This is a genomic window from Ruegeria sp. BC7 (assembly GCF_056539165.1).
In genome coordinates this window covers 55,812-111,004 of the sequence record NZ_JBQFUL010000003.1, presented here as the reverse complement: position 1 = coordinate 111,004, position 55,193 = coordinate 55,812, and the positions used below count along the sequence as shown (strand labels likewise).

The 55,193-nt window shown below is 58.8% G+C and carries 58 protein-coding genes (2 of these 58 cut by a window edge); 29 read left to right on the top strand and 29 right to left on the bottom strand.

The features are described from left to right. Positions 1–268, bottom strand: partial view of a TlpA disulfide reductase family protein gene (locus tag ACR0KS_RS09575; RefSeq protein ID WP_170563628.1) — the beginning only. 299 nt of this gene lie to the left of the window's left edge; the window shows 268 of its 567 coding nt (coding positions 1–268); the start codon lies at positions 266–268; its stop codon lies off the left edge, out of view. A gap of 21 nt (positions 269–289) precedes the next feature. On the opposite strand from ACR0KS_RS09575, the gene argH reads away from it, so the two are divergent. The 5 genes from argH (at position 290) to ACR0KS_RS09550 (ending at position 6,004) form a co-directional block, all read left to right on the top strand. After that, positions 290–1,678, top strand: a complete 1,389-nt coding sequence (argH, locus tag ACR0KS_RS09570) for an argininosuccinate lyase (protein WP_170563625.1) — start codon at positions 290–292, stop codon at positions 1,676–1,678. Then, positions 1,678–1,860, top strand: a complete 183-nt coding sequence (locus ACR0KS_RS09565) for an argininosuccinate lyase (protein ID WP_170563622.1) — start codon at positions 1,678–1,680, stop codon at positions 1,858–1,860. Before argH ends, ACR0KS_RS09565 begins: the two co-directional genes overlap by 1 nt. 85 nt (positions 1,861–1,945) lie before the next feature. Next, positions 1,946–2,095, top strand: coding sequence for a hypothetical protein (locus tag ACR0KS_RS09560; RefSeq protein WP_170563619.1), 150 nt, complete (start codon positions 1,946–1,948; stop codon positions 2,093–2,095). 65 nt (positions 2,096–2,160) lie between these two features. Continuing rightward, positions 2,161–3,426 carry a diaminopimelate decarboxylase gene (gene lysA, locus ACR0KS_RS09555; RefSeq protein WP_170563616.1) on the top strand — a complete coding sequence of 422 codons (1,266 nt, stop codon included), beginning with the start codon at positions 2,161–2,163 and terminating at the stop codon, positions 3,424–3,426. A gap of 37 nt (positions 3,427–3,463) precedes the next feature. Next, positions 3,464–6,004, top strand: coding sequence for a TIGR02302 family protein (locus ACR0KS_RS09550; protein ID WP_480693183.1), 2,541 nt, complete (start codon positions 3,464–3,466; stop codon positions 6,002–6,004). Between the two features lie 9 nt (positions 6,005–6,013). On the opposite strand, the gene ACR0KS_RS09545 is transcribed toward ACR0KS_RS09550, so the two are convergent. Next, on the bottom strand, positions 6,014–6,763 hold the full coding sequence (locus ACR0KS_RS09545) for a zinc-ribbon domain-containing protein (RefSeq protein WP_170563613.1): 750 nt from the start codon (positions 6,761–6,763) through the stop codon (positions 6,014–6,016). Positions 6,764–6,947: 184 nt separating this feature from the next. Between ACR0KS_RS09545 and ACR0KS_RS09540 the strand changes: the two genes are divergently transcribed. The 5 genes from ACR0KS_RS09540 (at position 6,948) to ACR0KS_RS09520 (ending at position 10,980) form a co-directional block, all read left to right on the top strand. After that, complete coding sequence (locus ACR0KS_RS09540; protein ID WP_170485095.1) at positions 6,948–7,625, top strand: ATP-binding cassette domain-containing protein; 678 nt, start codon at positions 6,948–6,950, stop codon at positions 7,623–7,625. Beyond that, positions 7,622–8,521: an FtsX-like permease family protein gene (locus tag ACR0KS_RS09535; RefSeq protein WP_170563611.1), complete on the top strand. Its 900-nt coding sequence runs from the start codon at positions 7,622–7,624 to the stop codon at positions 8,519–8,521. The genes ACR0KS_RS09540 and ACR0KS_RS09535 overlap by 4 nt, the downstream gene beginning before the upstream one ends. Then, the gene (locus ACR0KS_RS09530; protein ID WP_170415263.1) at positions 8,521–9,261 is read left to right on the top strand and encodes a lysophospholipid acyltransferase family protein; all 741 of its coding nucleotides are present in this window, start codon (positions 8,521–8,523) and stop codon (positions 9,259–9,261) included. Before ACR0KS_RS09535 ends, ACR0KS_RS09530 begins: the two co-directional genes overlap by 1 nt. Then, a complete protein-coding gene (locus tag ACR0KS_RS09525) occupies positions 9,248–9,853 on the top strand; it encodes a pyridoxamine 5'-phosphate oxidase family protein (RefSeq protein ID WP_170564750.1) in 606 nt (201 codons plus the stop codon). Before ACR0KS_RS09530 ends, ACR0KS_RS09525 begins: the two co-directional genes overlap by 14 nt. 83 nt (positions 9,854–9,936) lie before the next feature. After that, positions 9,937–10,980, top strand: coding sequence for a sterol desaturase family protein (locus ACR0KS_RS09520; RefSeq protein WP_170563608.1), 1,044 nt, complete (start codon positions 9,937–9,939; stop codon positions 10,978–10,980). Between the two features lie 56 nt (positions 10,981–11,036). On the opposite strand, the gene lpdA is transcribed toward ACR0KS_RS09520, so the two are convergent. The 8 genes from lpdA to mdh form a co-directional block, all read right to left on the bottom strand. Further along, positions 11,037–12,425 carry a dihydrolipoyl dehydrogenase gene (lpdA, locus tag ACR0KS_RS09515; RefSeq protein ID WP_170563605.1) on the bottom strand — a complete coding sequence of 463 codons (1,389 nt, stop codon included), beginning with the start codon at positions 12,423–12,425 and terminating at the stop codon, positions 11,037–11,039. Between the two features lie 72 nt (positions 12,426–12,497). Then, positions 12,498–12,767 carry a hypothetical protein gene (locus tag ACR0KS_RS09510; RefSeq protein ID WP_170414993.1) on the bottom strand — a complete coding sequence of 90 codons (270 nt, stop codon included), beginning with the start codon at positions 12,765–12,767 and terminating at the stop codon, positions 12,498–12,500. Positions 12,768–12,769: 2 nt separating this feature from the next. Beyond that, a complete protein-coding gene (odhB, locus tag ACR0KS_RS09505; RefSeq protein ID WP_170563602.1) occupies positions 12,770–14,275 on the bottom strand; it encodes a 2-oxoglutarate dehydrogenase complex dihydrolipoyllysine-residue succinyltransferase in 1,506 nt (501 codons plus the stop codon). 3 nt (positions 14,276–14,278) lie between these two features. Then, positions 14,279–17,236: a 2-oxoglutarate dehydrogenase E1 component gene (locus ACR0KS_RS09500; RefSeq protein ID WP_170485080.1), complete on the bottom strand. Its 2,958-nt coding sequence runs from the start codon at positions 17,234–17,236 to the stop codon at positions 14,279–14,281. Beyond that, positions 17,233–17,775, bottom strand: coding sequence for a DUF805 domain-containing protein (locus ACR0KS_RS09495; RefSeq protein WP_170563600.1), 543 nt, complete (start codon positions 17,773–17,775; stop codon positions 17,233–17,235). The genes ACR0KS_RS09500 and ACR0KS_RS09495 overlap by 4 nt, the downstream gene beginning before the upstream one ends. A 40-nt stretch (positions 17,776–17,815) precedes the next feature. Then, on the bottom strand, positions 17,816–18,697 hold the full coding sequence (gene sucD / locus ACR0KS_RS09490; protein WP_170353524.1) for a succinate--CoA ligase subunit alpha: 882 nt from the start codon (positions 18,695–18,697) through the stop codon (positions 17,816–17,818). Between the two features lie 83 nt (positions 18,698–18,780). Beyond that, positions 18,781–19,974 (bottom strand): ADP-forming succinate--CoA ligase subunit beta, encoded by a 1,194-nt coding sequence (sucC, locus tag ACR0KS_RS09485; protein WP_170387497.1) that lies wholly within the window; start codon positions 19,972–19,974, stop codon positions 18,781–18,783. Between the two features lie 320 nt (positions 19,975–20,294). Then, entirely contained in the window at positions 20,295–21,257 is a 963-nt protein-coding gene (gene mdh / locus ACR0KS_RS09480) for a malate dehydrogenase (RefSeq protein WP_170414978.1), read from the bottom strand. A gap of 147 nt (positions 21,258–21,404) precedes the next feature. On the opposite strand from mdh, the gene ACR0KS_RS09475 reads away from it, so the two are divergent. Beyond that, the gene (locus ACR0KS_RS09475; RefSeq protein WP_170563597.1) at positions 21,405–22,160 is read left to right on the top strand and encodes a sulfite exporter TauE/SafE family protein; all 756 of its coding nucleotides are present in this window, start codon (positions 21,405–21,407) and stop codon (positions 22,158–22,160) included. Here the strand turns inward: ACR0KS_RS09475 and ACR0KS_RS09470 are convergent. Continuing rightward, a complete protein-coding gene (locus tag ACR0KS_RS09470; protein WP_170563594.1) occupies positions 22,157–22,456 on the bottom strand; it encodes a hypothetical protein in 300 nt (99 codons plus the stop codon). The two genes, ACR0KS_RS09475 and ACR0KS_RS09470, sit on opposite strands and share 4 nt — an antisense overlap. Positions 22,457–22,627: 171 nt before the next feature. Here ACR0KS_RS09470 and ACR0KS_RS09465 point away from each other — a divergent pair, with 171 nt between their 5' ends. The 10 genes from ACR0KS_RS09465 (at position 22,628) to ACR0KS_RS09420 (ending at position 29,872) form a co-directional block, all read left to right on the top strand. After that, the gene (locus tag ACR0KS_RS09465; protein WP_170485071.1) at positions 22,628–23,485 is read left to right on the top strand and encodes an HpcH/HpaI aldolase/citrate lyase family protein; all 858 of its coding nucleotides are present in this window, start codon (positions 22,628–22,630) and stop codon (positions 23,483–23,485) included. 6 nt (positions 23,486–23,491) lie between these two features. Continuing rightward, positions 23,492–24,046, top strand: coding sequence for an NnrU family protein (locus ACR0KS_RS09460; protein ID WP_170563591.1), 555 nt, complete (start codon positions 23,492–23,494; stop codon positions 24,044–24,046). A gap of 12 nt (positions 24,047–24,058) precedes the next feature. Continuing rightward, positions 24,059–24,265, top strand: coding sequence for a DUF1737 domain-containing protein (locus tag ACR0KS_RS09455; protein ID WP_170387510.1), 207 nt, complete (start codon positions 24,059–24,061; stop codon positions 24,263–24,265). Continuing rightward, entirely contained in the window at positions 24,265–25,293 is a 1,029-nt protein-coding gene (locus ACR0KS_RS09450) for a MaoC family dehydratase (protein ID WP_170563589.1), read from the top strand. The genes ACR0KS_RS09455 and ACR0KS_RS09450 overlap by 1 nt, the downstream gene beginning before the upstream one ends. Positions 25,294–25,351: 58 nt before the next feature. Further along, a complete protein-coding gene (locus tag ACR0KS_RS09445) occupies positions 25,352–26,014 on the top strand; it encodes a DUF1194 domain-containing protein (protein WP_170563586.1) in 663 nt (220 codons plus the stop codon). A gap of 198 nt (positions 26,015–26,212) precedes the next feature. Continuing rightward, positions 26,213–26,599, top strand: a complete 387-nt coding sequence (gene sdhC, locus ACR0KS_RS09440) for a succinate dehydrogenase, cytochrome b556 subunit (protein ID WP_170563583.1) — start codon at positions 26,213–26,215, stop codon at positions 26,597–26,599. Between the two features lie 11 nt (positions 26,600–26,610). Then, positions 26,611–26,982: a succinate dehydrogenase, hydrophobic membrane anchor protein gene (gene sdhD / locus ACR0KS_RS09435; RefSeq protein ID WP_170563580.1), complete on the top strand. Its 372-nt coding sequence runs from the start codon at positions 26,611–26,613 to the stop codon at positions 26,980–26,982. An 18-nt stretch (positions 26,983–27,000) separates the two neighbouring features. Continuing rightward, entirely contained in the window at positions 27,001–28,806 is a 1,806-nt protein-coding gene (gene sdhA, locus ACR0KS_RS09430; RefSeq protein ID WP_170563577.1) for a succinate dehydrogenase flavoprotein subunit, read from the top strand. A gap of 12 nt (positions 28,807–28,818) precedes the next feature. Beyond that, positions 28,819–29,598 carry a succinate dehydrogenase iron-sulfur subunit gene (locus ACR0KS_RS09425; RefSeq protein WP_170563574.1) on the top strand — a complete coding sequence of 260 codons (780 nt, stop codon included), beginning with the start codon at positions 28,819–28,821 and terminating at the stop codon, positions 29,596–29,598. Positions 29,599–29,734: 136 nt separating this feature from the next. Beyond that, entirely contained in the window at positions 29,735–29,872 is a 138-nt protein-coding gene (locus tag ACR0KS_RS09420) for a hypothetical protein (protein ID WP_170563571.1), read from the top strand. A gap of 250 nt (positions 29,873–30,122) precedes the next feature. On the opposite strand, the gene deoD is transcribed toward ACR0KS_RS09420, so the two are convergent. The 3 genes from deoD to ACR0KS_RS09405 form a co-directional block, all read right to left on the bottom strand. After that, positions 30,123–30,836 (bottom strand): purine-nucleoside phosphorylase, encoded by a 714-nt coding sequence (gene deoD, locus ACR0KS_RS09415; protein ID WP_170563567.1) that lies wholly within the window; start codon positions 30,834–30,836, stop codon positions 30,123–30,125. Positions 30,837–30,853: 17 nt separating this feature from the next. Further along, positions 30,854–31,171 (bottom strand): H-NS histone family protein, encoded by a 318-nt coding sequence (locus tag ACR0KS_RS09410; protein ID WP_170563564.1) that lies wholly within the window; start codon positions 31,169–31,171, stop codon positions 30,854–30,856. A gap of 128 nt (positions 31,172–31,299) precedes the next feature. Next, a complete protein-coding gene (locus ACR0KS_RS09405) occupies positions 31,300–33,267 on the bottom strand; it encodes a protein meaA (RefSeq protein ID WP_170563562.1) in 1,968 nt (655 codons plus the stop codon). 143 nt (positions 33,268–33,410) lie between these two features. Between ACR0KS_RS09405 and ACR0KS_RS09400 the strand changes: the two genes are divergently transcribed. The 7 genes from ACR0KS_RS09400 to ACR0KS_RS09370 all read left to right on the top strand — a co-directional run bounded on the left by ACR0KS_RS09400 (position 33,411) and on the right by ACR0KS_RS09370 (position 40,322). Then, positions 33,411–34,799, top strand: coding sequence for a 1-acyl-sn-glycerol-3-phosphate acyltransferase (locus ACR0KS_RS09400; protein WP_170563561.1), 1,389 nt, complete (start codon positions 33,411–33,413; stop codon positions 34,797–34,799). A gap of 112 nt (positions 34,800–34,911) precedes the next feature. Continuing rightward, entirely contained in the window at positions 34,912–36,198 is a 1,287-nt protein-coding gene (gene ccrA, locus ACR0KS_RS09395; RefSeq protein ID WP_170387533.1) for a crotonyl-CoA carboxylase/reductase, read from the top strand. A gap of 206 nt (positions 36,199–36,404) precedes the next feature. Next, the gene (locus ACR0KS_RS09390; protein ID WP_170414643.1) at positions 36,405–36,623 is read left to right on the top strand and encodes a hypothetical protein; all 219 of its coding nucleotides are present in this window, start codon (positions 36,405–36,407) and stop codon (positions 36,621–36,623) included. Further along, positions 36,562–37,281: a LuxR family transcriptional regulator gene (locus ACR0KS_RS09385; protein WP_170485045.1), complete on the top strand. Its 720-nt coding sequence runs from the start codon at positions 36,562–36,564 to the stop codon at positions 37,279–37,281. The genes ACR0KS_RS09390 and ACR0KS_RS09385 overlap by 62 nt, the downstream gene beginning before the upstream one ends. Positions 37,282–37,364: 83 nt before the next feature. After that, on the top strand, positions 37,365–38,003 hold the full coding sequence (locus ACR0KS_RS09380; protein WP_170698136.1) for an acyl-homoserine-lactone synthase: 639 nt from the start codon (positions 37,365–37,367) through the stop codon (positions 38,001–38,003). Positions 38,004–38,064: 61 nt separating this feature from the next. Continuing rightward, entirely contained in the window at positions 38,065–39,597 is a 1,533-nt protein-coding gene (locus tag ACR0KS_RS09375) for an AAA family ATPase (protein WP_170563557.1), read from the top strand. Further along, positions 39,594–40,322: an SDR family oxidoreductase gene (locus ACR0KS_RS09370; RefSeq protein ID WP_170563555.1), complete on the top strand. Its 729-nt coding sequence runs from the start codon at positions 39,594–39,596 to the stop codon at positions 40,320–40,322. The genes ACR0KS_RS09375 and ACR0KS_RS09370 overlap by 4 nt, the downstream gene beginning before the upstream one ends. A gap of 3 nt (positions 40,323–40,325) precedes the next feature. Here ACR0KS_RS09370 and ACR0KS_RS09365 read toward each other — a convergent pair whose 3' ends face one another. The 13 genes from ACR0KS_RS09365 to trpS form a co-directional block, all read right to left on the bottom strand. Continuing rightward, positions 40,326–41,093: a TIGR02186 family protein gene (locus ACR0KS_RS09365; RefSeq protein WP_170563552.1), complete on the bottom strand. Its 768-nt coding sequence runs from the start codon at positions 41,091–41,093 to the stop codon at positions 40,326–40,328. 2 nt (positions 41,094–41,095) lie between these two features. Further along, complete coding sequence (locus ACR0KS_RS09360) at positions 41,096–42,016, bottom strand: sulfite exporter TauE/SafE family protein (protein ID WP_170563550.1); 921 nt, start codon at positions 42,014–42,016, stop codon at positions 41,096–41,098. A gap of 338 nt (positions 42,017–42,354) precedes the next feature. Next, entirely contained in the window at positions 42,355–43,323 is a 969-nt protein-coding gene (locus ACR0KS_RS09355) for an ABC transporter permease (protein ID WP_170387546.1), read from the bottom strand. Continuing rightward, the gene (locus ACR0KS_RS09350) at positions 43,323–44,417 is read right to left on the bottom strand and encodes an ABC transporter permease (RefSeq protein ID WP_170387548.1); all 1,095 of its coding nucleotides are present in this window, start codon (positions 44,415–44,417) and stop codon (positions 43,323–43,325) included. The genes ACR0KS_RS09355 and ACR0KS_RS09350 overlap by 1 nt, the downstream gene beginning before the upstream one ends. Position 44,418: 1 nt before the next feature. Next, positions 44,419–45,948, bottom strand: coding sequence for an ABC transporter ATP-binding protein (locus tag ACR0KS_RS09345; RefSeq protein ID WP_170563547.1), 1,530 nt, complete (start codon positions 45,946–45,948; stop codon positions 44,419–44,421). Positions 45,949–46,032: 84 nt separating this feature from the next. Then, positions 46,033–47,031 (bottom strand): BMP family ABC transporter substrate-binding protein, encoded by a 999-nt coding sequence (locus ACR0KS_RS09340; RefSeq protein ID WP_170414874.1) that lies wholly within the window; start codon positions 47,029–47,031, stop codon positions 46,033–46,035. 160 nt (positions 47,032–47,191) lie between these two features. Then, positions 47,192–47,605 (bottom strand): GNAT family N-acetyltransferase, encoded by a 414-nt coding sequence (locus ACR0KS_RS09335; RefSeq protein WP_170563544.1) that lies wholly within the window; start codon positions 47,603–47,605, stop codon positions 47,192–47,194. Continuing rightward, positions 47,602–48,189 (bottom strand): tRNA (adenosine(37)-N6)-threonylcarbamoyltransferase complex dimerization subunit type 1 TsaB, encoded by a 588-nt coding sequence (gene tsaB, locus ACR0KS_RS09330; RefSeq protein WP_170563541.1) that lies wholly within the window; start codon positions 48,187–48,189, stop codon positions 47,602–47,604. Before tsaB ends, ACR0KS_RS09335 begins: the two co-directional genes overlap by 4 nt. Continuing rightward, positions 48,179–48,742, bottom strand: coding sequence for a NifU family protein (locus ACR0KS_RS09325; RefSeq protein ID WP_170387558.1), 564 nt, complete (start codon positions 48,740–48,742; stop codon positions 48,179–48,181). Before ACR0KS_RS09325 ends, tsaB begins: the two co-directional genes overlap by 11 nt. Before the next feature lie 69 nt (positions 48,743–48,811). After that, complete coding sequence (locus ACR0KS_RS09320) at positions 48,812–49,405, bottom strand: 2-hydroxychromene-2-carboxylate isomerase (RefSeq protein WP_170563538.1); 594 nt, start codon at positions 49,403–49,405, stop codon at positions 48,812–48,814. Positions 49,406–49,414: 9 nt separating this feature from the next. Further along, positions 49,415–49,870 carry a universal stress protein gene (locus ACR0KS_RS09315; RefSeq protein ID WP_170387562.1) on the bottom strand — a complete coding sequence of 152 codons (456 nt, stop codon included), beginning with the start codon at positions 49,868–49,870 and terminating at the stop codon, positions 49,415–49,417. A 59-nt stretch (positions 49,871–49,929) separates the two neighbouring features. Beyond that, positions 49,930–50,793: a branched-chain amino acid aminotransferase gene (locus tag ACR0KS_RS09310; protein WP_170563536.1), complete on the bottom strand. Its 864-nt coding sequence runs from the start codon at positions 50,791–50,793 to the stop codon at positions 49,930–49,932. 58 nt (positions 50,794–50,851) lie between these two features. Beyond that, positions 50,852–51,880, bottom strand: coding sequence for a tryptophan--tRNA ligase (trpS, locus tag ACR0KS_RS09305; protein WP_170563534.1), 1,029 nt, complete (start codon positions 51,878–51,880; stop codon positions 50,852–50,854). Positions 51,881–51,966: 86 nt separating this feature from the next. Between trpS and ACR0KS_RS09300 the strand changes: the two genes are divergently transcribed. Then, on the top strand, positions 51,967–52,653 hold the full coding sequence (locus ACR0KS_RS09300) for a rhomboid family intramembrane serine protease (protein WP_170485023.1): 687 nt from the start codon (positions 51,967–51,969) through the stop codon (positions 52,651–52,653). Here ACR0KS_RS09300 and murJ read toward each other — a convergent pair whose 3' ends face one another. Together murJ and ACR0KS_RS09290 are read right to left on the bottom strand one after the other, a co-directional pair. Continuing rightward, positions 52,654–54,195 carry a murein biosynthesis integral membrane protein MurJ gene (murJ, locus tag ACR0KS_RS09295; protein WP_170563532.1) on the bottom strand — a complete coding sequence of 514 codons (1,542 nt, stop codon included), beginning with the start codon at positions 54,193–54,195 and terminating at the stop codon, positions 52,654–52,656. It lies immediately after the preceding gene. After that, positions 54,192–55,193: the 3' end of a [protein-PII] uridylyltransferase gene (locus ACR0KS_RS09290; protein WP_170563531.1), read on the bottom strand. The gene runs 1,818 nt beyond the window's last position; 1,002 of the gene's 2,820 nt are visible here — the last part of the coding sequence; the start codon falls outside the window, past its right edge; the stop codon is at positions 54,192–54,194. The genes murJ and ACR0KS_RS09290 overlap by 4 nt, the downstream gene beginning before the upstream one ends.

Genomic DNA, 55,193 nt, shown 5'->3' with positions numbered 1-55,193 from the left:
GCGGCATTTCCTTACGGCAGGGGGCGCACCACGTCGCCCAGAAATTCAGCAATACATACTTGCCCCGGTAATCCTCAAGCGAGGCGGCACCGCCATCGTCTTCAAGCTGGAATTCAACCGCAGCAACGGGTTTCGGTTCTTTGTGCAGGATCAGGCGTTTCAATGTGCCGTCCCGCAGCGGACCCAGAGTTTCCGCGTCTGTGGCCAAAGCCGCGTTTGCACCCAGCGCAAGGGCCATATAAAGGGGGATCAGACGAAATAGGCGCATATCAACTCCGGGTTTTCTTACATGACCGATCAATCCTCGAACCAGATGTGGGGCGGCCGCTTTGCCGCCGGTCCAGACGCGATCATGGAGGCGATCAATGCCTCGATCGGGTTCGATCAGCGGATGGCAGCCCAGGATATCGCAGGCTCGCGCGCCCATGCCGCCATGTTGGCAGCCACAGGCGTTATTACTGATAGTGACGCGCAGGCCATTCGGGAAGGGCTGCTCACCGTTTTGTCAGAAATCCAGTCGGGGTCGTTCCAGTTCTCGACCGCGCTGGAAGACATTCACATGAATGTCGAGGCGCGGCTGAAAGAGGTGATCGGAGAACCGGCGGGTCGTTTGCACACAGGCCGGTCGCGGAATGACCAGGTGGCAACCGACTTTAAACTTTGGGTCCGTGATCAGTTCGATGCGGCGGAAACCGGCCTGCTGGCCTTGATCCGCGCCTTGCTGACACAGGCCGAGGCCGGGGCCGATTGGGTTATGCCCGGTTTTACTCACCTGCAAACGGCGCAGCCTGTCACATGGGGCCATCACATGATGGCTTATGTCGAGATGTTTGGCCGCGACCTATCGCGCGTCCGCGATGCGCGCGCCCGGATGAACGAATCCCCCTTGGGCGCGGCAGCGCTGGCGGGGACGTCTTTCCCCATCGACCGCCAGATGACGGCCGAGGCGCTGGGCTTTGACCGCCCGGCGGCAAACTCGCTGGACGCAGTCAGCGACCGGGATTTCGCGCTGGAGTTTCTGTCTACCGCCTCGATCTGCGCAGTTCACCTGTCGCGCTTTGCTGAGGAATTGGTGATCTGGTCCTCGGCCCAGTTCCGGTTTGTGACACTGTCTGATCGCTTTTCGACCGGTTCGTCGATCATGCCGCAGAAAAAGAACCCCGACGCGGCCGAGCTGATCCGCGCCAAGGTGGGCCGTATCTATGGCGCGAATACTGCGCTGATGATGGTGATGAAGGGGCTGCCGCTGGCCTATTCCAAGGACATGCAGGAAGACAAGGAACAGGTGTTTGACGCTGCAGACAACTGGATGCTGGCGCTGGCCGCGATGGAGGGCATGGTCAAGGACATGACCGCCAACCGCGACAGTCTGGCGGCTGCGGCAGGGTCGGGGTTCTCGACCGCGACAGATCTGGCCGACTGGCTGGTGCGGGTGCTGGGCCTGCCGTTCCGCGACGCGCATCACGTCACAGGCTCGTTGGTGGCGATGGCCGAATCCAAAAGCTGCGACTTGCCCGATCTGACACTGGACGACATGCAGTCGGTTCATGCGGACATCACGGATGATGTCTATTCTGTTCTTACCGTCGAAAACTCGGTAAACTCACGCCAGTCTTACGGCGGCACGGCGCCGGATCAGGTGCGTGCCCAGATCAAGCGGTGGAAGGCGCTGGTGTAATGCAGATCGTGCGTGTGGTGCTTTTGATCTCGGTCGGAGCGGTTCTGGCCGGGTGCGGTGCGGATGGCGAACCGATTCAGCCAACGATGAACGCCAATATCGGCGTCGGCAGCAGCGGCACGTATGTCGGCGGTGGAATTGGTCTGCAACGCGGCGGTTTAGGGATTTATCTGGGCCTCTGACGCGCAGCGATTGCAATTTACCGGTTCCGCTCCCATCTGCACTCGGTAGCCTGCGCTTTGGCACCTCAACACCGATGAGACACGAATGAAAATTTTTGGCCTGATCCTGTCGCTTGTCGTTCTGGCGGCGTGTGAACCTTCGTCTAACCCTCGTCCAGAATCCGAGGCCAACTCGGGCGGTTCAGGGATCAAGATTTCCGGCTATGGGCGGGTCGGCGTTTCAACGACCAACTGACGCAACGCCACGGCTTGTGCAGAATCCATTGATCCGCGCGCCCTTTTTGGTCTAAGCGCGCGGGTATGGATCACTTTCTCTACCGCGACGGCGCGCTTTACGCCGAGGACGTCCCAATCTCCGAAATCGCAGCAGCGGTCGGAACCCCGTTCTATGTCTATTCGACAGCCACACTGCTTCGGCACTTCAAGCTGTTCGATGATGCGCTGGACGGCATGGACCACCTTGTCTGCTATGCGATGAAGGCGGCCAGCAATCAGGCGATTCTGAAAACACTGGCGCAGGCGGGCGCGGGGATGGACGTGGTCTCGGGCGGGGAATATCTGCGGGCCAAGGCCGCAGGCGTGCCGGGCGACAAGATCGTGTTTTCGGGCGTTGGCAAGACAGCGGATGAAATCCGCACCGCTCTGACCGGTGGCATTCGCCAGTTCAACGTGGAATCTGAACCCGAGATGGAAGTGATCAACGCGGTCGCCCTTGATCTGGGCGTGGTTGCGCCGATCACCGTGCGGGTGAATCCGGATGTGGACGCCAAGACCCACGCCAAGATCGCCACTGGAAAGTCCGAGAACAAGTTCGGTATCCCAATCGCGCGCGCGTCAGAGGTTTACGCCCATGCCGCCACCCTGCCGGGGCTGGAGGTGATTGGCATCGACGTCCATATCGGCTCGCAACTGACTGAGTTGGAGCCGTTCGAGCTGGCCTATACCAAGGTCGCCGAGCTGACCGAACAGTTGCGCAGTGAAGGGCACAATATCCGCCGTCTCGATCTGGGCGGCGGATTGGGCATACCCTATACCCGCGCCAATGACGCACCGCCGCTGCCGGTGGAATATGGCGCGCTGATCAAAAAGACATTGGGCCATTTGAACTGCGAGATCGAGATCGAGCCGGGCCGCCTGATCGCAGGCAATGCAGGGTTGATGGTCAGCAAGGTGGTTTACGTGAAATCGGGCGAAGGCCGCGATTTCCTGATCCTCGACGGGGCCATGAACGACCTGATCCGCCCAGCAATGTACGAGGCGCATCACGATATCGTCGCCGTTCAGGAACCCGCGCCGGGTGTGGAACAACAGCCTTATGATATCGTCGGCCCCGTTTGCGAGACCGGAGATACCTTCGCCAAACAGCGCAATATGCCGCCGCTTGCGCCGGGCGATCTGGTCGCCTTCCGCAGCGCCGGAGCCTATGGCGCGGTCATGGCCAGCGAATACAATACGCGCCCTCTGATCCCCGAAGTTCTGGTGCATGGCGATCAATTCGCCGTAATTCGTGAACGCCCGAGCTTTGACGAAATCATAAACCGCGATACCATACCAGAGTGGCTTTGACGCGATAGGCGCGCGGGCCCACTGTTGGAGGCCCGACTTGACCGAACGACTGCCCCTGCCGATCCCTAGGCTGTCCCTGTGGCTGACGCACACTGGGATGCTGGCCGAGCGGGTTTGGCGTGCCTTTTGGCCGTTCTTTTCGATCCTGATGGCGAGTTTGGCAGCTTTGATGCTGGGACTTCAGGATCTTGTGACGGTTGAGACAGTCTGGATCGTGGGGTCTTTGGTTGTGCTGGGTCTTTTGGCGGCACTGGGTTCAGGCGCGCAGCGATTCCATATGCCCACACGCGCCGAAGCGTTAATGCGTTTGGATGAAACTCTTCCGGGCCGACCTATTCAGGCGTTGATGGACGATCAGGCAATTGGGGCAATGGATGCGGATTCGGTCGCCTTGTGGCAAGCGCACCAAAACCGGATGGCCCGTCGTGCGGCACAGGCCCAGCCCGTGAAACCCGATTTGCGCCTTGCGGATCGTGATCCTTACGCGCTGCGGTATTCGGCTTTGCTGGCCTTGGTGATCGCCGCTTTGTTCGGGTCATTCTGGCGAATAGGGTCTGTGGCCGAAATGACTCCGGGCGCTGCATTGGCGGATCAGGGACCAAGCTGGGAAGGGTGGGTAGAGCCTCCTCGCTATACGGGTCTGCCGACGCTCTATCTGGCTGATCAGTCGGACCCAACCTTATCGATCCCACAGGGCAGCCGTATCACTCTGCGCTTTTATGGCGAGGTTGGCGCACATAGCCTCACGGAAACCACGACACCTTTGGGGGCCGAGGGCGCGACCGCGCCAGAGCAGGAATTTGTCGCTGATCGGTCCGGCCTTTTAAAGATCGGCGGACCTTCGGGGCGGGAGTGGACGCTGGATGTTATCGCGGATGTTCCCCCTGAAATCGCAGTAGCCGACATCGCCACGGCCGAAGCTGGTGGGCAGATGAAGCTGCCCTATGCAGCCGGTGACGACTATGGCGTTCAATCTGGTACGGCCACCATCGAACTTGATCTCGCCTCTGTTGATCGCCGCTATGGTTTGGCGCCTGAGCCAGAGCCGCGCGAGGTCATTTCAGTAGAACTGCCGATGCCGATTACCGGAGATCGCACCGACTTTATCGAGGACTTTATCGAGGATTTCTCGGAACATCCCTGGGCGCATCTGCCTGTCAAAATCACTCTGTCCGCGCGGGATGCTGCGGATCAGGAAACCCAGTCAGAACCCTATATAACCGCGCTGCCTGCCCGTCGCTTCTTTGACTCGTTGGCCGCGGCGATCATCGAACAGCGCCGTGACCTGTTGTGGACACGCGAAAATGCCACGCGTGTTGCGCAGGTATTGCGGGCCGTTTCGCATCTGCCCGAGGACCTGTTCCGCTCGAACACGGCTTATCTGCGGTTGCGCGTGACGCTTCGGCGGCTTGAAACATTCACCGAATACGACCTGAAGCCAAAGCAGCAGGCTGAGATCGCTCAGTCTTTGTGGGATCTGGCGGTTCTGATCGAGGAAGGGACGCTGGCGGATGCGCTGGAGCGAATGCGTCGCGCACAGGAACGCCTGACCCAAGCGATGCAGAACGGCGCAACCGATGAGGAAATCGCCGAACTGATGCAGGAACTGCGCGAGGCCACGCAGGACTATATGCGGCAGCTTCAGCGGCTGGCGCAGGAAAATGACGGTCAGGATGGTCAGCAAGGTCAGAACGGCGAGACCATGCAAATGACGCAGGACGACTTGCAGCGCATGATGGATCGCATTCAAGAGCTGATGGAACAGGGCCGCATGGCAGAGGCGCAGCAGGCGCTGGAGGAATTCCAGCAGATGATGGAGAACATGCGCGTCACGCAAGGTCAGGGTCAGGGCCAACAGTCCGAGGGCCAGCAGGCCATGGAAGGTCTGGCCGAAACGCTGCGCGAACAACAGGGGCTGAGTGATCAGGCGTTCCGTGATCTGCAGGAACAGTTCAACCCTGGTGCGCAAGCAGGCGAGAACCAGGGCAATGAAGGCCGGAATGGTGGTCAGGGCCGTGGTGACAGTCACGAAGGTCAAGGTGGTCAGGGTCAGGGCTCGGATCAGGCCGGAGAGGGTCAGCAGGGTGATGGTTCGCTGGCTGACCGGCAGCAGGCGCTGCGGGACGAGTTGGGCCGTCAGCAACAGAACCTGCCCGGTACCGGTACGCCCGAGGGCGAAGCCGCCCGTGACGCGTTGGGTCGTGCGGGCCGGGCCATGGACGAGGCAGAGCAGGCGCTGCGCGGTGACGATCTGGCCGAAGCCATTGATCGCCAGTCCGAGGCGATGGAAGCCCTGCGCGAAGGTATGCGTTCACTGGGTGAGGCGTTGGCCCAGAACCAGCAGAACCAGCCCGGCCAAGGCGCGCAGGAAGGTGACATGCAGGCCAACAGCCGCGATCCATTGGGCCGTAGCCCGGGCGCGTCTGGGTCGATCTCAACCGATGACAACCTGCTGCAGGGCGAAGACGTTTATCGCCGTGCGCGCGAATTGCTGGACGAAATCCGTCGCCGGACCGGAGAATCGGACCGCCCCGAGATTGAGTTGGAATACCTCAAACGCCTGTTAGAGCGCTTCTGACGTCACAGATCAGTTTTGCGGAGGGGTGGAGTTGGTTTGCGCTTCGAGCCACACACGCGCCTGATCGATCAGGGTGACGTAGCTGTCCAGTACCGGATCAGCCTGAGGCACAGCTTCGGATATCCTTTGCGCGTTGCCATAGATCAGGAACAGGACCGCGCCGATGATCACCATCAATAGGAATCCACGCCGGAACCCTCCGCTGGACTTGCGCGGAACCAGCTCGACTTCTTCTTTCTTTTTCTTCTTCTTTTTCTTCGGGGCTGGTTCGTCGTTGCGCAGAGAGGAATTTATCGCATCGACATCCGGCAACGTACTCTGTTCTTCTGAATCCTCGGTCGTTTCGGCGGTTGTCAGATCCTTGACCGCCTGATCAAGCTCTGGCTGCGGAGGCGGGTCCAGCGCCAGATCGGGTTGCGTTTCGAGGCTTTCGGCTTCTTTCGCGCGCAAACTGGCCTCGCGCGCAGCTTCTTCTTTCAGGATGTTGGCGACAGCAGGGTCCACATTGCCAGTTGTTGCGGCTTCTGCTGGCTTGGACTCGGTTTTGGTCGGCTGCGGTTCGGGTGCGGGCAGCGTTGGCTTGTCTTCGACCACGTCCGCGTCAGGTTCTGCTACGTCGGTTGCGGTTGCAGGACTTGGCTGTTTTTCTTGAAACCAGGTCTTTTCACAGTTGGAGCACTGCACGTCACGCCCCTGTTCGGGGATGACCTCGTCTGGAACCTCATATTGGGCACCGCAATTCGGACATGTAAGACGCATGCTGCCTCCCGGCCATAGTATTGACCTGATAGTAGTTTTTTCAGGAATGATATTCCGTTAAGACCAGACAGCAAAGGGTGTTTTCGGTTTCGCGCCGCAAGTGTCACCAAATCGACCCGGTACAGGCATTGAAACCGCGACTGTGCTCGGGCAAGAAGAGCAGCAGCAAAAAACGGGGGCGCCGGTGATCGAGCTGGAAAATGTCAGCTATACCTATGGTGGTGGAGCTTTGCTGAGCGATGTGTCCCTTCGGCTGCATCCCGGATCGTTTCATTTTCTGACCGGCCCTTCGGGGGCTGGCAAGACGACGTTGCTCAAACTCTGCTACGGGGCGTTGTTGCCGACCTCGGGGCGGCTTTGCGCGTTCGAGCAGGATGTCGCGGGTTTGGATCGGGACCAAATGGCCCTGCTGCGCCGTCGGATCGGTGTTGTACATCAGGATTGCCGGTTTCTGGATCACATGACGCTGGCCGAGAATGTGGCCCTGCCGCTGATGGTGTCCGGTCGCGCCGAATCCGCGCAGCAGGAAGACTTGGCCGAACTGCTGAACTGGGTCGGTTTGGGCGCCCGACAGGACGCGGCTCCTCCTGAGTTGTCCGGCGGTGAGCGTCAGCGCGCGGCATTGGCCCGCGCGGTTATCCTGTCGCCCGATGTGGTTCTGGCGGACGAACCGACCGGGAACGTGGATTGGGACATGTCGCAGCGTCTGTTGCGCCTGTTGGTCGAGTTGAACAGGATGGGAAAGACGGTTCTGATCGCCACCCATGACCTAAGCCTAATCCGGGCAGCCAAAAGTCAGGTACAGGCGCGGGTGCTGCGCATTTCGCAACGACAAGTACAACTGGCGGGGGCGGACCTATGAGTGAGGGCACCATTCGGAACCTGCTTCAGCGTGACAAACGCGCGGACCGGGTTGTGCCGCCCACGGGATACACGGCTCAACTGACACTGTTCGTGTCTGGCGCGATGGCTTTTCTTGCAGTTTTCGCCTTGGCCCTGTCGCTGGCATCCGGCAGGTTGGCGGATCGCTGGGCAACCGAACTGGCGGGGGCCGCCACGCTGCGCATCAACGCGCCGTCCGACCAGCTTGCCGCACAGACCGAGGCCGCGCTGACTGTATTGTCGCAAACGCCCGGCGTTGCTTCTGCCCGTGCTTTGACTTCGGAAGAACAACTGGCCCTTTTGTCCCCTTGGTTTGGCCCCGATCTTCCGTTGGACACGCTACCCGTCCCGCAGTTGATCGAAATCATCGAGGGCGCGCCGGGGCTGGATGCCGCCGGTCTGCGCCTGCGACTTGGTGCTGAGGTGCCGGGCGCAGTTCTTGACGACCACACCCGCTGGCGTGAACCTCTGGTCGATGCGGCGACATCGTTAAGACGGCTGGGTTGGGTATCTATTCTACTGATCGGCGGAGCTACGGCCGCAATGATCACCTTGGCCGCCAATGCGTCGCTTGCCGCAAACGCACAGATCATAGAAGTGCTGCGACTGGTCGGAGCACGCGACCGGTTCATCGCAAACGCCTTTGTTCGCCGGTTTACCTATCGGGCCTTTTTTGGGGCTGTGGTCGGGGTATTGTTGGGTATGACAGGGGTGCTGCTTTTGCCCGAAGCCTCGGACGAAGGGGGCTTTTTGACCGGGCTTGGATTTCAGGGGCTTGGCTGGTTTTTGCCAGCTATGATCCCCGTACTGGGCGCCGCCGTCGCGTTTCTGGCCACCTGGAGCGCCGCAACCCGAAAACTGACGGAGCTTTCATGATGACCGCAGCATTGCAATGGGTTCGGTCTTTGATCTTCATGATCGTGATCTACACTTGGATGCTTGTCCTGGGTGTTGTTTTCGCGCCCTATGCCCTTTTCGCCAAGCGCGGCGCGCTTCAGGCTTGCAAGATTTACGCTCGATCAACGATGTGGATGGCGCGTTGGATGGTGGGTATCCGCTGCGAAGTCCGGGGTACAGTGCCCGTGGATGAAGTGGTGATCGGGGCCAAGCACCAGTCTTTCCTGGATATCATGATCATTTTCAACGCTGTCCCGCATGGGAAGTTTATCATGAAGCGGGAACTGCTCTGGACGCCGATGATTGGTCTTTATGCGCGTCGGCTCGGTTGTATCCCCGTGGATCGCGGTAAAAGGGGCGCGGCTGTGGCCAAGATGGTCAAGGATGTTGCAACCGAATTCGCAGAACCCGGCCAGCTTGTCATCTACCCGCAGGGCACGCGGGTGGCTCCGGGTGTGCAAAAGCCATACAAGGTGGGTACGGCGGTGCTGTATGAAGGGTTGGGCTTCACCTGCGTCCCTGCGGCGACAAACGCGGGGGTCTTTTGGCCGCGCACGGGAATCATGCGAAAACCCGGATTGGCGATTGTCGATTTTCTTGAGCCGATCGAACCGGGCGTCGCGCGCGAGGCGTTTCTTGAGCGGCTGGAAGATGTGATCGAGAGCCGCTCGAACGCGTTAATGCGGGAAGTGGGGTTTGATCCTGATGGAGTTCATTGAGGACATCGAAACACTCGAGAGTCTCTATGGCACGCCGGGCGCGCCATCCCTGCGCAAAGTGGCGGCCCAGCTTACACCGTTATACCGAAAATGGATCATGGCGTCGCGCTTGTGCATCCTCAGCACGGTTGGCCCTGAAGGGGTGGACGGAAGTCCGCGCGGCGATGATGGACCGGTGGTTCTGGAGCTGGACAACAGGACGCTGGCGATGCCCGACTGGAGGGGCAACAACCGGCTGGACAGTCTGCGCAACATTGTACGCGACCCGCGTGTTTCCCTGATGTTTCTGGTGCCGGGGTCCAACAATGTCGTCCGTGTGAACGGCCACGCGCGTCTGACGGTAGATGAACGTTTGCGGGACCGGTTTGAAAAACTTGGCCGTCGTCCTGCGACTGTGATCGTGATTGAAATTGCAGAGATATACACGCAATGCGCCCGCGCATTGATGCGTGCGGGGACATGGACCAGCGGGGACGAAAGTACCGGGCTGCCATCCGTCGGTGAAATCCTGGCCGAGGCTTCAAAAGGCGAGGAAGGCGGCGCACAATATGATGCGGAATGGGGTGTGCGCGCCGCCAGAACGATGTGGTGAAGGGTCTACACTTTTTCACGGAATTGCCACACGGGTAGACAATTAATAGCGCTAGAATAGGATAAGCTGAACCGGAGGTTTGGATGCAGCAGTTGCAGTCTTATTGGAACGCTTTCCTCGATCACGCGAAGAGTGTGCTTTTATACCCGCTTGATCCCGGCAACCGGATATATTTCTTGTATCTGGCGACATCTTTATTAATCGCCTTTTGGATATATGCCCGAAAGCGTCGTACTTCCTCAGAAGTTGAAGGCGAGAAAACCTTTCTCGGGTTCTTATTTCCCAAAAAAGTATGGAAGCATCCGTCGGCTTGGTTGGATGTGCGATATTTCTTTTTCCATATGTTGATCGGACATTTTCTTATGCTGGGTCTACTGGCGGGATCTGCTGCGGTTTCATACTACTGGGCTAGCGGGGGATTCGACCCCCAAACTGCCGAGGAGGGAAAACACCTGACCGGTTGGGTCGGCGCGGCTATCACTATTGTATATATGTGTGTGCTGTTTTTAGTTACTGATTTTATTGCGTTTTATTGCCACTACCTGCAACACAAGATTCCATTGCTTTGGCAATTCCACAAGGTGCATCACAGCGCTGAGGTCATGCATCCCATCTCGAATTTTCGCGAGCACCCGATAGACAACATGTTTTATTATCTGGCGGTCGGCCTAGGGGGTGGAGCCGTAACCGGTTTTACCTTTCGAGTACTAGGCTACCACCCGAACATTCCGGTTGTTCTTGGCGTGCCGCTATTGATGTTCTTATTCAACGCCGTGGGTTACAATCTACGGCATTCCCATATCTGGCTGCGTTGGCCGGGTGTCTGGTCCAAGGTCTTCCCGTCCCCGGCCCATCACCATGTGCATCACAGTTGTCATCCGGATCATTTGGACAAGAACTTTGCTTTCATGTTTCCGGTTTGGGATGTCCTTTTCGACACCTATGTCATGCCCAAAGACAATAGGGACGTGAAATTTGGCGTGACCGAAAAAGACAATGGCCACGAATTGAACACATGCATGAAGCTGTATTTCGTTCCATTCCGAGACGCCTGGGGTCTGCTGCGTCGGAAGCGTCAGGTCGAAAACACGCCTGGACAGACACAAAGCAACGAACCTGCCGAGTAAAGCAGATTGGTTTGACCTAGGCGCGACGCACAAACGTTGCGTCGCGCCTTAGGTGTTTAGCTATGGATCGGGCCGTCTCCACAGGCCAGCGCAGCCTCGCGCACGGCCTCAGAGTAGGTCGGGTGAGCGTGGCAGGTCAGGGCCAGGTCTTCGGCCGATGCGCCGAACTCCATCGCGACGCAGACTTCGTGGATCAGGTCACCGGCAGCGGGACCAATAATATGCGCGCCCAGAATGCGGTCGGTGTCTTTGTCGGCCAGAATTTTGACGAAGCCGTCGGCAGCAAAGTTCGCCTTGGCGCGGCCATTGCCCATGAACATGAATTTGCCAACCTTGTAGGCGCGTCCAGCCTCTTTCAGCGTGGCTTCGGTTTCGCCGACATTGGCGACCTCGGGCCAAGTGTAGATCACACCCGGAATGACGCCGTAGTTCACATGGCCATGCTTGCCTGCAACCTGTTCGGCGGCGGCCATGCCTTCATCTTCGGCCTTGTGCGCCAGCATCGGGCCTTCGGTCACATCGCCAATGGCGTAGATCCCCGGCACGTTGGTTTGCCAGTCGGCACCAACCTTGATCTGACCGCGCGGAGTCATCTCAACACCCAACGCCTCAAGCCCTAGCCCGTCCGAGAACGGCTTGCGCCCGGTGGCGACCAGCACAGTATCGGCGTCGATCACATGCTCGCTGTCATCTTTGCGCAGCTTGTAGGTGACCTTGGCTTTGGTCTTGGTGGCTTCGGTCTTTTGCACCGCCGCACCCATGACGAATTTCAGGCCTTGCTTCTTGAGGATACGCTGGAAGGTCTTTTGCACCTCGGGGTCCATGCCCGGCGTGATCACGTCGAGGAATTCGATCACCGTCACCTCGGCGCCCAGACGCTGATAGACCGAGCCAAGCTCTAGCCCGATCACGCCTGCGCCAATCACGACCATCTTTTTCGGGATCTTGCCCAGCGACAGCGCACCGGTCGAGGTCACAACAACCTTCTCGTCTATTTCGACACCGGGCAACGAAGACGGCTCGGACCCCGAAGCGATGATGATATTCTTGGCCTCGTGGACCTCGTCGCCCACCTTGACCTGACCTGCGGCGGGGATCGAGCCCCAGCCTTTCAACCAGTCGATCTTGTTCTTCTTGAACAGAAACTCGATGCCCTTGGTGTTGCCGTCGATCACCTCGTCCTTGTACGCCTGCATCTGCTTCCAATCGACCGAGGGGCTTTTCCCCTTGAGGCCCATCTTGGCAAAGTTGTGCTCGGCTTCGTGAAGCTGGTGGGATGCGTGCAGCAGCGCCTTCGACGGGATACAGCCCACATTCAGGCAGGTGCCGCCCAGAGTCTCACGCCCTTCGACAACGGCGGTTTTCAGACCGAGTTGAGCGCAGCGGATCGCACAGACATACCCGCCGGGACCGGCGCCAATAACGATGACATCATAGTTTGCCATTTTATTCTCCTAGAACCTGAGGAGTTAAACTTGAATCGGGCGGCCATCGCGGGATGGCGCACCCGGGAATAGTCAGACCGGTGTCAGAATTTTTACTTTGATATGGGCAACCCCGCCACGCTCGTGATGCATGGCCAGTTCCTCAGATTCAATAAAGTCCTGAGCGCGCTCCAGATCCGTGATTTCAAACAACGCAACTGCGTGGTCTTTCTGATCTGGGTCCTTCCAGATGTGGAGGTCGCGGATTCCCGCGGCCTCTCGCATTTTTTGGTCTTCGCGGAAGACTTTCAGCCAGACATCAAAGTCCGCTACGTCAGCCTGCCACAATACATGAGTTGCCATGATTACAGATCCATCAACAGACGGCGCGGATCTTCCAGCGCCTCTTTCACACGAACAAGGAACGTCACCGCGCCTTTGCCGTCAACGATCCGGTGGTCATAGGACAGCGCCAGATACATCATCGGACGGATCACGACCTGACCGTTGATAGCCATTGGGCGATCCTGGATTTTGTGCATCCCCAGAATACCCGATTGCGGGGGGTTCAGGATCGGCGACGACATCAGCGAGCCGTAGACACCGCCGTTCGAGATGGTGAACGTGCCGCCCTGCATTTCCGCCATCGAAAGCTTGCCGTCGCGGGCGCGCTTGCCCTTTTCGGCGATGGCTTTTTCGATATCGGCAAAGGACATGCTGTCGGCATCGCGGATCACCGGAACCACCAAACCTGTAGGAGTACCAGCAGCCACGCCCATATGGACAAAGTTCTTGTAGACGATGTCGGTGCCGTCAATCTCGGCGTTTACCTCGGGGACTTCTTTCAGCGCGTGACAGCAGGCTTTGGTGAAGAAGGACATAAAGCCCAGACGCACGCCGTGCTTCTTCTCGAACTGGTCCTTGTACTGGCTGCGCAGGGCCATCACCTCGGTCATGTCCACCTCGTTATAGGTGGTCAGCATGGCGGCGGTGTTCTGGCTGTCTTTCAGGCGCTTGGCGATGGTCTGGCGCAGGCGGGTCATCTTGACCCGTTCCTCGCGTGCGGCATCGTCGGCGGCCACAGGTGCACGCGGCGCAGGGGCCGGGGCCGGAGCGGCGGCAGGCGCGGGGGCCGCAGCGGTTGCCACGGCGCGGGCCACGTCCTCTTTCATGATGCGACCATCGCGACCTGTACCGGAGACCTGATCCGCCGACAGGCCGGCCTGTGCCATCGCTTTCTCAGCTGAGGGCGCGTTGGATACATCCTTGCCCGTGGCCGCAGCCGCAGGGGCCGCCGCTGTCGGAGCGGCCGCCGGGGCCGCAACAGCGCCCGCGCCCGAGATCACGGCCAGCTTGGCCGAGGCATCCACAGTGGTGCCTTCGGGCGCCACGATCTCGGCCAGCACGCCCGCTGCCGGGGCCGGAACCTCGACCGAGACCTTGTCGGTTTCAAGCTCACACAGCATTTCGTCCTGCGCGACGCTTTCGCCGACCTGTTTGAACCAAGTGGACACCGTTGCTTCGGTCACGGATTCGCCTAGCGTGGGGACCATTACGTCAACGCTGGCTGCGCTTGCCGCCGGGGCCTCGGCCGCAGGAGCGGGGGCTGCCGCCGGAGCCGGGGCAGCGCCTTCGCCAGCTGCGATTGTCGCCAGCAGAGCGTCAACACTAACAGTTTCACCTTCGGCGGCGACGATCTCTCCCATCACACCGGCTGCGGGTGCGGGCACTTCGACGGTGACCTTGTCGGTCTCCAACTCGCACAGCATTTCATCAACAGCCACTGCGTCGCCCGGTTTCTTGAACCAGGTTGCAACTGTGGCCTCGGTGACCGACTCGCCCAGCGTGGGAACACGAACTTCAATGGACATTGCTTATTTTCCTTCAATGCTCAGCGCTTCGTTCACCAGCGCTTCTTGTTGGGCTTTGTGTTGGCTGGCCAGACCCGTCGCGGGCGAGGCCGACGTTGCGCGGCCGACATAGCGTGGCCGTGTGTGCTTGGCTCCGATACGGGTCAGAACCCATTCGATATTCGGTTCGATAAAGGTCCAGGCCCCTTGGTTCTTGGGTTCTTCCTGACACCAGACCATCTCGGCCCCTTTAAAGCGCTCAAGCTCGTTGATCAGCGAATGCGCAGGGAAGGGATAGTACTGTTCGATCCGCAGCAGATAGACATCGTCGATACCGCGTGCGTCGCGCTCCTCTAGCAGGTCGTAGTAGACCTTGCCGGAACACAGAACGACCCGCTTGATCTTTTTGTCCGCGACCAGCTTGGTATCGGAATTCCCCTGTTGCGCATCATCCCACAGCACCCGGTGGAAGCTGGACCCGGTGGTGAAATCCTCGGCCGTGCTGACGGCCAGCTTGTGGCGCAGCAGTGATTTCGGCGTCACAAGGATCAGCGGTTTGCGGAAGGTCCGGTGCAACTGACGGCGCAGAATGTGGAAATAGTTCGCAGGCGTCGTACAGTTCGCCACGATCCAGTTGTCCTGACCGCACATTTGCAGGAACCGTTCAAGCCGCGCGGACGAGTGTTCCGGCCCCTGACCTTCAAATCCGTGTGGCAGCAGCGTCACCAGCCCGGACATCCGTAGCCATTTCGATTCACCCGAGCTGATGAACTGGTCGAACATGATCTGCGCGCCGTTGGCGAAATCGCCAAACTGCGCTTCCCACAGGGTCAGGGCGTTGGGTTCGGCCAGAGAGTAACCGTATTCAAAGCCCAGCACCGCGTATTCGGACAGCATCGAGTCGATCACTTCGTAATGCGACTGGCCGGCGCGGATATTGTTCAGCGGATAGTACCGTTCCTCGGTCTCCTGATGCACAAAGCCAGAGTGACGCTGGCTGAATGTGCCGCGCGTCGCGTCCTGACCGGACAGACGCACCGGATAACCTTCGGTCAGCAGCGACCCGAAGGCCAGCGCCTCACCCGTTGCCCAGTCAAAGCCCTTGCCGGTGTCGAACATCTGTTTCTTGTGATCGAGCAGACGCGCCACCGTCTTGTGAACTGCGATATCCGCAGGCGCGTGGGTCAGAGCGTTTCCGATCTCTGCCATCGTCTCGGGTTTGATCGCGGTATCACCGCGCACATATTCTTCCTTGTTCTTGTCCAGATGCGACCAGCGCCCGTCCAGCCAATCGGCCTTGTTGGGTTTGTAGTCCTTTCCGGCGTCGAACTCATCGTTCAGATGAGCCTGGAACGCGGCTTTCATGTCCTCGATCTCGCCCTCGGGGATCAGGCCGTCCTTTACCAGACGCTCGGTATACAGAGACAGCGTGGTCTTATGCGTCTTGATCTTCTTGTACATGATCGGGTTGGTGAACATGGGCTCGTCGCCCTCGTTGTGACCGAACCGGCGATAGCAGAAGATGTCGATGACCACGTCCTTGTGGAACTTCTGGCGGAATTCGGTCGCGACCTTGGCGGCGTGGACCACAGCCTCGGGGTCGTCGCCATTCACGTGGAAGATCGGTGCTTCGACCATCAGCGCGATATCCGTCGGATACGGGCTGGAGCGGCTGAAATGCGGCGCTGTGGTAAAGCCGATTTGGTTGTTTACCACGATATGCATGGTGCCGCCGGTCTTGTGACCGCGCAGACCTGACAGGCCGAACCCTTCGGCCACCACACCCTGACCGGCAAAAGCCGCGTCGCCGTGCAGCAGGATGCCCATCACTGCGGTGCGTTCAGTGTCTTTCAACTGATCCTGCTTGGCGCGGACCTTGCCCAGAACCACCGGGTTCACCGCCTCAAGGTGCGAGGGGTTGGCGGTCAGCGACAGGTGTACACTGTTGCCGTCAAACTCACGGTCGCTGGAGGCACCGAGGTGGTACTTCACGTCGCCCGACCCATCCACGTCCTCGGGCTTGAAGCTGCCGCCCTGAAATTCGTTGAAGATGGCGCGGTACGGTTTGCGCATCACGTTGGCCAGAATGTTCAGACGACCCCGGTGCGGCATCCCAATGACGATGTCCTTGATGCCCAAGGCACCGCCGCGCTTGATGATCTGTTCCATCGCGGGGATCAGAGCCTCACCACCGTCCAGACCGAACCGCTTGGTGCCCATGTATTTGACGTGCAGGAATTTCTCGAAGCCCTCGGCCTCGACCATCTTGTTCAGGATCGCCTTACGGCCTTCCTTGGTAAAGGCGATTTCCTTGCCATAGCCTTCGATCCGTTCCTTCAGCCAAGCGGCCTGTTCAGGATCGGAGATATGCATGTACTGCAGCGCGAAAGTGCCGCAATACGTCCGCTTCACGATATCGACGATCTGCCGCATCGAGGCCATCTGCAGGCCCAGCACGTTGTCGATAAAGATCGGTCGGTCCATGTCGGCTTCGGTAAAGCCATAGGTCTTGGGGTCCAGTTCAGGGTGGGTGCTGGCAGCCCGCATCCCCAACGGATCCAGATTGGCGGCCAGATGACCTCGAATCCGATAAGCCCGGATCAGCATCAGCGCCCGCAAACTGTCCAGAACGGCGCGTTTGATCTGGTCGTCGCTGACCTCAACGCCTTTGGCGGCTGCCTTATCCTTGATCTTTTTGCCCGCGGCCTTTGCGTCAATCTCGGCCCATTCCCCTGTCAGGGCACCGGTCAGATCATCCGCCGGCGTCGGAGGCCAGTCGGTCCGCGCCCATGACGGCCCTTCGGCTTCTTTCTGGACGTCCGGTGTGGCGTCGCCCATGGCCTTGAAGAACTCGGCCCAGGCCGCGTCTACCGCGCTGGGGTCTTTTGTGTACTGGGCATAAAGCTGCTCTAGGTATTCGGCATTATGCCCTTGCATAAAGCTTGAGGCATGAAAGGCAGAGTTGGGCGAGTGTTCGGTCATTGGGTTACCTCATAGGGGTTGGGACCGTATTGATTTGTGCCCGGCTGACTGGGGCGGGTCAGCCACCACAGCACCAGGAGGGGCGACACCACCAGAACCAGCAGTGTCGGAATAACGACCAGCAAAGTGGCGCGGGTAAACAGGATGTCCAGGTTGCCGCCATGTTGGAAACTGGACGCCAGACCAATGCCGAAAATCAGAACCGCGGCGGCTCCGAGGATCAGCAGGATCGGCAGCAGCGCGTAAAGTCCGCTGCGCCCGGTATCGTGCATCCGACGCCATGCGACGGTCAGATGCGGGAAAAAGACGATTGCGCTGACGATCGACTGCACCGGCTGGCTTGAGGTGGCAGCGACGGATTTCGTCGTGTCCGTTTCCGTCGTCGTGACCTGAGTAAAGAACTGCCAGTCAATGATCCCGGCGATGATGTTCCAGATCACGATGAACAGGAAAAAGAACCAGTACTCGGGCCGCGAGGCGCGGCCCGAGAAGGTGAAGAACTTGGAGAAACACGTTTTTACAGCCTCACCAAAGGTCATGTTCTACGTTCCTCTCAAAGTAGACGGCTAAGCCGCTGCTTTAACCAATCGCTTCCAGCACGGCCTCACCCAGCGTCGCGGGGCTTTCTGCCACAACGATACCGGCCGAGCGCATGGCTTCGATCTTGTCTTCTGCACCACCTTTGCCGCCAGCGACGATTGCACCAGCGTGGCCCATGCGACGACCCGGAGGGGCTGTGCGGCCTGCGATGAAGCCCGCGACAGGCTTTTTGCGGCCCTTCTTGGCCTCATCCGCCAGGAACTGCGCGGCTTCTTCTTCGGCCGAGCCACCGATCTCACCGATCATGATGATCGAGTGGGTTTCGTCATCGGCCAGGAACCACTCCAGCACGTCGATATGCTCAGTGCCCTTAATCGGGTCGCCACCGATGCCCACGCAGGTGGACTGGCCGAGACCCACATCGGTGGTCTGCTTGACGGCCTCATAGGTCAGAGTACCCGAACGCGACACAACGCCGACCGAGCCGCGCTTGTGGATGTGACCGGGCATGATGCCGATCTTGCAGGCGTCGGGCGTGATGACGCCGGGGCAGTTCGGACCGATCAGGCGCGATTTGGAGCCTTCCAGCGCGCGTTTCACCTTCATCATGTCCAGAACCGGGATGCCTTCGGTGATGCAGACGATCACTTCCATTTCGGCGTCAATCGCTTCGAGGATCGAGTCAGCCGCGAAGGGCGGCGGCACATAGATCACCGAGGCATTAGCTTCGGTCACATGCTTGGCTTCGTGGACCGAGTTGAACACGGGCAGGTCAAGATGTGTCATCCCGCCTTTGCCGGGGGTCACGCCACCGACCATCTTGGTGCCATAGGCGATGGCCTGTTCAGAGTGGAATGTGCCCTGCGAGCCGGTAAAGCCCTGACAGATCACTTTGGTGTTTTCGTCGATGAGGACTGCCATCTGGCGTTCTCCTATGTAGGGCGGGCTTCAGACCGCCGAAGTCTTGGGAAAGGTGGGCTGAAGCCCACCCAACGGGATGACAATCAGCCTTTGACGGCCTTCACGATTTTCTCGGCACCGTCTTTCAGGTTGTCCGCTGCGATCACGTCCAGGCCAGAGGTGTTGATGATCTCTTTGCCTTTCTCGACATTCGTGCCTTCCAGACGCACGACCAGCGGAACCTTCAGGCCGACCTCTTTCACCGCGGCGACAACGCCCTCGGCGATGACGTCGCAGCGCATGATGCCGCCGAAGATGTTGACCAAAATGCCTTTGACGTTCTCGTCCGAGGTGATGATCTTGAACGCTTCGGTGACTTTCTCTTTGGTGGCACCGCCACCGACGTCGAGGAAGTTGGCAGGCTCGGCCCCGTACAGCTTGATGATGTCCATCGTGGCCATCGCCAGACCGGCACCGTTCACCATGCAGCCGATCTCACCGTCCAGCGCGATGTAGTTCAGGTCGTACTTGGAGGCTTCGAGTTCCTTGGGGTCTTCCTCGGTCTCGTCGCGCAGTTCGGCGATGTCGGGGTGGCGGTAAACCGCGTTGCCGTCAAAGCCCAGCTTGGCGTCCAGAACCTTGAGGTCGCCGCCTTCGGCCACGATCAGCGGGTTGATCTCCAGCATCTCCATGTCCTTCTCGACGAAGGCTTGGTACAGCTGACCCATCAGCTTGACGCATTGCTTGACCTGCGCGCCTTCCAGACCCAACGAGAAGGCGATGCGGCGGCCGTGATATGCCTGATAGCCGGTGACAGGGTCAACCGAGAAGGACAGGATTTTCTCGGGCGTGGACTCGGCCACTTCTTCGATGTCCATGCCGCCTTCGGTCGAGCACACGAACGAGATGCGGCTGGTTTGACGATCCACCAGCAGGGCCAGATACAGCTCACGCTCGATGCCCGAGCCAGCCTCGATATAGATGCGGTTGACCTGCTTACCTGCAGGACCGGTCTGATGAGTGACCAGCGTGCGGCCCAGCATCTTTTTGGCTTCTTCGGCGGCTTCTTCGACCGATTTGGTCAGACGGACACCGCCTTTTTCACCGGCGTCGGCCTCTTTGAATGAGCCCTTCCCGCGGCCACCCGCGTGGATTTGCGCTTTGACAACCCACAAGGGGCCGTCCAGTTCACCGGCTGCGGTTTTGGCTTCCTCGGCGCGCAGAACCGCGCGACCTTCGGAGACCGGAGCGCCATAGCTGCGAAGAAGAGCCTTGGCCTGATATTCGTGAATGTTCATCGAAACTGTCCCGTCTGACTACGATTAATCCGTTATAGAGATGTCCAGAGGGCAAATTTAAAGGTCTTTTTGCGGGCAGCGCCCATTTTCACAGAGATTTTTACTTTTTGTGATCACACTTTTTTGAGGTGTGATCACAAAATGACGGAAGATGAATTTATGATTCGATAAATGGTTCCGGGCCTTGGAAAACACATTCAAAAAGGGTGTTTGAGGTGTTTGCGCTAATACTGTTCCTGCAAGTATTGCAGATCTAGAGGCCGCTGCAAAAAAAACCGGCCCAACTTGTGGGCCGGTTTGGAATGTCGAAAAGGCTGAAATCAGGCCAGAGAGCTGTCGATGCCCTTACATGCCTCGATCAGACCCTTCACGGCGTTGACCGAGTTGTCGAAACCGGCTTGCTCTTCTTCGTTGAGCTTGATGTCGACGACGCGCTCGATGCCGCCAGCACCGATCACTGTGGGAACACCCACATACATGCCTTCAACGCCCAGTTCGCCGTTGCAATAGGCGGCGCAGGGCAGAACGCGCTTCTGGTCTTTCAGATAAGCCTCGGCCATTTCGATTGCCGAAGTAGCCGGCGCATAGAAGGCCGAACCGGTTTTCAGCAGGCCAACGATCTCGGCACCGCCATCACGGGTACGCTGAACGATGGCGTCCAGTTTTTCCTGCGTAGTCCAGCCCATCTCGACCAGATCGGGCAGCGGGATACCAGCAACGGTCGAATAGCGCACCGACGGCACCATGGTGTCGCCGTGGCCGCCCAGAACAAAGGCGGTGACGTCGCGCATCGAGACGTTGAATTCTTCCGACAGGAAATGTGCGAACCGGCCCGAGTCCAGAACGCCCGCCATGCCGCAGACCTTGTTGTGGGGCAGGCCCGAGAATTCGCGCAGCGCCCAGACCATCGCGTCCAGCGGGTTGGTGATGCAGATGACAAATGCGTTGGGCGCGTGTGCCGCGATGCCTTCGCCGACGGATTTCATAACCTTGAGGTTGATGCCCAGCAGGTCGTCGCGGCTCATGCCCGGTTTGCGAGGCACACCGGCGGTGACGATGCAGACGTCTGCGCCTGCGATGTCTTCGTAGGACTGGGTGCCTTTCATCTTGGCGTCGAACCCTTCGGAGGGGCCGGATTCAGCGATGTCCAGCGCCTTGCCTTCCGGGGTGCCTTCGGCGATGTCGAACAGGACGACGTCACCCAGTTCTTTCATTGCAGCGAGGTGGGCGAGCGTGCCGCCGATCTGACCTGCGCCGATCAGCGCGATCTTGGGTCTGGCCATTTGGAATATCTCCGATGGGTTTTGGAATCGCGGTTGTGCTAGTCGCTAAATTGAATTTGTGCAAGGGTTCTGCTGCGTGGCATACAACCGCATACCGTTTTTCGTAACGTCCAAGAGGCGCGATTTCACCCGATTCAGGAAGGCCGCATGATCGAGTTGAACTTGATGTTTTTTGCCGTGGCGATTCCCGCCGTAATCTTCGCGGGGATATCCAAGGGCGGCTTTGGGTCCGGGGTGGCCTTTGCTTCCTCGTCGATTCTGGCGCTGATGCTGACGCCGGGGCAGGCATTGGCGCTGATGCTGCCGATCCTGATGGTGATCGACGTGGCCACGCTAAAGCCCTACTGGAAACGCTGGAGCTGGCCGGATTCGCGCTTGTTGATCCTTGGCGCTGTGCCCGGCATTGCACTGGGGGCTTGGCTTTATCGTGTGACCGATGACGACCTTTTGCGTCTTCTGATCGGAGGGATCTCAGTCGGGTTCGTGATCTGGCATGTGGCGCAAAGCAAGGGCTGGATTCGTGGTTTTGCCAATCGGCTACCGCCCTCAGCCGGGCTTTTCGCCGGGTTGGTTGCCGGATTCACCAGTTTCGTAAGTCATGCAGGCGGCCCGCCCGCCGCCGTCTACCTGTTGTCGCAGCGTCTGTCGAAGACCGAGTTTCAGGCCAGCACCGTCTTGGTATTCTGGATCATCAACGCGGTGAAATTCGTGCCCTTCGCCTATCTCGGGCTGTTCACATGGCACACGGCGCTGGCAGATTTGCTACTGGCCCCATTCGCCATTCTTGGTGCGTGGCTGGGCGTTCGGGCGCATTTCATGATGTCCGAGCGCCTGTTCTTTGGCGTCGCCTACGTCCTTTTGACCCTGACGGGCAGTAAATTGATCTGGGACGCGCTGACCTAAACATTGGGCGGCAGAGCCTCGGTTACGTCCTCATAGGCTTGACCCGATGCGATAAGGCAAGTCACCCCGTCCGGCAGCGTCACCGTAATCGTCCAACTGCCGCTCGAGTCCGAGGCATAGACCTCCATAACAGAGCCTTGCCGCGCAATGCCGATGCCGCGCCGCGTTTCGCCATAGTTTTCGGCCAGCCGTTGTATGATGTCCTCGCGGGGTGCGCAGTTTTGTGCCTGAACCTGCTGGGCGGCGAGAACCATGATGCCCAGCCCCATCGTCATCTTGAACAGTGTCTTTTTCATTGTCGCACCCTTTCGATTCCAACTGCGCAAAAGGGTGGGGGCGATGCACCGAAATCTGGTTAAACAAACGCACGTTGCGTCGCGTATGCTGCAATGCGGCGATTTTGCCCTTGAACTTTCCGACAAAAAATGCCCCATTCCGCGCAACTTTATTTCAAGAGGGAGAGGCCAATGGACCCCCGTCAGCGCCCCTATCGTTCTGTTCTGTATATCCCCGGTTCCAAGGATCGGGCGCTGGACAAGGCACGCACCCTGCCGGTGGACGCGATCATCTTTGATCTGGAAGATGCCGTCGCCGCCGATGAGAAAGAGAACGCGCGCGAAACGCTCAAGGCGGCTCTGGCGGCGGGCGGATATGGCGCGCGGGTCAAGATCGTGCGGATCAACGGGCTGGACACCGAATGGGGCCGCGCCGATGCCGAGGCCGTGCGGGACATGGATGCGGATGTGGTTCTGCTGCCCAAGGTGAATTCAGCCGCGGATGTGGACGCGCTGGCCGCGATCACCGGCGATATCCCGATCTGGGCGATGATGGAGACCCCGCGCGGGATGCTTAACGCCGCCGAGATCGCGGCGCATCCGCTAATGGCGGGCTTTGTGATGGGCACCAATGATCTGGCCAAAGAGTTGCAGACCCGGTTCCGCCCCGATCGCCTGCCTCTGATGACCTCTCTGGGCCTGTGCCTGTTGGCCGCCAAAGCCGAAGGGCTGATCATCGTGGATGGCGTCTATAACGCCTTCAAGGATGACGAAGGTCTGGCCGCTGAATGTACGCAGGGCCGCGATATGGGCTTTGACGGCAAAACCCTGATCCACCCGGCGCAGGTCGAGATCACCAACGCGGCCTTCGCTCCGTCCGAGGCCGAGATTGATCTGGCCCAACGTCAGATTGCAGCCTTTGAAGAGATCGAGGCGCAAGGGCAGGGCGTCGCTGTGGTGGACGGCAAGATCGTTGAAAATCTGCACGTTGCAACCGCCCGTGAAATTCTGGCAAAAGCTGAGGCAATCTCAATTTTGCAAGCGGGGTAAGCCAGCATGGGCTTTGTACTTCTGATCCTCGGTGTGGCGCTTTGGTGGGCCGCGCATCTGTTCAAACGCGTGATGCCAGCGCAGCGCGCGGCGATGGGAAATGGTGGCAAAGGCGCGGTGGCGCTGGCGTTGGTGGCGGCGATCTTGCTGATGATCTTCGGCTATCGCATGACCGATTTCATCTATGTCTGGGCACCGCCTTCTTTCATGGTCCATATCAACAACCTGCTGGTGCTGATCGCCATCTTCATGATGAGTCCCGCTGGCAAAAAGGGCCGTTTGCTGAACAAGATGCGCCACCCGCAACTGGCCGGTTTCCGCGCTTGGGCCTTTGCGCATTTGTTGGTGAATGGCGATCTCGCCTCGATCATCCTGTTCGGTGGCCTGTTCCTGTGGGCGCTGGCCGAAGTCGTGGTCATCAACCGCGCAGAACCCGATTGGACACCGGGCGAACCCGGAACCTATGGCAAGGACGCGATGTTCTTTGTGGCCTCGATCGTGCTGCTTGGCGTGATCGGCTATGTTCACGGGCTGGTCGGTCCGTCTCCGTTCCCCTCGTAAGGAGTTTGAAGGATGGCAAAACTCTATCGTCTGCTGACCGAAGAGGATACCTCGGCCTTTTGCCACAAGGTGTCCGACGCGCTGGCAAAGGGGTGGGATCTATATGGCGACCCGTCCTATGCCTATGACGCCGCCAACAGCGTGATGCGCTGTGCGCAGGCCGTGACCAAAGAGGTCTCGGCCGACTATTCACCCGATATGAAACTGGGACAGCAATAATGGTAAAAACCAATCCGGGCCGCTTTTTCGAGGACTATTCCGTCGGGCAGGTGCTGCACCACGCAGTGCCACGCACCGTGACCAACGGCGAGCGCGCGCTGTATCACGCGCTCTACCCCGCCCGCCACGCGCTGTATTCTTCGGACGAGTTCGCCCGGGCGTCTGGTCTGCCGCAAAGCCCGCTGGACGATCTGGCGGCGTTTCATGTGGTGTTTGGCAAGACTGTGCCGGATGTCTCGCTGAACGCGGTGGCCAATCTGGGCTATGCCGAGGGGCGCTGGTTGAAACCGGTTTACGCGGGCGACACGCTGCGGTCGGAATCTGAGGTGATCGGGCTCAAGCAGAACTCGAACGGCAAGACCGGGGTTGTTTATGTACGGACCCGTGGCCTGAACCAGCGCGACGAACCTGTCATGGAATATGTTCGTTGGGTCATGGTGCGGAAATCCGACCTCGACGCCCCCGCACCGGAAGTGGTCGTGCCTGAGCTGAAAAAGGCACTGGATCCGAAGGATTTGGTTATTCCAGAAGGGTTGGATTTCTCGAGCTACGACTTTGCCCAAGCGGGCGAGGCGCATCGTTGTGGGGATTACGAGATCGGTGAAAAGATCGACCATGTGGACGGCGTAACTGTCGAGGAGGCCGAGCATATGCTGGCCACCCGCCTGTGGCAAAATACGGCCAAGGTGCATTTCGACCTGACTTTCCGTCCCGACGGTCGCCTGATCTATGGTGGGCACGTGATTTCGATGGCGCGGGCCTTGTCGTTCAATGGACTGGCGAACGCTCAGATGATCGTTGGCCTGAACGCTGGTGCACATGCAAACCCCTGCTTTTCAGGTGATACCATCAAGGCTTGGTCCGAGGTTCTGGAAAAGGCCGAAACGGGTGTGCCTGGCGTTGGGGCTATACGCCTGCGGTTGGTGGCCACCAAGGGCGGAGAGCCTTTCGAGCTGAAAAACGAAGATGGGCGATATATGCCCAGCGTCTTGTTGGATCTCGACTACTGGGCCTTGATCCCGACCTGATAAGAACCACCCACGTTGAAGTGATCGCGGTCGGCAACATTCGTGCTAGGCTGCGATCATGCTCTTGCTTCGTTCAGTCGCCGCCTGCATTTTCCTGACGCCTCCGGCCATGGCGTGCGATTTGGCTTTGGCTTTGGCCGTTGACGTTTCAGGGTCCGTTGATACTGGCGAATACCGCATACAGATGGATGGTCTTGCCGCCGGGTTGCGCGACCCTGTCGTCTCAGAGGCGCTTGTCCGCGGGCAGGCCCGCTTGATGCTGGTGCAATGGACAGGTACCTCGCGCCAGAAGGTCACGATCCCCTGGACGCGCATAGACAGCTTTGAAACACTTGATGCCTTTGCAAACCAAGTGGCCTCTGACCCTCGGGTCTGGAGGAATTTTTCAACTGCTATTGGCGAGGCGCTTGAAATGACGCTGACAAGTTTTAGCGCCGTGTCCGAGTGCAAGCGCCAACTTATTGATATCTCGGGTGATGGGATTTCAAATGAAGGGGTCGAGCCGACAGAGATACATTCCGTTCTGCGTCGTCACGGTGTGACAGTGAACGCGATCGCCATCGAGGAAAGCGAACCGGACCTGACCGCGTATTTCTTTGAGAATGTGATCGTCGGCGAAGGTGCATTTGTGGTTTCGGCTGCAGGGTTCGAGGACTATCCCGAGAGAATCCGTAAAAAACTTCTGCGAGAGGTCACTCAGCAAACGGCTGGATTGGAGTGACTCCGGCAAAGATTCGGAGGTCAGGACGCTAACACTGCAACCAGACGGAATCATTTGTGATCACGTCAATATTTGTGTGATCACAATTTTGGAATATCCGTCGTTTTGGGTCAATTATGGGCTTTTTTGCAGATGCAGCACGTGACAGAACGGCAAAAAACAGTAAAACCATCGGAAGCCAACCGAAAAGGAGCCGCCATGGCCGATGTTAATCGGGGCAATCGCCCGTTATCGCCTCATCTGTCGATTTATCGTCCACAGCTGACTTCGGTCACATCCATCCTGACCCGTATTACAGGAAACGCCCTGCTCGTTGCTGCGCTGCTGATTGTGTGGTGGTTTCTGGCCGCCGCGACCTCACCCGAGGCATATGCGCGCGCAAACTGGTGGCTGACCTCGGTCATTGGGGATCTGGTGATGGCTCTCTCTCTTTGGGGGCTGTGGTATCACACTCTGGCTGGTGTACGGCATCTGATCTGGGACAATGCGGTTGGGCTTGATCTGCCCACAGCCCAAAAACTGGGTTGGGCCGTCGTGATCGGTTCGGTCGTTCTGACCCTGCTGACCCTGCTTATTGTCGCTTGAGGAGGCCAGACATGCGTTATCTTACGGACCGTAAACGTGCGACCGGCCTTGGTTCGGCCAAAACCGGGACAGCACATTTCTGGAGCATGAAGGTCAGCTCGGTGGCTTTGCTGATCCTTGTCCCGCTGTTCATTTTCACATTTGGACCGGTTCTGGGCCAACCTTACGACGTGGTGCTGGATTACTATTCGCGCCCGTTCCCAGCGATTGTGGCGGCGCTGACGCTCGTGGTCGGCTTCAAGCATTTTGCTGAAGGTGCTCAGGTGATGCTTGAGGATTACGTCCACGGCACGATGGAAAAAGTTCTGATTATCCTGACCACCTGCCTGTCCTACGGCGCGGCAGCGGCTGGCATTTTCGCCATCGCGCGCATTGCCCTCTAATTCCCGGAGCTGAAAGAAATGGCTGCATACGAATACGAAACGCACGAATATGACGTGGTCGTTGTCGGCGCTGGCGGGGCAGGTCTGCGGGCCACCCTTGGCATGGCCGAGCAAGGGCTGCGCACTGCCTGTGTGACCAAGGTTTTCCCGACTCGTTCGCACACAGTTGCGGCGCAGGGCGGTATTGCTGCGTCCCTGTCGAACATGGGGCCGGACCATTGGCAGTGGCACATGTATGACACCGTCAAGGGATCGGACTGGTTGGGTGACACCGACGCGATGGAATACTTGGCGCGTGAGGCACCAAAGGCGGTTTATGAGCTGGAACACTACGGCGTTCCGTTCAGCCGGACCGAAGAAGGTAAGATTTACCAGCGTCCCTTCGGTGGCCACACCACCGAGTTTGGCGAAGGCCCAGCTGTGCAGCGCACCTGCGCCGCCGCAGACCGGACTGGTCACGCGATCCTGCACACGCTGTACGGTCAGTCGCTGAAGAACAATGCCGAGTTCTATATCGAATATTTCGCCATCGACCTGATCATGTCCGATGACGGGCAATGTCAGGGCGTCGTCTGCTGGAAGCTGGACGATGGCACGATGCACGTTTTCAACGCCAAGATGGTGGTGCTGGCGACCGGCGGCTATGGCCGCGCCTATTTCAGCGCGACCTCGGCCCATACCTGCACCGGCGACGGTGGCGGCATGGTGGCCCGTGCGGGTCTGGCCCTGCAGGATATGGAGTTCGTTCAGTTCCACCCGACCGGCATCTACGGCTCGGGCTGCCTGATCACCGAAGGCGCACGGGGTGAGGGCGGATACCTGACCAACTCGGAAGGTGAGCGGTTCATGGAGCGTTACGCGCCTCAGTACAAAGACCTGGCGCCGCGCGACTATGTCAGCCGCTCGATGACGATGGAGATCCGCGAGGGGCGTGGCCACGGTGACAATGGCGACCACATTCACCTGAACCTCAGCCACCTTCCAGCCGAAGCGCTGGCCGAGCGTCTGCCGGGTATCTCGGAATCGGCCCGCGTCTTTGCAGGAGTTGATGTCACCAAAGAGCCGATCCCGGTTCTGCCGACTGTCCACTACAACATGGGCGGTATCCCGACGAACTATTGGGGCGAAGTTCTGAACCCGACCGCCGATGATCCGACCGCTGTTGTGCCGGGCCTGATGGCCGTAGGTGAGGCCGGATGTGCCTCGGTCCACGGTGCAAACCGTCTGGGGTCCAACTCGCTGATCGACCTCGTGGTGTTTGGCCGCGCGGCTGCGATCCGGGCAGGTAAGGTTGTCGATGCCGGCGCGTCGAACCCGGTGTTGAACCTGGCTTCGGTCGATAAGGCATTTGACCGGTTTGACGCTGTTCGCAACGCCAGCGGGTCAATCCCGACGGCTGATCTGCGGCTTGAGATGCAGAAAACCATGCAGGCCGACGCTGCCGTGTTCCGGACCGCCAAGACAATGGCCGAAGGCGTCGAGAAGATGACGGCCATCGCCGCCAAGATGGATGACCTCAAGGTTACTGACCGCTCGTTGGTTTGGAACAGTGATCTGATGGAAACGCTGGAACTCACCAACCTGATGCCAAGCGCACTGGCCACAATCGTAGGGGCCGAGGCGCGCAAGGAATCTCGTGGTGCGCACGCGCATGAGGACTTCACCGAGCGTGACGACGAAAATTGGCGCGTTCACACGGTTAGCCGGGTTGAAGGCAACAAGGTCGAGCTCAGCTATCGCCCCGTTATCGTCGATCCTCTGACCACCGAGGATAAAGGCGGCATCAGCCTGAACAAAATCGCGCCCAAGGCGCGGACGTTCTAAGGAGAGGAACTTATGGTACAACTGACCCTCCCCAAGAATTCCCGGATCACCACCGGTAAGACATGGCCAAAGCCCGAAGGCGTAACCAATGTGCGCAAGTTCCAGATTTATCGCTGGAACCCGGATGACGGACAGAACCCGCGCGTTGATACGTATTTCGTTGATATGGATAGCTGCGGCCCGATGGTTCTGGACGCGCTGATCAAGATCAAGAACGAGATTGATCCCACGTTGACCTTCCGCCGGTCCTGCCGCGAGGGGATTTGTGGATCGTGCGCGATGAATATCGACGGGATCAACACGCTGGCCTGTATCTATGGCATGGATGAGATCAAGGGCGACGTGAAAATCTATCCGCTGCCGCACATGCCGGTGGTCAAGGATTTGATCCCCGACCTGACGCATTTCTATGCGCAGCACGCCTCGATCATGCCGTGGCTGGAAACCAAGACCAACCGGCCTGCGAAGGAATGGAAGCAGTCTATCGAAGACCGCAAAAAGCTGGATGGCCTGTATGAATGCGTGATGTGCGCAAGCTGCTCGACCTCTTGCCCCAGCTACTGGTGGAATGGTGACCGCTACCTTGGCCCCGCAGCCCTGTTGCATGCTTATCGCTGGATCATCGACAGTCGGGACGAGGCAACGGGTGAGCGTCTGGATGAGTTGGAAGACCCGTTCAAACTGTATCGCTGCCACACGATCATGAACTGTGCCAAGACCTGCCCGAAAGGTCTGAACCCGGCCAAGGCAATCGCCGAGATCAAGAAGATGATGGTCGAACGCGCGGTTTAAGTTGCGCGCAAAATCAGCGCTTGCCGCATTGCGGCAAGCGCATGGCGAGGTTGCAAAACAATGCGATGTGGCCTCCCCTGCTCGGCACTATCTTGCGCGCAGGGAGGAGTGATTCAATCGAAGAAGGATCGCTCCGATGCAGGACCAAAACATCAAGACCAAAGCAGACGAGGCGTTGGAAGCGCTGGAACAGGCTTGGGCCTACTACACGCCGCAACCTTTAGTGTCTGAGATCCACGAACCAGACCTGTTTGAATACGCCAACGCCGCTTGAATTCATGTACAGATTGGGCAATGCATGAGCATGCCCATTCTGTTGCTATTACTAGCCGCTGGCGTTTTTGCGTATTTCATCTGGCGGTCCCGGACATCATCTTTGACACGTGACTGCCGATGGCGTCAGCACCGCAAGGAAGGTGTCTGGGTCTGCGCCTATTGCGGTGCACAGCAGGATGGGGCGGATACCCCGAAAACCTGCCTGAGGAAATAATCCCTAAAGGGCGCCCTAAGCGCCCCTTCCCGGTTCAGGCAGCGTTTGGAAACGCAGCACGCAGCGCGATTTCAACCATTTCGCCAAAGCTGCTTTCCCGTTCGGAGGAGGGCAGAGCCTCACCGGTCAGCAAATGATCGGAAACGGTCAGAACGGCCAAAGCCCGGCACTTGTGTCGCGCTGCCAGAATATAAAGCTCGGCCGCTTCCATTTCGACGCCAAGGATGCCGTGACGGACCATCTGTTCGTTCAGGTCGGGCCGCTCGTCATAGAACACGTCCGAGGAATAGATCCCCCCGATATGGGTCGGCGTGCCACTGGCCTCGGCAACTTGGGCCGCGGCTTGCAGCAGACCCCAATCCGCGCAGGGGGCAAAGTTGAGTTCCTTCATGATGCCGCGCGACGGGGTGCTCAGCGTTGTAGAGGTCATCGCCAGGATAACGTCACGGACTTTGACACTGTCTTGCATCCCTCCGCACGATCCGATCCGGATCAGGGTTTTGGCTCCGAAATCGCGAATTAGTTCGTTCGCGTAAATCGACAATGACGGCATTCCCATTCCGCTACCTTGAATGGAAACCGGGTTCCCTTTCCAGGTTCCGGTGAAACCCAACATGCCGCGCACATTATTGACTTGTTTTGCGTCTTCTAAAAACGTTTCTGCGGCCCATTTTGCCCGATAAGGATCACCCGGCAATAATACTGTTTCTGCGATTTCGCCTTTTTCGGCGCCAATATGGATTGTCATCTTGTTTCAAATCCCGATCAGATTTCCAGGTCCGAGATACTTGCGCCAGACTTAAGCGCGTCGTGTATCCACTGCGGCTTGCGCCCGCGACCGGACCAGGTCTGCGAGGGGTCGGCGGGGTTGCGATACTTTGCCTTGGCTTTAGAGCCTTTCCCCATGGCAGCCCCTTCTGCTGCCAAATCTGACAAAGAGAAACCGTATTGAGCGGCCGCCTGTTCCGCAGCCTTCAGCGCTTCTTGCCGTTCGCGTATTTCCGCTTTTTTAAGCGCCTTTTCGATCTGATCACGCAGTTTAATTAATTCCTTGCGCGACAATTTTTCCAGATCAATTCCCATTTTTATTCTCCATGCCAAAGTCAATAGGGCCGTATCCCTAGCGGCTTATATAAATTACAGGCATGGTTTTTACCCATCCCCTTTTGAAATGGGAATAGGTTTTTAGAAAACGGAAAGTAAAAGGGCTGTTATTCAGCGGCCATATTTTGTGGATCGGCCAAGGTGATAATATCGCCCATTATCGCGTTCAGCTCAAAATTCTTGGGCGTGTAGATCTTGGCAACACCCATTGCCTTCAACTTCGCCGCGTCTTCGTCAGGAATGATCCCGCCGACCACAACCGGAACGTCGCTCAAACCCGAGTCCCGCAGACGGTCTATGACGTCCTGCACCAGCGGGATATGACTGCCGGAAAGGATCGAAAGGCCAATCACGTGGGCCTTGTCGTCAATCGCGGCGGTCACGATTTCCTCGGGCGTCAGGCGAATTCCTTCATAGCTGATATCCATGCCGCAGTCGCGCGCGCGGAAGGCGATCTGTTCCGCCCCGTTGGAATGGCCGTCCAGACCCGGCTTGCCGACAAGGAATTTCAGACGGCGGCCCAATTGGTCACTGACCGCGTCAACGGCGGCACGCAGGTCATCAAGCCCCTCGGTCTTGTTGGATACGGACCCTGAAACGCCGGTCGGCCCGCGATATGTGCCGTAGACCTTGCGCATTTCCTCGGCCCACTCACCCGTGGTGACACCTGCTTTGGCGGCGGCAATTGACGGTTCCATGACGTTGGCTCCGGTCTGCGCCGCGTTGCGCAGTGCAGTCAGGGCTGCGGTGACTGCCGCGTCATCGCGTTGGGTGCGCCATTCGTTCAGGCGGTCGATCTGTTCTTGCTCAACCGCCGGATCGACAACCATAATACCGCCATCTTCGGTCTGAAGGGGAGAAGCCTCTCCGTCGGTCCATTTGTTCACGCCGACCACAACTGTTTCGTTCCGCTCAATCCGGTTCAGGCGTTCGGCATTGGAATCGACGAGGCGGGACTTCATGTACTCGATCGATGCAACCGCACCGCCCATCGAATCCAGGTTGGCCAGCTCTGCGCGCGCGCCGTTTTTCAGCTCTTCCACTTTGGCGTCTACGGCGGGGTTGCCCTCGAACAGGTCTTCATATTCCAGCAGGTCGGTTTCATAGGCCAGAATTTGCTGCATCCGCATGGACCACTGCTGATCCCACGGGCGCGGCAGGCCAAGCGCTTCGTTCCATGCGGGGAGCTGTACCGCTCGGGCGCGGGCTTTCTTGGACAGGGTCACAGCCAGCATCTCAATTAGAATACGGTAGACGTTGTTTTCAGGCTGCTGTTCCGTCAGGCCCAAAGAGTTCACCTGCACGCCATAGCGAAAGCGGCGGAACTTGGGATTTTCGACACCGTAACGGTCCTGCAGAATCTCATCCCACAGGTCCACAAAGGCGCGCATCTTGCACATCTCGGTCACAAACCGGATGCCTGCGTTCACGAAGAACGAAATTCGACCGCAGAGCGCTGGGAAATCCTCGGCCGGAACGCGTGGGCGCAACTCGTCCAACACAGCGATTGCGGTGGCCAGCGCATAGGCCAGCTCTTGTTCGGGTGTCGCGCCTGCCTCTTGTAGGTGATAGGAACACACGTTCATCGGGTTCCATTTCGGCACGTTGGAATAGCAATACTCGGCCACATCCGCGATCATCTTGAGCGACGGTTTCGGCGGGCAAACGTAAGTGCCGCGGCTCAGGTATTCCTTGATCAGATCGTTCTGAACGGTCCCTTGCAGTTTCGATACATCTGCGCCCTGTTCCTCGGCCACCGCAATATACAGCGCCAGCAACCACGGCGCAGTCGCGTTGATGGTCATCGAGGTGTTCATCTGCTCCAGTGGAATCTGATCGAACAGAACCCGCATGTCCCCCAGATGGCTGATCGGCACGCCCACCTTGCCAACCTCGCCGCGTGCCAGAGTATGGTCGCTGTCATACCCGGTTTGCGTCGGCAGATCGAAAGCCACGGAAAGCCCGGTCTGACCCTTGGCCAGATTCCCACGATACAGCGCGTTCGATGCCTTGGCTGTGGAATGACCGGCATAGGTTCGGATGAGCCAGGGGCGATCTTTCTGCGTCTGCGTCATAACGTGCCTCATATCTCAGGTGGGTAAGAAAATTACGTTCATGGGTTCTAAAGCGCAATTTTCGGGATATGTCAATTCGCTGCGTCGCGGCATTCAGGGTTCTTCTGATTGTAGGACGCAACGTTTGCTGGCAGGGTGCGCGCATGACTCAGACCGTGGAACTTCCGCTTTGGCTGTTTTTGCTGATCCTGGTGTTTGCCGCGGTCACGCTGGCCTCGCATTTTCTGTTCCCATCCGTGCGCTGGTTCTTTCGTCGCCGACTTGAGCGAGCGGTCAAGCGGTTGAACAAACGCCTGCAGCGACCGATCCAGCCCTTCAAGCTGGCCGAGCGGCACGACAGGATTCAGCGCCTTATCTATGACCCGCAGGTTGGGAAGGCGGTGCAGGATCGCGTGCGGGAAATCGGCGTTCCCGAAGCGGTGTCTTTCGAGCAGGCCAGGCGCTACGCCCGCGAGATCGTGCCATCGTTTTCCGCCGTTGCCTATTTCAGTGTCGCAATCCGTTTGGCCCGGATGTTGAGCAATGCATTTTACGACGTGCGGCTTAGTTATCAGGACGAAGAAGCCGTCAAGAATATTGATCCCGATGCGACGGTTGTTTTTGTCATGAATCACCGCAGCAACATGGATTACGTTCTAGTCACCTACTTGGCGGCGCATCAATCGGCCCTGTCCTACGCGGTGGGTGAATGGGCGCGGGTGTGGCCGCTCAGCAGGCTCATTCGCGCAATGGGCGCCTACTTTATCCGCCGAAAATCAGGCAGCGAACTGTATCGAGAAGTGCTTGCCTGCTACGTCCGGCAAGCGACCGAGGCGGGCGTGACCCAGGCGATGTTTCCCGAAGGGGGGCTTAGCCTGACCGGTGCTTTGGGCAGGCCAAAACTGGGTTTGCTCAAATACCTCATCGACGGGATCAAGCCCGGAGGCAAGGATGTCGTCTTTGTTCCAGTTGCGCTGAACTATGATCGCGTGCTGGAAGATACGATTCTGACAAAGGCCGCGCTTGGCAATCAACGACGCTTCCGCGCCAGGATCGGAGTAATCACGATGTGGATACTCAAACAGATCGGGCGAAAGCTGGTCGGGCGCTACAAGCGATTCGGCGTGGCCTCGGTCCGATATGGGCAGCCGATCTCACTACAGGCGTTTCAGGCGGACAAGGACAAGGATGTGACGACAGACCTGGCGCGAGAGCTTATGGCGCGCATCAGGGATGCGATTCCATTGGTGCCAGTTCCTGCTGCCTGCTGGCTGATCCGAGAGAAAGGTGGGATGCCGGAAGATGAGGCGCGGACGCTGATTGCCGATCTTATGCGACGTGACGGAACTTTGGACGTTCTGGATCAGGCTTCAATCGTGGCCGCGCTGGACCAGTTGGTTGAGCGTCGGATTTTGAAACGCGAGAGTGGAAAAATTTGTCAATCAGGACAACGTGTTGACCTTCTTGAATACTACGCAGCTTCGGCCCCGCTGAATGAAAATGCGAAGCATGCTGCGGATGCAAAGGGAATTTCTGCATCCGCTGGGTCATAAAATTACAAAATGACCCCAAAATCTATTGCAATATTTCTCAAGGCCCAATATCTCATCACTTAATGCAAGCGATTCTGCATCGCGGCGAATGATTAGAACAAAGGAGGCCAACATGGCTCTGGACACCGACAGCGGTATCGCGTCCTACGACGCGCCGGAAAAAGACCTCTATGAGATGGGCGAAATCCCTCCGATGGGGTTTGTTCCAAAGAAAATGTATGCGTGGGCGATCCGCAAAGAGCGCCACGGCGAGCCGGACACGGCGATGCAGCTAGAAGTGGTCGACGTCCCCAAGCTGGACAGCCACGAGGTGCTGGTTCTGGTGATGGCCGCCGGTGTGAACTACAACGGCGTCTGGGCGTCGCTTGGTAAGCCGATCAGCCCGTTTGATGGCCACGGTCAGCCTTTCCACATCGCCGGTTCCGATGCATCGGGCATCGTTTGGGCCGTTGGTGACAAAGTGAAGCGCTGGAAAGTGGGCGACGAGGTCGTAATCCACTGCAACCAGGATGACGGTGACGACGAAGCGTGCAACGGCGGCGACCCGATGTATTCGGACAGCCAGCGGATCTGGGGTTACGAGACACCGGACGGATCGTTTGCACAATTCACCAACGTGCAGGCACAACAGTTGATGCCGCGTCCCAAGCACCTGACTTGGGAAGAAAGCGCCTGCTACACGCTGACTCTGGCCACTGCCTACCGGATGCTGTTCGGGCACGAGCCTCATGATCTGAAGCCCGGTCAGAACGTACTGGTCTGGGGTGCTTCGGGCGGTCTGGGCTCCTACGCGATCCAGCTGATCAACACCGCAGGTGCGAATGCGATCGGTGTGATCTCGGACGAGAGCAAGCGTGACTTTGTGATGGGTCTGGGCGCCAAGGGCGTTCTGAACCGCAAGGACTTCAACTGCTGGGGTCAGCTTCCCACGGTAAACACGCCGGAATATGCCGAGTGGTTCAAAGAGGCCCGCAAGTTCGGCAAGGCGATCTGGGACATCACCGGCAAGGGCGTGAACGTTGACATGGTCTTTGAACACCCCGGTGAAAGCACTTTCCCGGTGTCGACCTTCGTGGTGAAAAAGGGCGGCATGGTTGTGATCTGTGCCGGCACAACTGGCTATAACCTGACCTTCGACGTGCGTTACATGTGGATGCACCAGAAGCGCCTGCAGGGTTCACACTTTGCGCACCTAAAGCAGGCGTCGGCTGCGAACCAGTTGATGGTCGAGCGTCGTCTGGACCCCTGCATGTCCGAAGTGTTCTCGTGGAATGAACTGCCCGAAGCGCACATGAAGATGATGCGGAACGAGCATAAGCCCGGCAACATGTCGGTTCTGGTTCAGGCACCTCGGACTGGTATGCGTACCCTGGAAGAAGTTCTGGACGCGCGCGGCTAAACACTCTGCAAGCCAATCATCGTCGCCCGCGAACCGTCATTTCGGTTCGCGGGCGTTTTCATTTTTGCCTATATTAAATGATTACAGGGTCTTACTGGTGAGGCTCCCGCTATTTTAGGGGAGTAGAAACCGGTGAATATGGCAAAAAATATAACACATGCTATAGTTGTATTAACCCTTCGTTAACTGTTTCGGAGTGACTTTGGATGGCGAAAAATGAGTGGATACTGGACGTGTTGTCGGACCTCAACGCCTTCGCTGTTGAGAACGGCCTGACCGCGCTTGCCGAACAGTTGGATGACACCAAACTGATCGCCGCAGCCGAGATCGCGTCCGCGAAGCATGAGGCACGGGCACCCGCGGATGGGAATACAACTCGATTTGAGCCAGGTTCTGGAGGACTTGGAAAACACCAACACGCTTGACGAACTTGGCGAAGTCGCCATTCGGCTGCGCGACCGGTTGCAGATCGAACATCTCGTTTATCATTGGGTAGACGGTGCCGGTGATCAATACGGCTATACAACCTATCCTGATACCTGGGCCGAACGGTACCGTGAGAAAAACTACCATCGAATTGACCCCGTGATTTTGGGGTGCTTCCAACGGTTCCATCCCGTCGACTGGAAAACATTGGATTGGTCGGGAAAGGTCGCGAAGAATTTTCTTAGGGATGCTTTGGAGCACGGAGTGGGTAACCAAGGCTATTCGATCCCGATCCGCGGCCCCAACGGGCAATTCGCCCTGTTTACAGTGAATCACTCTTGCGATGATGAAACCTGGAAAGGCTTCATGGAAACGCACGGGCGCGAACTGATCCTGATCGCGCATTTTTTCAATCGAAAAGCGCTGGAGTTTGAAAGTGACAGGCAGCCGGATGCGCCGCGCGGACTGTCGCCCAGAGAAGTGGATTCAATGACCTTGCTGGCGCTGGGCTATAACCGGGCGCAGGTGGCACATTCCCTGTCAATTTCAGAGCATACGCTGCGCGTCTACATCGAGAGTGCGCGCGCAAAGCTCGGGGCGCAGAACACCACCCACGCCATCGCCACGGCTCTGAGCCGAGGATTAATAGTGGTTTAACGGTCGGGCGCTCCTCGAACGGGAAATTAACTACGGCTTTGTACCCCCTTCGTTCCTGCACAGGACGACAAGGGGAAAAAGTCATGTTGCGCTATTTGTTTGCGGATGAATTGCATAAATTTCCGAAGCTGGCCGATGGGATGTTCCGCGACCGCGCGGATCAGTTCAAAACCCGGCTGGGCTGGGATGTTCACGTCAATGAAAACGGAGAGGAGCGGGATCAATACGATAATCTGAACCCGCTCTACGTCATCTGGGAGGAGGAGGACGGCAGCCACGGCGGGTCCATGCGTGTCCTGCCAACAACGGGCCGCGTCATGGTGAATGAGGTTTTCGGGCACCTGACAGGCGGTGAGCCGGTCAACAGCCCGCTGATCTGGGAGGTGACCCGCTTTTGCCTGTCCCGCACGGCCAGCCCGCATACCGCTGGGGCAATCATGCTGAGCGGAGGTGAAATCATGGAAGGGTTCGGCCTGACCCATATCGCGGGCGTCTTCGACGCGCGGATGATTCGGATCTATCGCCTCATCGGATCGTCGCCGATCGTGCTGGGGTCCGAGGGTAAGGGCCGCGACCAGATTTCGGTCGGGCTTTGGCCCTATTCCTCCGAAGACTGCTATCGCGTGGCGGAACGCGCGGGCATCCCGCGTGAATTGTCCCGATTGTGGTTCAAGACCGCGTTCGGGACCGGGCGGCAATACCGGTTTGCCTTGTCCGCCTAAGGCGCGCGAAAAGGCAATTCCGTATCTGGTGATAGCTGGCGTGGCCCTGTAGGGTCGCGCCATGTCTTTGCCTCCCGTGACCTTCTCTGACGATCAGGCCGCCGCCTATGACAGCATCGCCGAGATGCTGAAATCCGCCGGAGTTGATCTGGATGACGATGCCCTGTTGAAGCTGCCCGGCAGCGGAAAATCCGGTGTCATGGCGGTCATCGGTAAGGCGGGGTCCGGGAAAACCCTTTTGCTAGCAGAGCTTTACAAGGCTCTTGCTGAAACGGGTGTTCAGATCGTCTCGGGCGACTTTGAAAGTCGCAAAGCGCGCGAAAAGCGCAGCTTGGCCATCCTCGCGCCAACTAACAAGGCAGCAAGCGTGTTGCGCCTGCGCGGGGTGCCTGCGACGACGATCCATCGTATCCTATATACGCCGGTATATGACCCCGAATACGAACGCATTGCCGAATGGCTGGCGGGCAATGATGATCGCCCCGAGATCGAGGGGCTGACGGACGAAGCGCTGGACCGCGCGGCTGCGTTCTACCAGAACAACAAATCCATCCCCGGCGCTTTGGCGGCCGCGGGGTTGCGCGGCTCGGATTTCATTACGGGCTGGAAACGCCGGGATGAGCCTCTCGATATCGGGTTCGTGGACGAAGCCTCGATGCTGGATGACCGCCAGTTTGAGGACCTGCAAGAGATTTTCCCTACTCTGCTGCTGTTCGGTGATCCCGCACAGTTGGCCCCGGTCAATCAATCCGGCAGCATGGTGTTTGACGCACTGCCTGAGCCGCGAAAGCAGATTTTGCACCGGGTGCACAGACAGACTGCGGACAATCCCATTCTGGACCTCGCCCATGCGCTGGCCGACCCTCAGATGGGTTTCGAGGATTTTGAACGGCTGGTCGAACAGACCGCCCAACGGGATGACCGCGTTGTCTGGGGGCAAAGGGTCGAAGTTGATCTGATGGCGCGCAGCCCCGTTCTGGTCTGGCGCAACGCGACGCGTATCCGTCTGATTCAAGCGTTCAGGCACGTCCACGGCGCACCTGATACCGAGTTGCTGGAGGGTGAGCCGCTGATCTGCGACGGGATCGAGCTGCCTTTGAAGCATCGCAAAAAGCGTCTTGATCTTGAGGCGCGCGGGCTGATCAAGGGCGCGCAGGTCATCTATCTTGGGCCGGGGCGCAAACCGGGGTTTTCTCGGTTGCACGTCATGGGGGCCGAAGACCCGCAGGTCAGCGCCGCGTCGATTGTCAAAATCGAAATGCCGGATGAGGAAGAACCCTTTATCCCATATGCCGCGCGAATGGGCGCAACCTTTCTGCACGGGGCGGCAGTGACGATCCACAAGGCGCAAGGGTCGCAGTGGGACACGGTTCAGGTTTTTGCGCCGGACATCTATGCAGCGGCCCGGATGGGGCGAACAGAGGCTGGGCAGCCGCTGTGGAAGCGGCTGGCTTACGTGGCCATCACGCGCGCGCAGGAGAGGTTGATCTGGGTGGTGCGCAACCGCTTGGCTAAACCCACCCACCCACTGCGAGTGGATGATCTGCGTGCGGTTCCGGCGGCCTCGCTGACATTGGAGGCGGAAGAAACATGAAGACGATCATAGTCACAGGGGCCAGCGCGGGCATCGGGCGCGCGACGGCCGAGCTTTTTCTGGATGAAGGGTGGACAGTCGGGCTTTTGGCGCGCAGCGGGGACACTTTGGCAGCGATGGCCAGTGGTCGACCTAATGCTGTTCCCTTGCCAGCGGATGTGACCGAGCCCGAGGCGGTTTCGGGCGCGTTCAACCGCTTTCTCGACAAAGCCGGACGATTGGATGTGCTGTTCAACAACGCGGGAATATTTGCGCCCGGCGGAACGATTGACGAAATCGCGCTGGCGGATTGGTACCAAAGCGTCAACGTCAACCTGAACGGGATGTTCCTGTCAGCACGCGAAGCGTTCCGGATCATGCGGCACCAATCGCCGCAGGGTGGACGTATCATCAATAACGGTTCGATTGCAGCGCACGTGCCGCGCCCTAACTCGGTCCACTATTCGGCGACGAAACATGCAATCACCGGCCTGACTCGCAGCCTGTCTTTGGACGGGCGCGATTTCGGGATCGCCTGCGGTCAGATTGATATCGGCAACGCGCGGACGCAGATGGTGCAGGGATTGGTCGACAATGCGATCGCGGCGGGTGAGCAACCCGATCCAACCATGGCGGTTGAGGACGCGGCCCGGTCCGTGTTTCACATGGCGTCCCTGCCAGCTGAGGCCAATGTGCAGTTCATGACCGTGATGGCGACAACCATGCCCTATATCGGTCGCGGGTAGCCGTTAGTTCTCACGCAGCAAACGGAAAGCGGTGGACGCACCCCAGCCCGCAGCAATGGCGATCACCAAAGACATCAGCCCGTACCAGACGGGTTGCTGACGGGACAGGTTATAGAGAAAACGCTCTAGTCCAACCTTGCGGACGTCAATGGTTGTTTCAAAGCTCGATACGACCGATCCGCCTCGGGTCAGGAAGATACGCGCGGTATAGTCACCTTCGGTCAGATCGGCAGGCATGGCGATCGAGGTTCTAAACAGGGTCTGCTCATCCACAGCGACGGTGTCCTCACGGATCGAGTAGAGCCCCTCATCCTCGCGGATGCGGACCACGGCATCTGCAAAGTCCTGCGCGCCTCGTATATGCATTGCCGCACCGACCGAGCGGATAGCCCGCTCGATCGAAATTCTGTACCGCAGGTCCTCGGTGTCGGACAGGATGTCGTCCAAAGGGGCACTGGTGGCGACGGCATAGAAACTGGGCGCAAGATCAACCAAGACGCTGTCGGTGTTTACCCAAATCCCCAGCTTGCGTTCCTTGCGTCTGACCATGACGGGGCTTGAAGGGCCGGCGACGGCCACGACCACCTCCAGCGGTGGGCCTGAGGGGATAGGTGTCTCACGCTTGACCGCGCCGAAGATCAGGATTTCCGAGCCATCAAATGTCGCCGTAATGGCCACGCGGTCATGGCTGAGGCCAAGCACGACCTGCTCATCTTCGGCAAGCGCAGGGGTGACGCATAACGCAAAAAGCAGGATCAGGCGTTTCAGCATGATCAGTGCCCCCCCTCAGTGCCAAGCGAGTAGAGCTCGGAGGGTTCGATCAGCAAGTCCAGGGCCAGTTTGCCGCAAACGACCAGAACCAGCGCCGCCAGAAGCACGCGCAGCTGTTCCGCAGGCATCCGCGCTCCGATCACCGTTCCGATCTGCGCGCCGACGACCCCGCCGACCAGAAGAAGAACGGCCAGTACGATGTCCACCGTATAGTTGGTGGTCGCATGCAGCATGGTGGTAAAGCCTGTCACAAAGATGATCTGGAACAGCGAAGTTCCGACCACGACCTTTGTTGGCATCCCCAACAGATAGATCATCGCGGGGACCATGATAAATCCGCCGCCAACACCCATGATCGCGGACAGAACGCCGACGCACAAGCCGACCAGCATGGGCGGGATAACCGAGATATACAGGCCCGAAGTGCGGAACCGCATTTTGAACGGCATCGCGTGAACCCAACCGCGTTGACGCCGGGGGGCAGGGGTACTGCCCCCTTTCTTGGACTTGCGCAGCGCGTTGAGGCTTTCGATGAACATCAGGCTGCCGACAACGCCAAGGAAGACGACATAGCAAAGTGTGACCAGCAAATCGACCTGGCCAAGGCTTTTTAGGTGGTTGAATACCACTACACCAAGGGCCGCGCCTATCAATCCCCCCGTCAGAAGAACGGTTCCCATCTTGAGGTCGACGGTCTTTCGTCGGAAATGCGCCAGAACGCCAGAGAAGGACGACGCCACGATCTGGTTGGCCTCGGTCGCCACAGCCACAGCCGGAGGGATGCCGATGAAGAAAAGCAGCGGTGTCATGAGGAACCCGCCACCAACCCCGAACATACCGGAAAGAATACCAACCATCCCGCCTAGCCCCAGCAGCAGAAAGGCGTTTACAGAGACTTCGGCGATGGGAAGGTAAATCTGCATAGTACTTTAACGGTTGAGGCTGGATGCATCGCGCAGCGCGACACAGTCCGGCGAAATAGGATGTGGTCGCGCGTCAATGCAAGCAGGGGCGGTTGCACGGACCCACAGGCCAAAAGTGGAGTGTCCAGTTGGTGCGCCTGACAGATGCGCTTGAATTTGCGCTGCTGCCTGGACCCAAACACGTACCAGTGCGCCCGGCACCCCGGCGAGTCTTGCTTCGAGGTCGGCTATCACAGGAAACACACGCATACCTCTTTAGAACCTTTGCGGCATGCAAAATCAACTCTGCATGCCGCTATGCAGCGAACAGGACTGAACTGTGTCCGAAACTGGACTTATCAACGCTCTTTCACATAGGGCTCGCCGCCCGCGCGCGGTGGGATAGCTTTGCCTACGAACCCGGCCAGAATAACGACCGTCAGAATGTAGGGCAGGGCGTCCATGACCTGAACCGGGATAACGACACCCCCCAGGTCGATGTTCTGGAACCGCAGCGCGACCGCTTGCAAAAGACCAAACAACAGGCAAGCCCACATTGCATGCCACGGCCGCCATTTCGCAAAGATCAACGCGGCCAGCGCGATGAAGCCGCGCCCGGCCGTCATGTCCTTGACAAACCCTGCTTGTAGGGCCGTCGCCAGATACGCACCGGCAATGCCGCACAGAACGCCGCAGATCGCAACGGCGGCATAACGCAGGCCAACGACGGAAACTCCGGCTGTGTCCACGGCGGCGGGATTTTCACCCACGGCGCGCAGACGCAAGCCGAAACGGGTGCGGTACAATATCCACCATGTCGCAGGCACCATGAGAAAGGCGACATAGACAAGGATTGAATGACCTGAAAGCAGTTCGGAATAGATCGGTCCGATCACGGGAACCCCGGCAAGCTGCTCGGAAAAGGGGAAGTTGATTGGGGTGAACCGACCTCCGCCGAATAGGGATGGCGTGCGGCCACCTTGCTGGAACCAACTCTGCGCGACCAGTACAGTCATGCCCGCCGCAAGAAAGTTGATGGCAACCCCCGAGATCAATTGGTTGCCCCGGAACGTGATCGAGGCCAGCCCATGAAGGCCGGAGAGGATCAGAGATGAGCCAATTCCAGCAAGCAGGCCCAGCCAGACCGAACCGGTCACAGCGGCCAGAGCTGCCGAGAAGAACGCGGCCATCAGCATCTTGCCCTCAAGCCCGATATCGAAAATGCCAGCGCGTTCGGAATACAGCCCGGCAAGACAGGCCAGCAACAGCGGTGTCGCCAGGCGGATCGTCGAGTCCAGGATTTGGACGAGCGTCACGAAGAATTCCATCACTCTGCTCCTTTCCGCAGGCTCAGGAACACTTTTTCAAGCGGCATCCTCACCATATTGTCCAGTGCTCCGGTGAATAGGATCACAAGCGCCTGAATAACGACGATCAGTTCGCGCGGGATGGACGTCCAAAGCGCCAACTCCGCCCCGCCCTGATAAAGAAATCCAAACAGGATCGCAGCCAGGAACACGCCGAACGGGTGTGATCTGCCCATCAGTGCCACCGCGATACCGATAAATCCGGCGCCCTCGGTCGAGTTGAGGACCAGCCGCTCGGCCTCGCCCATAACGTTGTTGATCGCCATAAGTCCGGCCAAGGCACCGGATATCAGCATGGCGACGATGGTAATGCGCACCGGTGAAATACCGGCATAGACCGCACCAGTTTCCGAGTGGCCATAGGCGCGGATTTCATACCCCAGACGAGTTCTCCAGATCAGTGCCCAGACCACGACGCAGGCAAAGATCGCAACCAGCAGGGAAATGTTTGCCGGTGCTGCCTTTGAAAAGTTGATCCCGATCGGGGCCAGCAGCTCATGCAACGTGGGTAGGTGGACCGTTTCCGAAAACCGCGCCGTCGCTGGATCCATTGACCCTTCGGGGCGCATCACATTGACAAGCATGTAGTTCAGAAGGGCCGCAGCTATAAAGTTGAACATGATCGTGGTGATCACGATATGGCTGCCACGCTTGGCTTGCAGATAAGCCGGAATCGCCGCCCACGCCGCGCCGAACAGCATCGAAGCAGCACAGGCCGCCAGCAGCGCGATGCTCCAATGCGGCCAAGGGACATACAGACAGACCAGAGCAACCCCCAGCCCGCCCAGCATGGCCTGTCCCTCGCCCCCGATGTTGAACATCCGCGCGTGAAAGGCGACGGCAACGGCGAGGCCGGTAAACATGAAGTTGGTGGCGTAGTAGAGGGTATAGCCCCAGCCGTAAGTAGACCCAAGCGCGCCCGACACCATCAACTTTACGGCTTCGACCGGGTTTTCTCCGATGGCGAGAATAACCAGCGCCGACAGGATTGCGGCCAGCATCAGGCTGATCAGCGGGATCAGAACGACGTCGGCCCATTTGGGCATTTTATCCATCTTACGCGGCCTCTCCCGCAACACCGGCCATCAACAGGCCCAATTCTTTTTCATCTGTTTCATGGGGCAGACGCTCACCCATTATATGTCCATCGAACATCACGGCGATCCGGTCAGATAGCGAAAAGATTTCCTCAAGCTCGACCGAAACCAGCAGGATCGCCTTACCCTGATCGCGCAGAGCGACGATCTGTTTGTGAATGAACTCGATCGCGCCGATGTCGACGCCGCGTGTAGGTTGCCCGACCAGCAGCAGATCGGGGTTTCGCTCGATCTCGCGCGCGACGACGATCTTTTGCTGGTTCCCGCCCGAGAAGTTCTTGGCCGCCAGCCAGCCATCAGGCGGGCGGACGTCGAATTTTTCGATTTTACGTTCGGTATCAGCACGCAGGGCAGCGTTGTCCATGAAGATCCCGCGTTTATAGGCCGTGTCCCGGTGATAGCCGAAGGCCACGTTCTCCCAGGCGTGGAAATCCATGATCAGACCCTCGCGCTGGCGGTCTTCAGGCACGTGGGCGATGTGTTGCGCACGCCGCGCCTGCCCATCCGACCCTGCACCGCTGAGCGCAAGCGGCGTACCGTTCAATTTGATCGAGCCTTGGCCAGAGCGCATTCCGCCCAGAACTTCCAACAATTCGGATTGCCCGTTTCCGGCAACTCCGGCAATTCCCACGATCTCGCCCGCGCGGACAGTCAGGTTTATGCCTTTGACACGCTCGACACCTGCTTCATCAATGACTTGCAGGTTTTCAATCTCAAGGATGGGTTTGCCCGGCTGAGCTGGCACCTTGTCGACCTGCAGCAGAACCTTGCGGCCCACCATCAGCTCGGCCAGTTCCTGCGGATTGGTGTCAGCCGTCTTTACCGTGGCCGTCATCTGGCCGCGCCGCATGACAGAGACTGTGTCGGTGGCCTCCATGATCTCGCGCAGCTTGTGGGTGATGAGGATGATCGTTTTGCCTTCTGCGCGCAGACGATCAAGGATTCGGAACAACTGATCAGCTTCGGCAGGTGTCAGCACGCCGGTCGGCTCATCAAGGATCAGAATCTCGGCCCGGCGGTACAGCGCCTTTAGGATTTCAACACGCTGCTGCATCCCCACACCGATCTCGTCGATGCGTTTGTCTGGGTCCACGAACAGCTCATATTCTTCTTCCAGCGCTTTCAGTTCCTTGCGCGCCTTTGATAGAGACGGGGCCAACAACCCGCCATCCTCGGCTCCCAGAACAATGTTTTCTAGAACAGTGAAGTTTTCGACCAGCTTGAAATGCTGGAACACCATCCCGATGCCGGCCGCGATTGCTGCTTGACTATCTGGGATGTCGGTTTTGGTGCCGTTGATCCATATCTCGCCCTTATCGGCTTTGTAAAAGCCGTAGAGGATGCTCATCAGCGTGGATTTGCCTGCACCGTTTTCACCGATGATTCCGTGGATCGTACCGGGGGCTACGCTAATGGAAATGTCTTTATTGGCCTGAACCGGCCCAAAGGCTTTGGAAATCCCTTTGAGCTCAATGGCGGGGACGGTCATGTCTTGTCCTCAGTTGCCGAAGGGCCGCATACACATCGCGGCAGAGTGGGTGTGAGGCGGAGGCAACCCCCGCCCCACGCGATATCAGAACTGAAGTGCCGGGCAGCTATCGTTCTCGTAGTAGCTTACGACAGAGATGTCTCCGTCGATGATGCCTTTGCGCGCGTCTTCAACCGCGTCGGCCATCTGGGGCGAAACCAGTTCCTTGTTGTTGTCGTCCATCGCAACGCCGACGCCATCTTCGGCCAGACCCATGGTGAACACGCCTGTTTCAACATCTTCGCCAGCGGTCATCGCGTCATAGACCGCAACGTCCACTCGTTTCAGCATCGAAGTCAGAACTTTGCCCGGGTGCAGGTGGTTCTGGTTGCTGTCCACGCCGATCGACAGGATGCCTTCGTCGGCAGCGGTCTGCAGAACACCAACGCCGGTGCCGCCTGCGGCCGCATAGATCACGTCAGCGCCCTGGCTGATCTGTGCCTTGGTCAGCTCGGAACCCTTCACCGGGTCGTTCCATGCGGCAGGGGTGGTGCCGGTCATGTTGGCGACAACTTCGATGTCAGGGTTCACGGCCTTGGCGCCCTGGGCATACCCACAGCCAAAGTGACGGATCAGCGGGATGTCCATGCCACCGATGAACCCAACGGTGCCGGACTGAGACGCCATGGCCGCCATCATGCCAACCAGATACGAACCCTCGTGCTCAGCAAAGCTGACCTGACGGATATTGGGTGCATCCAGCCAGTTTACGTCAACAGCGACGAACTTGGTGTCGGGATAGTCACCTGCAACAGCGGCAAGTGGGTCGGCCATCGCAAAGCCCATTGTGATGATCGGGTTCGCGCCTGCTTCGGCAAAGCGGCGCAAGGCTTGTTCACGCTGCGCTTCGGACTGAAGCTCAATCTCGCGGTACGTGCCGCCGGTTTTGTCTGCCCAACGCTGCGCACCGTTATGCGCGGCTTCGTTGAACGACTTGTCGAACTTGCCACCCAGATCGAAGATCAAGGCCGGTTCAGCCAATGCAGCACCCGCAGTCAGCGCGACAGCGGCGGCGGCACCCATCAAGGATTTCATCAGGCTCATTTCATACTCCCGTTGGTTATTGTCGGTCGGAGCCATTGCAGCCCCGTTTACCCACTACAGAGCGAGCATAACTCTTGTGATGGAAGGAATTAAGGCCGTTTGCAATGGCCGGGGTCAACAGATTTTTGACCAGCTGGTCGAAGAAAATTGCGGCACGGCCTCAAGTCAGGTCGAATTCCATAACTGCGGCGTCAATTTTTCTGTTGTTTTCCTGCTGATAGTACCCTTTGCGCAGTCCACAATTGCAGTAGCCAATCTGTTGGTACAACGCGATGGCGGGATAGTTGTTCACGGCAACTTCCAAAAACGCGCGGGTTGCGCCCAATTTTTTGGCTTCTGCGTGCCACTCAGCCATTCGCTTTCTTGCCAGACCTAATCTTTGCGCCGAAGGATGGGTCGCTATCGTAAGCAACTCGGTCTCATCTGCGATGACTTGAAACAGAGCGAAAGATTGAGGGGTGCCAATGGCATGCGTAAATCGGTTGGACAGCAGGTCGGCAAATTCCGCAGCGGTCCAGGGGCGCGACTGCGTGAAGGAAGCAGCGTGCGTTTCTGCCAGCTCGTCCGGGGTCATTCGTCCAGCAGTATTGGCGGCCGGTCCTTGGATGGCGCGGCGTCAGCGGGCCGCACATAGAGCGGAGCGGGAGGCTCGGTCACACTCTGCCACCTTTGCGCCGCGATGCTGGCAATGGCGCGGGCTTGGGTATCTGGGTTGTCATTGAACACGAGCGGGCCGAGTGATTCTGCATATTCCAATGCAACCAGTTCAGGGTCTGCTCCGACCAGCGAAATATAGACCTGTCCCCGAGGCGCGCGGATCGCGGGCAAGGCGCCCTCGTGAGATGCTGCCAACGCCTCAAGACCTGACACACCAACAGCGGGAACACCAAGACCAAGCGCCAGCCCCCGCGCGGCAGAGACAGAGATGCGGATGCCGGTGAAGTTTCCAGGGCCGATCCCGACCCCGATAGCCGACAGGTCGCGCCAAGTGTGTCCTGCCTCGGTCAGAACTTCCTCAAGCATGGGCATCAGCCGTTCGGCCTGACCGCGTGACATGGGTTCGACACGCGAAGCGATGATCTGATCGCCCTGCAACAAAGCGGCCGCGCAATGCGCGGCCGATGTGTCAAACGCCAAAATGACCGGTTCAGACGGCAACGGGTCGAACCTCGGTCACTTCCGGGATGTAGTGGCGCAACAGGTTCTCGATTCCCATCTTGAGCGTCAGGGTCGATGACGGGCAGCCTGCGCACGCGCCCTGCATGTGCAGATAGACAACGCCCCGGTCAAAGCCGTGAAATGTGATGTCGCCACCATCCTGCGCAACCGCTGGGCGCACGCGACTGTCCAGCAAGTCCTTGATTTGATTTACGACTTCTGCGTCTTCACCTGTATGCTCGGCATGGCCAGATTCCGTCTTGGCATCTGCGCCCATAACCGGTTGCCCGGACTGGTAGTGCTCCATCACGGCGCCCAGAATTGCGGGTTTGATGTGATCCCACTGGATATCGTCCGATTTGGTCACCGTCACGAAATCGTTGCCGAAAAATACACCGGTTACGCCGTTTACACCGAATATCCGGCTCGCCAGAGGCGATTTTTCTGCCGCTTCCGCAGTTGGAAAGTCCGCAGTTCCCATTTCCAGCACGGTTTGTCCGGGCAGGAACTTCAGCGTTGCAGGGTTCGGCGTGGATTCGGTCTGGATGAACATGGCGCAGCTCCGTTTCAGTTGTCTCTGATATGCGGGTCTGCGACCGGGAAGTCAAGATTTGGAACCGTTCTAAATTGCCGACGCCAGTTTGATAGCATCTTCCAGCCGGTCATCCCCCCAGAACAGCTCATCGCCGACCAAAAAGCTAGGAGCGCCAAATAGCCCGTTGTCCTGCGCTGTTTTGGTCTGTGTCTTCAGCGCGGCCTTGGCCGAAGGATCCTGCGTCTTGGCAAGTAAATCCTGCGGCAATCCTGTTTCAGCAAGACAGGCACGCAGAACAGCGTCGTCCGCAATGTTTTGCCCGTTTGCAAACTCTGCCGAATACACCGCACGGCTGAATGCGGCCCTTTGTGTGTGATCTTCGATAGCCAGCGCCAGTCGTGCCGCTTTCAGGCCGTTCTGCGGAAACGGATCGGGCCTTTGGAAGGGCAAGTTCCGCTGGGCTGTCAATCGCTCCATGTCACGCCACATGTAACGACCTTTGGCCGGATAGACGTTAAACGGCGAGTCGTTCCATCCCTGGGCCACGAAAATCGGCCCAAGCAAAAAGGGCTGCCATTCGACGGAAACCCCGTGTCGGCCCGCAATTTCTTCAATGCGCATCGCGCTGAGATAAGAATAGGTCGAGGCGAACTCGAACCAGAACTGGACACTGCGCGGCATGGCCGTTCCTCAGGTGATTTCTTCCAGCTTTTCTTTGCTCAGATCACCGGGAACAATCGTGATCGGAATGGGCAGGCTGCCCGAATTCTTGGTGAGTTGGGTTACCAAAGGCCCGGGACCTTTCTTTTCGACCCCAGCACCCAGCACCAGCACGCCGATCTCAGGGTCGGACTGTACATGTTCTATGATCTGCGCCACCGGTTCGCCTTCGCGAATGGCCAGTTCCGGGTCGACGCCCTGTTTGTCGCGCATCCACTTGGCGAAAACCTCGTAATGGGCGTGAATGCGTTCCCGCGCTTCTTCGCGCATCACCTCGGCCACGCCGATCCAGTGGTTAAACTCATCGGGCGGGATCACCGACAGGATCGTCACGCCGCCGCCGGTATGGGCAGCACGCATCGCCGCAAACCGCATGGCGTTCAGGCATTCGCGGCTATCATCCAGTACGACCAGGAACTTACGCATGGGTGTCCTCACTCATTTGGGCGATCATGCCCGACCAGATGCGTGCTGGCAACCGAAGCCTAACGCGTGCTGGCCGCCCAATCCCAGTACAGCTCGCGCGCGCGCCGGGCGATGGGCCCGACCTGATATTGCGTGTCCTCCAGCGCCGTGACCGGAGTGATCTTGCTCATGTTGCCGGTCATAAAGACCTCATCGGCCTTATGGAAATCATCAAAGGTCAGGACAGATTCGTGCACGGTCACGCCGTCGGCACGTAGGTTTTCGATGTGGCGCGCACGCGTGATCCCGGCAAGGAAAGTGCCGTTGGGGGTAGGGGTAAAGACCTCGCCATCACGGACCATGAAGATATTGGCAGTGGCGGTTTCAGCCACATGCCCAAGCGCATCAGCCACCAGAGCATTTGCAAAGCCCTTGGACCGGACCTCTTGCAGCATCCGCGCATTGTTGGGGTAAAGACAGCCCGCCTTGGCGTTCACCACCGCTGATTCCAGAACCGGACGGCGGAATCGGGTGTAGCCCAGCGTGGCCGAGGCCGCCTCGGGTGCCATCGGAATTTCTTCCAGGCAGATGGCAAAACCGGTGCTGTTTTCCTGCGGCACAATCGCGGTCGCGTCCCCGTCGATGCCCCAATACATCGGGCGGATATAGACGGCAGAGTCGGGCGCATAGCTTTCAAGACCCTCGCGCACGATTTCGACCATCTGGTCTGTGGTCACCGTCGGCGTCAACATCAGCGCCTCGGCCGAGCGGTTCACGCGGGCGCAATGCGCCTTTAGGTCGGGTGCCAGCCCATCGAAGTACCGCGCCCCGTCAAAGACAGACGACCCCAGCCACGCACCATGATCAGCCGCGCGCATGATCGGGGCATCCCCGTCATGCCATTGACCTTCAAAATAGGTGCGGATGTTTTTGCCGACTGCCATGACGCCCTCCTAAGCTTTGCGCAAACCTAGGAAGACGTAACGGCAACGTCCAGCGCAATCAGCCCTGTTTTGCACCGACCATGCCTACGATGTCGTAGGTCTGTTGCAGGATCGGGGCCGCAATCGCGCGTGCTTTTTTGGCACCATTGGCCAGTATCCGATCAATCTCGGCCTCTTCCCCCATCAGACGAGCCATCTCGGACGAGATCGGGGCCAGCTTGGATACGGCCATCTCTGCCAGCATCGGTTTGAACTCACCAAACTGTTTGCCACCCACTTCGGCCAGCACTTGATCGGCTGTTTGGTCGCTGAGGGCCGCGTAGATATTCACCAGATTGCGTGCCTCGGGACGTTCCGACAGGCCGTCAACCTCAGAAGGCAGGGCATCCGGGTCCGTCTTGGCCTTGCGGATTTTCTTGGCAATGGCGTCTGCGTCATCGGTCATGTTGATCCGGGTCATGTCCGACGGGTCCGAAGACGACATCTTGCGCGATCCGTCCCGTAGGTTCATCACGCGCGGCGCGGGGCCACCGATGACGGGCTCGGTCACCGGAAAGAATTCAACGCCATAGTCGTGGTTGAACTTGATGGCGATGTCGCGGGTCAGTTCCAGATGCTGTTTCTGATCCTCGCCCACAGGCACATGCGTCGCGTGATAGGTCAGAATATCCGCCGCCATCAGCGCTGGGTATGCAAACAAGCCAAGCGAGGCGTTTTGTGCGTTCTTACCCGCCTTGTCCTTGAACTGCGTCATCCGCTGCATCCAGCCAATTCGGGCGATACAGTTGAAAATCCACGCCAGTTGCGTGTGCTCGGGCACCTGGCTTTGGTTGAACAGGATGGATTTTTCCGGGTCCAGCCCGGCGGCGATAAAGCCTGCGCAAACCTCGCGGGTTTTTTCACGCAGACGGGCGGGGTCTTGCCAGACGGTGATCGCATGCAGGTCGACCATGCAATAGATGGTCTCGTAATCCTCGCCCTGCATATCCACAAAACGCTTGAGCGCACCCAGGTAATTACCAAGGTGCAGGTTTCCCGAAGGCTGGATGCCGGAAAACACGCGCGGCGTGAATTGGGTTTCGGTCATCGAAGGGAACTCCCGTCTGGAAAAATCAGCCCCCGTCGCTTACCCATGAGGCCAAGGGACGTCAACAGCCGCGAAAGGCCAGCCCAATGAGCAGTGAGCATTATACACCTGCCGTGAACCCTCTGCCGCCTGTTGTGGTGGCGTTGGTTCTGTTCATCTTCGGGATCGAGCTGATCTTTACGCTGGGCGCACGCGGGCTGGTCGGAGGGCCAACTGCAGTCGGTTGGCGGCTGGACGCGCTACAGCAGTATTCGTTTTCGCCGGACATCTTTGACTGGATGGTTGAGAATGGCCGGTGGCCATTCGAGCATTTGATCCGTTTTGTGACCTATCCGTTCGTGTCGGCCAATTTCACGCAAGCCGTGTTTGTCTGTGTCTTTGTGCTGGCCATGGGCAAGATGGTGGCCGAAGTGTTTGGCGGCCTGCAGATGCTGGTGATCTTTGTGCTGTCCGGCATCGGCGGCGCGTTGATCTATGCTGTGCCGCTTGATCCGCAATACCCGCTGGTCGGAGGTTTCCCTCCGGTCTACGGCCTGATCGGAGCGTTCACGTGGATTCTGTGGCGAAAGCTGTCGCTGGTCGGAGAGAACCAGTCGCGCGCTTTCAGCCTGATTGCGGTGTTGATGGGCATCCAGTTGCTGTTTGGTCTTCTTTTCGGCGGGACGCTGGATTGGGTCGCTGATCTGGGTGGGTTTGCCACCGGTTTTGGCTTGTCGTTCTTTCTGGCTCCGGGCGGATGGGCGCGGATCGTGGGCCGCATCCGCCGGGATTGATCACGACCGGCGCAGAGCCGTCTTGAACTCGGACACCTTGAAGGCACCCAACAGGTGGCCAAGAAGGAAATACGTGACGGCGGCCACCAAGATCAGCAGCATCAACGCAAGATACCGCCAGCCGGGTACGTGGAACGCCCAGCCGAACAGGTGAATGGCGGCGAAAAGAACAACGCCCATCCCGGCAGATGCCGCCATGATGCGCCACGCGCGGTGTTTGAAGCGGTCGTCAAACCGGGCTTCTTCCCCCATGCGCCGTGCCCCGATGATCAGCAGCCCGACCATGGCCCAGCCTGCGGCCGAGGCCGCGATTGCAGGCGCAATCCATCCCACCACCGGATACAGCCCGAAGGCCAGCCCAGCGTTGATGATCATGGCGACCACCGCATAGTGAAAGGGTGACCGGGTATCCTCGCGCGCAAAGAACAAAGGCTGCAGCAGCTTTTGCAGCATGAAGGCGGGCAATCCAATTCCGTAAATCGCAACAGCAAGCGCCGTCGCTGCCGTGTCCTCGGCGCTGAACTGTCCCCGTTCAAACAGGACCGACACCAACGGATTCGGAATGATCACAAAGGCCACAGTCGAAGGGATCGTCAGCAGCAGCGTAAACTCCCCTGCGCGCGAGAACGCGTTACGTGCGCCGTCTTTGTCATCGGCGCGCAGGCGTCGCGACAGGTCGGGCAGCAGGACAATGCCAACAGCGATGCCCACGACACCCAAGGGCAACTGGTACAGGCGATCGGCTGCAAACAGCCAGCTAACGGCCTTTTCCGTCTTGGACGCCACAAGCTGGCCGACCACAAGATTGACCTGCGTCACCCCCATGGCGAGCGCTGCGGGAACGGCGATGCGCACCATGCGCCGCATCGCGGGGCTGAGCTTGGGCAGGCCGGGGCGAATGCGGATCCCGGCACGCTCGGTCGCGCCCCAGACCAACGCGAGTTGCGCGATACCGGCCAGCGGGATTACGGCGATCAGCCAGCGGATCACTTCCCCGCCGGACATGGCCCCCGCGATCAGGGCGGTGCAGGCAAAGACATTGAGAAGAACCGGCGCGGCCGCCGCAGCCGCAAACCGGCCGGTGGCGTTCAGAACGCCCGAAAACAACGCGGCCAGCGACATGAACAGGATGTACGGGAACACGACATAGCCGTAGTCGACCGCCAGATCGAACCGCTCATCGCCGTAGAACCCCTCGGCCGTGACCCAGACCAGAGCAGGCATGAAAACCATGGCAAGCCCGACCAGTGCCAGCACCGCAACAGCCAACAGGTTGAAGGCGTCCTGCGCAAAGCCCTGCGCGTCCTCGTCGCCTTCCAGCCGTTTCGAGAACATCGGCACAAAAGCTGCGTTGAACGCACCCTCGGCGAAAAAGCGGCGGAACATGTTTGGCAGGCGAAAGGCGGCGACAAACGCGTCCATCACCGGCCCCGGCCCGATATAGGCCGTGAGCAGAATTTCACGCAGGAACCCCAGTATCCGGCTGGCCAGAGTCCAGAACCCGACCGTGAACAGGCCCGAAAACAGTCGGATCTGCTTCATGAGGCAGCGCGCTCGGCGCCCTCGGTAATGGCTTTGCGCAGCTTGGTCTCCAGCGTGCGCTGCTTGCCTTCCGAGTGGTATTTCAGCCCGAACATGTCTTTGACATAGAAGGTATCGACCACCTGCTCGCCATAGGTCGCGATCACGGCATTTGCCACATAAACATTGGCGGCGGCCAGTGTGCGGGCCAGATCATACAGCAGGCCGGGGCGGTCGCGGGTATCAACTTCGATGATGGTGTAAATCTCGGACCCGTCATTGTCGAAGATGATATGAGTGGGCACGTTGAACGCGCGTTCGCGTTTCTTGATCTTGTCGCGGGTTTTCAGTGCATCCCGCGCGACCACTTCACCTTTGAGAGTCTTGTGGATCATCTGCGTCAGGCGCGGCAGTCGGCTGGCCTCGAACGGGCGGCCATCAGAATCCTGAATCCAGAACGCATCAGTGACGTACCCGTCCTTGGTGGTATAGCTGCGGGCATCCACTACGTTGGCCCCGACCAGAGCCAGCGCCCCCGCGATGCGCGCAAAGATGCCGGGGTGGTCGCCCATGGCAAAGCACGCTCGGGTCGCGTCGCGGTCCTCGTCCGGGTGCAGGCGGATTTCCATTCCTCCCGGATCGCCGCTGCGGTCCAGCTCGAGCAACATCTCTGCAAACTCGACATGGGTCGACAGGTTCAGACCTTGCCAATAGGGGTCATAGTGGCGGGCGGTTTCCGTTTTCAGATCGGTCTTGGACCAATCGGCCAATTCCGTGCGCAACGCTTTTTTGGCCCCGGCCCCGCGATTGGCACGGTTGAGGTCTTCCATCCCGGTCTCAAGCGCGCGCTTTGTTTCGGCATGAAGGGCGCGCAGCAGGGTAGCTTTCCAGTTGTTCCACGTGTGCGGGCCAACGCCGCGAATATCGCAAACGGTCAAAACCGTAAGCAGGTCCAGCCGCTTGACCGTCTTCACGGCCTTGGCGAAATCGCGCACCGTGCGCGGGTCAGAAATATCGCG

What these genes read in the sequence shown, in the direction of transcription:
- argH (WP_170563625.1), top strand. Translation starts at nt 290, where the DNA reads ATGACCGATCAATCCTCGAACCAGATGTGGGGCGGCCGCTTTGCCGCC.
- ACR0KS_RS09355 (WP_170387546.1), bottom strand. Translation starts at nt 43,323, where the DNA reads ATGGAATTCTTCGTGACGCTCGTCCAAATCCTGGACTCGACGATCCGC.
- ACR0KS_RS09525 (WP_170564750.1), top strand. Translation starts at nt 9,248, where the DNA reads ATGGAGTTCATTGAGGACATCGAAACACTCGAGAGTCTCTATGGCACG.
- ACR0KS_RS09345 (WP_170563547.1), bottom strand. Translation starts at nt 45,948, where the DNA reads ATGACCGTCCCCGCCATTGAGCTCAAAGGGATTTCCAAAGCCTTTGGG.
- ACR0KS_RS09545 (WP_170563613.1), bottom strand. Translation starts at nt 6,763, where the DNA reads ATGCGTCTTACATGTCCGAATTGCGGTGCCCAATATGAGGTTCCAGAC.
- ACR0KS_RS09500 (WP_170485080.1), bottom strand. Translation starts at nt 17,236, where the DNA reads ATGACCGAACACTCGCCCAACTCTGCCTTTCATGCCTCAAGCTTTATG.
- ACR0KS_RS09420 (WP_170563571.1), top strand. Translation starts at nt 29,735, where the DNA reads ATGCAGGACCAAAACATCAAGACCAAAGCAGACGAGGCGTTGGAAGCG.
- ACR0KS_RS09335 (WP_170563544.1), bottom strand. Translation starts at nt 47,605, where the DNA reads ATGACCCCGGACGAGCTGGCAGAAACGCACGCTGCTTCCTTCACGCAG.
- sdhA (WP_170563577.1), top strand. Translation starts at nt 27,001, where the DNA reads ATGGCTGCATACGAATACGAAACGCACGAATATGACGTGGTCGTTGTC.
- ACR0KS_RS09325 (WP_170387558.1), bottom strand. Translation starts at nt 48,742, where the DNA reads ATGTTCATCCAGACCGAATCCACGCCGAACCCTGCAACGCTGAAGTTC.
- ACR0KS_RS09365 (WP_170563552.1), bottom strand. Translation starts at nt 41,093, where the DNA reads ATGCTGAAACGCCTGATCCTGCTTTTTGCGTTATGCGTCACCCCTGCG.
- ACR0KS_RS09310 (WP_170563536.1), bottom strand. Translation starts at nt 50,793, where the DNA reads ATGGCAGTCGGCAAAAACATCCGCACCTATTTTGAAGGTCAATGGCAT.
- sdhD (WP_170563580.1), top strand. Translation starts at nt 26,611, where the DNA reads ATGCGTTATCTTACGGACCGTAAACGTGCGACCGGCCTTGGTTCGGCC.
- sucC (WP_170387497.1), bottom strand. Translation starts at nt 19,974, where the DNA reads ATGAACATTCACGAATATCAGGCCAAGGCTCTTCTTCGCAGCTATGGC.
- odhB (WP_170563602.1), bottom strand. Translation starts at nt 14,275, where the DNA reads ATGTCCATTGAAGTTCGTGTTCCCACGCTGGGCGAGTCGGTCACCGAG.
- lysA (WP_170563616.1), top strand. Translation starts at nt 2,161, where the DNA reads ATGGATCACTTTCTCTACCGCGACGGCGCGCTTTACGCCGAGGACGTC.
- ACR0KS_RS09380 (WP_170698136.1), top strand. Translation starts at nt 37,365, where the DNA reads ATGTTGCGCTATTTGTTTGCGGATGAATTGCATAAATTTCCGAAGCTG.
- mdh (WP_170414978.1), bottom strand. Translation starts at nt 21,257, where the DNA reads ATGGCCAGACCCAAGATCGCGCTGATCGGCGCAGGTCAGATCGGCGGC.
- ccrA (WP_170387533.1), top strand. Translation starts at nt 34,912, where the DNA reads ATGGCTCTGGACACCGACAGCGGTATCGCGTCCTACGACGCGCCGGAA.
- ACR0KS_RS09455 (WP_170387510.1), top strand. Translation starts at nt 24,059, where the DNA reads ATGGCAAAACTCTATCGTCTGCTGACCGAAGAGGATACCTCGGCCTTT.
- ACR0KS_RS09475 (WP_170563597.1), top strand. Translation starts at nt 21,405, where the DNA reads ATGATCGAGTTGAACTTGATGTTTTTTGCCGTGGCGATTCCCGCCGTA.
- ACR0KS_RS09495 (WP_170563600.1), bottom strand. Translation starts at nt 17,775, where the DNA reads ATGACCTTTGGTGAGGCTGTAAAAACGTGTTTCTCCAAGTTCTTCACC.
- lpdA (WP_170563605.1), bottom strand. Translation starts at nt 12,425, where the DNA reads ATGGCAAACTATGATGTCATCGTTATTGGCGCCGGTCCCGGCGGGTAT.
- ACR0KS_RS09360 (WP_170563550.1), bottom strand. Translation starts at nt 42,016, where the DNA reads ATGCAGATTTACCTTCCCATCGCCGAAGTCTCTGTAAACGCCTTTCTG.
- ACR0KS_RS09390 (WP_170414643.1), top strand. Translation starts at nt 36,405, where the DNA reads ATGGCGAAAAATGAGTGGATACTGGACGTGTTGTCGGACCTCAACGCC.
- ACR0KS_RS09300 (WP_170485023.1), top strand. Translation starts at nt 51,967, where the DNA reads ATGAGCAGTGAGCATTATACACCTGCCGTGAACCCTCTGCCGCCTGTT.
- murJ (WP_170563532.1), bottom strand. Translation starts at nt 54,195, where the DNA reads ATGAAGCAGATCCGACTGTTTTCGGGCCTGTTCACGGTCGGGTTCTGG.
- ACR0KS_RS09450 (WP_170563589.1), top strand. Translation starts at nt 24,265, where the DNA reads ATGGTAAAAACCAATCCGGGCCGCTTTTTCGAGGACTATTCCGTCGGG.
- ACR0KS_RS09400 (WP_170563561.1), top strand. Translation starts at nt 33,411, where the DNA reads ATGACTCAGACCGTGGAACTTCCGCTTTGGCTGTTTTTGCTGATCCTG.
- ACR0KS_RS09510 (WP_170414993.1), bottom strand. Translation starts at nt 12,767, where the DNA reads ATGGCAACTCATGTATTGTGGCAGGCTGACGTAGCGGACTTTGATGTC.
- ACR0KS_RS09445 (WP_170563586.1), top strand. Translation starts at nt 25,352, where the DNA reads ATGCTCTTGCTTCGTTCAGTCGCCGCCTGCATTTTCCTGACGCCTCCG.
- ACR0KS_RS09425 (WP_170563574.1), top strand. Translation starts at nt 28,819, where the DNA reads ATGGTACAACTGACCCTCCCCAAGAATTCCCGGATCACCACCGGTAAG.
- sucD (WP_170353524.1), bottom strand. Translation starts at nt 18,697, where the DNA reads ATGGCAGTCCTCATCGACGAAAACACCAAAGTGATCTGTCAGGGCTTT.
- ACR0KS_RS09565 (WP_170563622.1), top strand. Translation starts at nt 1,678, where the DNA reads ATGCAGATCGTGCGTGTGGTGCTTTTGATCTCGGTCGGAGCGGTTCTG.
- trpS (WP_170563534.1), bottom strand. Translation starts at nt 51,880, where the DNA reads ATGACCGAAACCCAATTCACGCCGCGCGTGTTTTCCGGCATCCAGCCT.
- ACR0KS_RS09520 (WP_170563608.1), top strand. Translation starts at nt 9,937, where the DNA reads ATGCAGCAGTTGCAGTCTTATTGGAACGCTTTCCTCGATCACGCGAAG.
- ACR0KS_RS09560 (WP_170563619.1), top strand. Translation starts at nt 1,946, where the DNA reads ATGAAAATTTTTGGCCTGATCCTGTCGCTTGTCGTTCTGGCGGCGTGT.
- sdhC (WP_170563583.1), top strand. Translation starts at nt 26,213, where the DNA reads ATGGCCGATGTTAATCGGGGCAATCGCCCGTTATCGCCTCATCTGTCG.
- ACR0KS_RS09410 (WP_170563564.1), bottom strand. Translation starts at nt 31,171, where the DNA reads ATGGGAATTGATCTGGAAAAATTGTCGCGCAAGGAATTAATTAAACTG.
- ACR0KS_RS09350 (WP_170387548.1), bottom strand. Translation starts at nt 44,417, where the DNA reads ATGGATAAAATGCCCAAATGGGCCGACGTCGTTCTGATCCCGCTGATC.
- ACR0KS_RS09470 (WP_170563594.1), bottom strand. Translation starts at nt 22,456, where the DNA reads ATGAAAAAGACACTGTTCAAGATGACGATGGGGCTGGGCATCATGGTT.
- ACR0KS_RS09460 (WP_170563591.1), top strand. Translation starts at nt 23,492, where the DNA reads ATGGGCTTTGTACTTCTGATCCTCGGTGTGGCGCTTTGGTGGGCCGCG.
- ACR0KS_RS09405 (WP_170563562.1), bottom strand. Translation starts at nt 33,267, where the DNA reads ATGACGCAGACGCAGAAAGATCGCCCCTGGCTCATCCGAACCTATGCC.
- deoD (WP_170563567.1), bottom strand. Translation starts at nt 30,836, where the DNA reads ATGACAATCCATATTGGCGCCGAAAAAGGCGAAATCGCAGAAACAGTA.
- ACR0KS_RS09530 (WP_170415263.1), top strand. Translation starts at nt 8,521, where the DNA reads ATGACCGCAGCATTGCAATGGGTTCGGTCTTTGATCTTCATGATCGTG.
- ACR0KS_RS09375 (WP_170563557.1), top strand. Translation starts at nt 38,065, where the DNA reads ATGTCTTTGCCTCCCGTGACCTTCTCTGACGATCAGGCCGCCGCCTAT.
- ACR0KS_RS09340 (WP_170414874.1), bottom strand. Translation starts at nt 47,031, where the DNA reads ATGAGCCTGATGAAATCCTTGATGGGTGCCGCCGCCGCTGTCGCGCTG.
- ACR0KS_RS09535 (WP_170563611.1), top strand. Translation starts at nt 7,622, where the DNA reads ATGAGTGAGGGCACCATTCGGAACCTGCTTCAGCGTGACAAACGCGCG.
- ACR0KS_RS09315 (WP_170387562.1), bottom strand. Translation starts at nt 49,870, where the DNA reads ATGCGTAAGTTCCTGGTCGTACTGGATGATAGCCGCGAATGCCTGAAC.
- ACR0KS_RS09370 (WP_170563555.1), top strand. Translation starts at nt 39,594, where the DNA reads ATGAAGACGATCATAGTCACAGGGGCCAGCGCGGGCATCGGGCGCGCG.
- ACR0KS_RS09465 (WP_170485071.1), top strand. Translation starts at nt 22,628, where the DNA reads ATGGACCCCCGTCAGCGCCCCTATCGTTCTGTTCTGTATATCCCCGGT.
- ACR0KS_RS09320 (WP_170563538.1), bottom strand. Translation starts at nt 49,405, where the DNA reads ATGCCGCGCAGTGTCCAGTTCTGGTTCGAGTTCGCCTCGACCTATTCT.
- ACR0KS_RS09385 (WP_170485045.1), top strand. Translation starts at nt 36,562, where the DNA reads ATGGGAATACAACTCGATTTGAGCCAGGTTCTGGAGGACTTGGAAAAC.